The 57,671-nt window shown below is 70.6% G+C and carries 48 protein-coding genes and 1 tRNA gene (1 of these 49 cut by a window edge); 38 read left to right on the top strand and 11 right to left on the bottom strand.

The window, feature by feature from the left end; genetic code table 11:
• A protein-coding gene (locus tag B2W79_RS13005; RefSeq protein WP_143049341.1) for a hypothetical protein crosses the window boundary here: on the top strand, positions 1 to 185 show its 3' end. 382 nt of this gene lie to the left of the window's left edge; 185 of the gene's 567 nt are visible here — the last part of the coding sequence; its start codon lies beyond the left edge, outside the window; the stop codon is at positions 183 to 185.
• A gap of 57 nt (positions 186 to 242) precedes the next feature.
• Here the strand turns inward: B2W79_RS13005 and B2W79_RS13000 are convergent, their stop codons facing one another.
• Positions 243 to 1,187, bottom strand: a complete 945-nt coding sequence (locus tag B2W79_RS13000) for a quinone oxidoreductase family protein (RefSeq protein ID WP_071330029.1) — start codon at positions 1,185 to 1,187, stop codon at positions 243 to 245.
• Between the two features lie 23 nt (positions 1,188 to 1,210).
• Entirely contained in the window at positions 1,211 to 5,152 is a 3,942-nt protein-coding gene (hrpA, locus tag B2W79_RS12995; protein ID WP_292790081.1) for an ATP-dependent RNA helicase HrpA, read from the bottom strand.
• Between the two features lie 66 nt (positions 5,153 to 5,218).
• Here hrpA and B2W79_RS12990 point away from each other — a divergent pair, with 66 nt between their 5' ends.
• The 7 genes from B2W79_RS12990 (at position 5,219) to B2W79_RS12960 (ending at position 13,125) form a co-directional block, all read left to right on the top strand.
• Positions 5,219 to 6,466 carry a heparan-alpha-glucosaminide N-acetyltransferase domain-containing protein gene (locus B2W79_RS12990; protein WP_292790079.1) on the top strand — a complete coding sequence of 416 codons (1,248 nt, stop codon included), beginning with the start codon at positions 5,219 to 5,221 and terminating at the stop codon, positions 6,464 to 6,466.
• A gap of 55 nt (positions 6,467 to 6,521) precedes the next feature.
• Positions 6,522 to 7,358: an aldo/keto reductase gene (locus B2W79_RS12985; RefSeq protein WP_071330032.1), complete on the top strand. Its 837-nt coding sequence runs from the start codon at positions 6,522 to 6,524 to the stop codon at positions 7,356 to 7,358.
• 149 nt (positions 7,359 to 7,507) lie between these two features.
• Positions 7,508 to 8,077, top strand: a complete 570-nt coding sequence (gene msuE / locus B2W79_RS12980; RefSeq protein ID WP_071330033.1) for an FMN reductase — start codon at positions 7,508 to 7,510, stop codon at positions 8,075 to 8,077.
• A 119-nt stretch (positions 8,078 to 8,196) separates the two neighbouring features.
• Entirely contained in the window at positions 8,197 to 9,999 is a 1,803-nt protein-coding gene (locus B2W79_RS12975) for a thioredoxin domain-containing protein (RefSeq protein WP_292790076.1), read from the top strand.
• Positions 10,000 to 10,164: 165 nt separating this feature from the next.
• Entirely contained in the window at positions 10,165 to 11,256 is a 1,092-nt protein-coding gene (gene hisC / locus B2W79_RS12970; protein WP_071330035.1) for a histidinol-phosphate transaminase, read from the top strand.
• The gene (locus tag B2W79_RS12965; RefSeq protein ID WP_292790072.1) at positions 11,253 to 12,644 is read left to right on the top strand and encodes an amino acid permease; all 1,392 of its coding nucleotides are present in this window, start codon (positions 11,253 to 11,255) and stop codon (positions 12,642 to 12,644) included. The genes hisC and B2W79_RS12965 overlap by 4 nt, the downstream gene beginning before the upstream one ends.
• Before the next feature lies 1 nt (position 12,645).
• Entirely contained in the window at positions 12,646 to 13,125 is a 480-nt protein-coding gene (locus B2W79_RS12960; RefSeq protein ID WP_025105602.1) for an Lrp/AsnC family transcriptional regulator, read from the top strand.
• A gap of 34 nt (positions 13,126 to 13,159) precedes the next feature.
• On the opposite strand, the gene B2W79_RS12955 is transcribed toward B2W79_RS12960, so the two are convergent.
• Entirely contained in the window at positions 13,160 to 14,713 is a 1,554-nt protein-coding gene (locus B2W79_RS12955) for a dolichyl-phosphate-mannose--protein mannosyltransferase (protein ID WP_292790069.1), read from the bottom strand.
• 83 nt (positions 14,714 to 14,796) lie between these two features.
• On the opposite strand from B2W79_RS12955, the gene rsmI reads away from it, so the two are divergent.
• The 10 genes from rsmI to B2W79_RS12905 all read left to right on the top strand — a co-directional run bounded on the left by rsmI (position 14,797) and on the right by B2W79_RS12905 (position 26,780).
• Positions 14,797 to 15,618, top strand: a complete 822-nt coding sequence (gene rsmI, locus B2W79_RS12950) for a 16S rRNA (cytidine(1402)-2'-O)-methyltransferase (RefSeq protein WP_292790067.1) — start codon at positions 14,797 to 14,799, stop codon at positions 15,616 to 15,618.
• Positions 15,619 to 15,671: 53 nt separating this feature from the next.
• Complete coding sequence (locus B2W79_RS12945) at positions 15,672 to 16,328, top strand: class I SAM-dependent DNA methyltransferase (RefSeq protein WP_292790065.1); 657 nt, start codon at positions 15,672 to 15,674, stop codon at positions 16,326 to 16,328.
• A 192-nt stretch (positions 16,329 to 16,520) separates the two neighbouring features.
• Positions 16,521 to 17,615, top strand: coding sequence for a LacI family DNA-binding transcriptional regulator (locus B2W79_RS12940; RefSeq protein ID WP_083391804.1), 1,095 nt, complete (start codon positions 16,521 to 16,523; stop codon positions 17,613 to 17,615).
• A gap of 156 nt (positions 17,616 to 17,771) precedes the next feature.
• The gene (locus B2W79_RS12935; protein ID WP_071329618.1) at positions 17,772 to 19,436 is read left to right on the top strand and encodes an ABC transporter substrate-binding protein; all 1,665 of its coding nucleotides are present in this window, start codon (positions 17,772 to 17,774) and stop codon (positions 19,434 to 19,436) included.
• Positions 19,433 to 20,413: an ABC transporter permease gene (locus tag B2W79_RS12930; RefSeq protein WP_071329619.1), complete on the top strand. Its 981-nt coding sequence runs from the start codon at positions 19,433 to 19,435 to the stop codon at positions 20,411 to 20,413. The genes B2W79_RS12935 and B2W79_RS12930 overlap by 4 nt, the downstream gene beginning before the upstream one ends.
• Positions 20,410 to 21,342 carry an ABC transporter permease gene (locus B2W79_RS12925; RefSeq protein ID WP_025105609.1) on the top strand — a complete coding sequence of 311 codons (933 nt, stop codon included), beginning with the start codon at positions 20,410 to 20,412 and terminating at the stop codon, positions 21,340 to 21,342. The genes B2W79_RS12930 and B2W79_RS12925 overlap by 4 nt, the downstream gene beginning before the upstream one ends.
• 5 nt (positions 21,343 to 21,347) lie before the next feature.
• Positions 21,348 to 23,048 (top strand): ABC transporter ATP-binding protein, encoded by a 1,701-nt coding sequence (locus tag B2W79_RS12920; RefSeq protein WP_071329621.1) that lies wholly within the window; start codon positions 21,348 to 21,350, stop codon positions 23,046 to 23,048.
• Positions 23,049 to 23,087: 39 nt separating this feature from the next.
• Positions 23,088 to 24,257 carry a glycoside hydrolase family 1 protein gene (locus B2W79_RS12915; RefSeq protein ID WP_102209046.1) on the top strand — a complete coding sequence of 390 codons (1,170 nt, stop codon included), beginning with the start codon at positions 23,088 to 23,090 and terminating at the stop codon, positions 24,255 to 24,257.
• 49 nt (positions 24,258 to 24,306) lie between these two features.
• Positions 24,307 to 25,884: a methionine--tRNA ligase gene (gene metG, locus B2W79_RS12910; RefSeq protein ID WP_292790056.1), complete on the top strand. Its 1,578-nt coding sequence runs from the start codon at positions 24,307 to 24,309 to the stop codon at positions 25,882 to 25,884.
• A 17-nt stretch (positions 25,885 to 25,901) separates the two neighbouring features.
• A complete protein-coding gene (locus B2W79_RS12905) occupies positions 25,902 to 26,780 on the top strand; it encodes a TatD family hydrolase (RefSeq protein WP_071329624.1) in 879 nt (292 codons plus the stop codon).
• On the opposite strand, the gene B2W79_RS12900 is transcribed toward B2W79_RS12905, so the two are convergent.
• Positions 26,777 to 28,045, bottom strand: coding sequence for an MFS transporter (locus B2W79_RS12900; RefSeq protein WP_292790054.1), 1,269 nt, complete (start codon positions 28,043 to 28,045; stop codon positions 26,777 to 26,779). The two genes, B2W79_RS12905 and B2W79_RS12900, sit on opposite strands and share 4 nt — an antisense overlap.
• Positions 28,046 to 28,072: 27 nt before the next feature.
• Between B2W79_RS12900 and rsmA the strand changes: the two genes are divergently transcribed.
• The 7 genes from rsmA to B2W79_RS12865 all read left to right on the top strand — a co-directional run bounded on the left by rsmA (position 28,073) and on the right by B2W79_RS12865 (position 36,312).
• Positions 28,073 to 28,942 carry a 16S rRNA (adenine(1518)-N(6)/adenine(1519)-N(6))-dimethyltransferase RsmA gene (gene rsmA, locus B2W79_RS12895; protein ID WP_071329626.1) on the top strand — a complete coding sequence of 290 codons (870 nt, stop codon included), beginning with the start codon at positions 28,073 to 28,075 and terminating at the stop codon, positions 28,940 to 28,942.
• 9 nt (positions 28,943 to 28,951) lie between these two features.
• Positions 28,952 to 30,019 carry an L-glyceraldehyde 3-phosphate reductase gene (gene mgrA / locus B2W79_RS12890; protein WP_060922917.1) on the top strand — a complete coding sequence of 356 codons (1,068 nt, stop codon included), beginning with the start codon at positions 28,952 to 28,954 and terminating at the stop codon, positions 30,017 to 30,019.
• A gap of 7 nt (positions 30,020 to 30,026) precedes the next feature.
• Entirely contained in the window at positions 30,027 to 30,959 is a 933-nt protein-coding gene (locus B2W79_RS12885) for a 4-(cytidine 5'-diphospho)-2-C-methyl-D-erythritol kinase (protein ID WP_292790050.1), read from the top strand.
• A gap of 120 nt (positions 30,960 to 31,079) precedes the next feature.
• Positions 31,080 to 32,093, top strand: a complete 1,014-nt coding sequence (locus B2W79_RS12880) for a LacI family DNA-binding transcriptional regulator (protein WP_292790048.1) — start codon at positions 31,080 to 31,082, stop codon at positions 32,091 to 32,093.
• A 60-nt stretch (positions 32,094 to 32,153) separates the two neighbouring features.
• Complete coding sequence (mmsA, locus tag B2W79_RS12875) at positions 32,154 to 33,767, top strand: multiple monosaccharide ABC transporter ATP-binding protein (protein ID WP_414683549.1); 1,614 nt, start codon at positions 32,154 to 32,156, stop codon at positions 33,765 to 33,767.
• Positions 33,764 to 35,134, top strand: coding sequence for a multiple monosaccharide ABC transporter permease (gene mmsB, locus B2W79_RS12870; protein WP_071329629.1), 1,371 nt, complete (start codon positions 33,764 to 33,766; stop codon positions 35,132 to 35,134). Before mmsA ends, mmsB begins: the two co-directional genes overlap by 4 nt.
• A 59-nt stretch (positions 35,135 to 35,193) precedes the next feature.
• Complete coding sequence (locus B2W79_RS12865; protein WP_292790046.1) at positions 35,194 to 36,312, top strand: sugar-binding protein; 1,119 nt, start codon at positions 35,194 to 35,196, stop codon at positions 36,310 to 36,312.
• Between the two features lie 114 nt (positions 36,313 to 36,426).
• Here B2W79_RS12865 and B2W79_RS12860 read toward each other — a convergent pair whose 3' ends face one another.
• Positions 36,427 to 37,647, bottom strand: a complete 1,221-nt coding sequence (locus B2W79_RS12860; RefSeq protein ID WP_292790044.1) for a Cmx/CmrA family chloramphenicol efflux MFS transporter — start codon at positions 37,645 to 37,647, stop codon at positions 36,427 to 36,429.
• 303 nt (positions 37,648 to 37,950) lie between these two features.
• Positions 37,951 to 39,309: an HNH endonuclease signature motif containing protein gene (locus B2W79_RS12855; protein ID WP_071329632.1), complete on the bottom strand. Its 1,359-nt coding sequence runs from the start codon at positions 39,307 to 39,309 to the stop codon at positions 37,951 to 37,953.
• A 102-nt stretch (positions 39,310 to 39,411) separates the two neighbouring features.
• Between B2W79_RS12855 and B2W79_RS12850 the strand changes: the two genes are divergently transcribed.
• The 3 genes from B2W79_RS12850 to B2W79_RS12840 are packed head-to-tail and all read left to right on the top strand — an operon-like array spanning position 39,412 to position 43,893.
• Entirely contained in the window at positions 39,412 to 40,176 is a 765-nt protein-coding gene (locus tag B2W79_RS12850; RefSeq protein WP_071329633.1) for an alpha/beta fold hydrolase, read from the top strand.
• A gap of 42 nt (positions 40,177 to 40,218) precedes the next feature.
• Positions 40,219 to 42,069 carry an ABC-F family ATP-binding cassette domain-containing protein gene (locus B2W79_RS12845; protein ID WP_292790041.1) on the top strand — a complete coding sequence of 617 codons (1,851 nt, stop codon included), beginning with the start codon at positions 40,219 to 40,221 and terminating at the stop codon, positions 42,067 to 42,069.
• Between the two features lie 39 nt (positions 42,070 to 42,108).
• A complete protein-coding gene (locus tag B2W79_RS12840; protein WP_292790039.1) occupies positions 42,109 to 43,893 on the top strand; it encodes a Na+/H+ antiporter in 1,785 nt (594 codons plus the stop codon).
• 108 nt (positions 43,894 to 44,001) lie between these two features.
• Here B2W79_RS12840 and B2W79_RS12835 read toward each other — a convergent pair whose 3' ends face one another.
• On the bottom strand, positions 44,002 to 44,631 hold the full coding sequence (locus B2W79_RS12835; RefSeq protein WP_143049312.1) for a hypothetical protein: 630 nt from the start codon (positions 44,629 to 44,631) through the stop codon (positions 44,002 to 44,004).
• Positions 44,632 to 44,894: 263 nt separating this feature from the next.
• On the opposite strand from B2W79_RS12835, the gene B2W79_RS12830 reads away from it, so the two are divergent.
• The 3 genes from B2W79_RS12830 to B2W79_RS12820 all read left to right on the top strand — a co-directional run bounded on the left by B2W79_RS12830 (position 44,895) and on the right by B2W79_RS12820 (position 47,601).
• A complete protein-coding gene (locus tag B2W79_RS12830) occupies positions 44,895 to 45,800 on the top strand; it encodes a MetQ/NlpA family ABC transporter substrate-binding protein (protein WP_071329636.1) in 906 nt (301 codons plus the stop codon).
• A gap of 98 nt (positions 45,801 to 45,898) precedes the next feature.
• On the top strand, positions 45,899 to 46,942 hold the full coding sequence (locus B2W79_RS12825; protein ID WP_071329637.1) for a methionine ABC transporter ATP-binding protein: 1,044 nt from the start codon (positions 45,899 to 45,901) through the stop codon (positions 46,940 to 46,942).
• A complete protein-coding gene (locus B2W79_RS12820; RefSeq protein WP_021198776.1) occupies positions 46,942 to 47,601 on the top strand; it encodes a methionine ABC transporter permease in 660 nt (219 codons plus the stop codon). Before B2W79_RS12825 ends, B2W79_RS12820 begins: the two co-directional genes overlap by 1 nt.
• Before the next feature lie 6 nt (positions 47,602 to 47,607).
• Here B2W79_RS12820 and B2W79_RS12815 read toward each other — a convergent pair whose 3' ends face one another.
• Positions 47,608 to 48,531, bottom strand: a complete 924-nt coding sequence (locus B2W79_RS12815; protein ID WP_071329638.1) for a pseudouridine synthase — start codon at positions 48,529 to 48,531, stop codon at positions 47,608 to 47,610.
• A 334-nt stretch (positions 48,532 to 48,865) separates the two neighbouring features.
• Positions 48,866 to 49,615 carry an SDR family oxidoreductase gene (locus B2W79_RS12810; RefSeq protein WP_292790034.1) on the bottom strand — a complete coding sequence of 250 codons (750 nt, stop codon included), beginning with the start codon at positions 49,613 to 49,615 and terminating at the stop codon, positions 48,866 to 48,868.
• A 63-nt stretch (positions 49,616 to 49,678) separates the two neighbouring features.
• On the opposite strand from B2W79_RS12810, the gene B2W79_RS12805 reads away from it, so the two are divergent.
• Positions 49,679 to 50,149: an RrF2 family transcriptional regulator gene (locus B2W79_RS12805; protein ID WP_071329640.1), complete on the top strand. Its 471-nt coding sequence runs from the start codon at positions 49,679 to 49,681 to the stop codon at positions 50,147 to 50,149.
• 236 nt (positions 50,150 to 50,385) lie between these two features.
• Here B2W79_RS12805 and B2W79_RS12800 read toward each other — a convergent pair whose 3' ends face one another.
• Together B2W79_RS12800 and B2W79_RS12795 are read right to left on the bottom strand one after the other, a co-directional pair.
• On the bottom strand, positions 50,386 to 50,880 hold the full coding sequence (locus B2W79_RS12800) for a MarR family winged helix-turn-helix transcriptional regulator (protein ID WP_025105633.1): 495 nt from the start codon (positions 50,878 to 50,880) through the stop codon (positions 50,386 to 50,388).
• On the bottom strand, positions 50,877 to 51,452 hold the full coding sequence (locus tag B2W79_RS12795; protein WP_396654702.1) for a GNAT family N-acetyltransferase: 576 nt from the start codon (positions 51,450 to 51,452) through the stop codon (positions 50,877 to 50,879). Before B2W79_RS12795 ends, B2W79_RS12800 begins: the two co-directional genes overlap by 4 nt.
• Before the next feature lie 57 nt (positions 51,453 to 51,509).
• Here B2W79_RS12795 and B2W79_RS12790 point away from each other — a divergent pair.
• From B2W79_RS12790 to B2W79_RS12765, 6 genes are all read left to right on the top strand, one after another.
• Positions 51,510 to 51,581 (top strand) — tRNA-Gln (locus B2W79_RS12790).
• A gap of 1 nt (position 51,582) precedes the next feature.
• On the top strand, positions 51,583 to 53,013 hold the full coding sequence (glmU, locus tag B2W79_RS12785) for a bifunctional UDP-N-acetylglucosamine diphosphorylase/glucosamine-1-phosphate N-acetyltransferase GlmU (protein WP_292790029.1): 1,431 nt from the start codon (positions 51,583 to 51,585) through the stop codon (positions 53,011 to 53,013).
• A gap of 7 nt (positions 53,014 to 53,020) precedes the next feature.
• The gene (locus B2W79_RS12780) at positions 53,021 to 54,055 is read left to right on the top strand and encodes a ribose-phosphate diphosphokinase (RefSeq protein WP_071329643.1); all 1,035 of its coding nucleotides are present in this window, start codon (positions 53,021 to 53,023) and stop codon (positions 54,053 to 54,055) included.
• Positions 54,056 to 54,147: 92 nt separating this feature from the next.
• On the top strand, positions 54,148 to 54,624 hold the full coding sequence (locus tag B2W79_RS12775) for an FMN-binding protein (RefSeq protein ID WP_292790026.1): 477 nt from the start codon (positions 54,148 to 54,150) through the stop codon (positions 54,622 to 54,624).
• A gap of 15 nt (positions 54,625 to 54,639) precedes the next feature.
• Positions 54,640 to 55,533, top strand: coding sequence for an FAD:protein FMN transferase (locus tag B2W79_RS12770; protein ID WP_292790024.1), 894 nt, complete (start codon positions 54,640 to 54,642; stop codon positions 55,531 to 55,533).
• Positions 55,530 to 57,104 (top strand): FAD-dependent oxidoreductase, encoded by a 1,575-nt coding sequence (locus tag B2W79_RS12765; RefSeq protein WP_292790022.1) that lies wholly within the window; start codon positions 55,530 to 55,532, stop codon positions 57,102 to 57,104. Before B2W79_RS12770 ends, B2W79_RS12765 begins: the two co-directional genes overlap by 4 nt.
• Positions 57,105 to 57,671: the final 567 nt, after the last annotated feature.

Raw genomic sequence — 57,671 nt, 5'->3', positions numbered from 1 at the left:
CGCGAGGCGAAGAGGTCGTGGAGACCGGCCCCGCGGACTGCCCGGACATCCCGGAACTGGACGGCATCGAGGACGTCGTCCCGCTCGAAGAACTAGACGTCAGACTCACCGCCACCAAGGCCGACTACCCCGACTCGGTGTGCCAGTGCTACAGCGGCAGTGAGTGCGACTGCCCCGGAGGGTAGGCGATCGGGTCGGATCCCGTCGCCGCAGCAACTCCGCTCCGGTGCCACCCTGATCCCTCAGGGGACGAGGATGATCTTCCCCGAGGCGGCGCCGGTCTCCATGAGCTCATGGGCCCGGGCCGCCTCGGCGAGGGGCAGCTCCGGGCCGAGCTCGATGGTGAAGTCGCCCGCGGCCAGGAGGTCGACCGTCTTCTGCAGCGCTTCTGCGCGCCACTCCAACTCCTGCGGCGTGAGCGGCTCGGGGGAGCCGCCGGAGAACGCCCGGATGCCGAAGTCGGCGGCGTCGGGACCGCGGACGATGGTCGCGATGCGGTCGCGGTCGGCGACCAGGGCGAGGGAGGTCTCGATCGCCTCGTCGGTGCCCGCGCAGTCCAGGACGACGGTCACGGGGGAGGGGGCCGCCGCGCGGACGCGGTCGAGCAGGCCGTCGCCGTAGGCCACGGGGATCGCGCCGAGCTCGCGGAGCTGATCGTGCCGGGCGGGGCTCGCGGTGGCGATCACGGTCGCGCCCCAGGCGACGGCGAACTGCACGGCGGCCTGGCCGACCGCACCCGAGCCCGCATGCACGAGGAGCACGTCGTCGGCCGTCACGGCGAGCGAGCGGAGGGACTGATAGGCGGTGCCGGCGGGGATGCCGATCGCCGCGCCCTCGGCCGCGGTGACGGCATCCGGCAGCTTCACGAGCTTGTCGGCCTCGACCGCGAGGGCGGAGGCGTAGGTCCCGAGCGTGTCGCGGATCGCGACGCGGTCGCCGACCTCGAACCCGTCCGCGCCCTCGCCCAGCACCTCGATGACTCCCGCGCCGTCGAACCCGACCGGACGCGGCTCGGTGATCGGCGCGGACGGGCGCTTGCCGCCGCGGAGCTTGGCGTCGATGGGGTTGGCGCCGGCCGCCTCGATGCGCACCAGCGCCTCGCCGCGGACGGGCACGGGGTCAGGCACCTCCATGAGGTGGAGGACAGCGGGGGATCCGAACTCGGTGTAGACGATCGCGCGGGCCATGCCCTCAGGCTACCCGGCGAGGGTCACTTCCCCGCGAGCGCCTTGGTGATCCGCTGCGGGGACACCGGCTGCGCGGTGCCGAGACGCTGGGCGAAGACGCTGACCCGGTACTCCTCCAGCAGCCAGCGCACCTCGACGATCGCGGGCGGCGCGTCGGGCGCGAGCGGGATGGTGCCCCCGGCGTCCGCGAACAGCGCCGCCATCCGCTCGAACTCCGTCATCCGCGCGCGGTCCTTGCCCGGCTCGTTCGCGAGGGTCTTCAGCCGGTCGATGATGCCGTCGAGGTACCGGGGGAAGTGGGCGAGCCGGTCGACTCCCGCTGCCGCGACGAAGCCGGGGTGCAGCAGGCCGGAGAGCTGAGTGCGGATGTCGTTCAGCGGGCCGAGCAGCGCCAGCGCGTTCTGCGACTTGATGCCGCGCTCCACCTCCCGCGCCTTCGTGAGGATGCGGGCGACCAGGGAGACGCAGGCGAAGAGCTCGTCGACGAGCACGGCGGAGACGGCGTCGCGGACCCGGGCGAAGTCGGCCTCGGTGCGCACGACGCCACGGTCCCGGCCGTCGGCGCCACCGGTCGACGCGTCGATCACACGACCGGCGACGGCGGCCCGGCAGTCCTCGATGAGCGCGGCCGCCGACGGGTACGGCGAGGCGGCGAGTGCGAGCTTCTCCTGGCTGGTGAGGTGCTGCTGCACGTACGACGACGGCGACGGCACCGCGAGCAGGACGAGACGGAGCACGCCGTCGCGCGTGGCGGCGGCCGCGGCGTCGGGAGTCGCCTCGACCCGCACCGACACGCTCGTGCCGGCATCGACGATCGCCGGGTACCCGCGGACGACCCCGCCCGCGACCTTCGTGTCGATGACCGCCGGGAGGTCGCCGAACGTCCACGCCGTCAGCCCGGTCTGCTCGACGGGAGCGGCGGCCACGCGCTCCGCCCCGCGGGGCCCCGGTGCCTCCGCGCGCCCGGGTCGGGCGATGGAGCGGGCGACGCTGCTGCGCGCACGGTCGGAGAGCTCGGCCTGCAGCGCCCGGAGATCGCGCCCGGACCCGACCACCCGTCCCCGCTCGTCCACGGCGCGGAAGTTCATGCGCAGATGCGCCGGCACCCGTTCGTCGTCGAAGTCGGCGGCCGTGACCACCTGGTTCGCGAGCGGCTGCACGAGCCGCGCGAGCGCCTCCTTGAGAGTGCGCGGGGGGAGACCGCCGTGCACCTCCGGACCCTCGTCGGCCAGCGCCGCCCCGAACTTCTCCGCCCAGTCGGCGGCGGGGACGACGTGGCGCCGGATGGCCTTGGGCAGCGCACGCAGCAGTCCGGTGACGAGCTCGGCGCGGAGCCCAGGCACCTGCCAGTCGAAGCCGCGGTCCTCGATCTGGGCGAGCAGCGGCAGCGGGACCACGACGCTCACGCCGTCGTCGGGGGCACCCGGCTCGAACCGGTACGCGAGGCCGAGCACCTGATCGCCCTGCGTCCACCGGGTCGGGAACTCGCGCTGGTCGGCGCGGTCCTCGTCGTCGATGAGGTCGCTCTCGCGCATCACGAGCAGCTTCGGCGTCGTCCTCAGCGCCTCGCGCCACCACTTCTCGAACGACCGCACGTCGAACACGTCGGCGGGGATGCGCTCGTCGTAGAAGCGGAAGACGGCCTCGTCGCCGGCCAGGATGTCGCGGCGCCGCTCGCGCTCCTCGAGCTTCTCCAAGCGGCGGCGGAGCTCGGCGTTGCTGCGCCAGAACGCACTGACCCGCTTGTCGATGCGGGACGGATCCCATTCGCCCTCGACGAGCGCATGACGCACGAAGAGCTCGCGCGAGGCGGCCCGGTCGATGCGGGCGAACTGCACGCGCCGGCGCGGGATGATCTCGACCCCGAACAGCGTGACCTTCTCGAACGCCACGGCGGCTCCGGCGTCCTTGGACCAGTGCGGCTCGGTGACCTGGCGCTTGGCGAGGTCGCCGGCGAGGGGCTCGGCCCAGGCGGGGTCGATGGCGGCGACGGTGCGGGCGAAGGTGCGGGAGGTCTCCACGATCTCGGCGGCCATGACCGCCCGGGGGCTCTTCTTGCGCAACCCCGAGCCCGGGAAGATCGAGAACCGGATGCCCCGCGCGCCCCGGTACTCGGTGATCCGGCGGCGGGCGTCCCCCGCGGGGGAGTGGGCCTTCCCCGCGGGGGCGGTGCGCTCGTCGAGGACGCCGATCTGCGACAGCAGGCCGGACAGCAGCGCGCGGTGGATGGCATCCGGATCGGCGGCACCGCTCGGCTCCGCCCCGCGGTCGGGGGTCTTGACGAGCGTCCGCAGCTGGCGATGCACGTCGAACCACTCGCGGACCCGCACGTAGTTGAGGTGCTCGCTGCGGCACAGCCGGCGGAACGCGCTGGAGCCGAGCGCGCGCTGCTGCTCTCGGAGGTGGTTCCAGAGGTTCAGGAGGGTGAGGAAGTCGCTCGTCGGATCCACGAAGCGCGCGTGCAGCCGGTCGGCCTCCTCTCGCCGCTCCTCCGGTCGCTCCCGCACGTCCTGGATGGACAGCCCCGCCACGATCGCGAGCACGTCCCGCAGCACCGACCCCTGGGTCCCTGGGCCTGTCGAAGGGCCCGCCTCGATGAGCATCCGCGCGAACCGCGGGTCCATCGGCATCCGGGCGATGTCGCGCCCGATGCGGGTGAGCCGGGGGCCGTCGTCCGGGCCGTGCGCCGGGCGGAGGGCGCCGAGTTCGGTGAGCAGGTCGAACGCCGCCTTCACGCCCCGGGAGTCGGGCGGGGTGAGGAAGGGGAACGCGGTGATGTCCCCGAAGCCCAGCGCGAGCATCTGCAGGATGACGGAGGCGAGCGAGGTGCGCAGGATCTCGGGTTCGGTGAACTCGGGACGCCGCGCGAAGTCCTCCTCGGAGTACAGGCGGATGGCGATGCCGTCACTCGTACGGCCGGCACGACCGGAGCGCTGGTTCGCCGAGGCCTGGGAGATGGCCTCGATGGGCAGCCGCTGCACCTTCGAGCGGTTGCTGTACCGGGAGATGCGGGCGGTGCCCGCGTCGATGACGTACTTGATGCCGGGCACCGTGAGGCTCGTCTCGGCCACGTTCGTCGCGAGCACGACCCGGCGACGGACCCCGGCCACGGTGCTGCGCTCGAACACCCGGTGCTGCTCCGCGGCGGAGAGCCGACCGAACAGGGGGAGGACCTCGGTGGGCGAACGGTCCTTGGCGTAGGCGGCGCGCACGGCGTCGGCCGCATCCCGGATCTCCGCCTCGCCCGGCAGGAACACGAGCACGTCGCCTGGTGCCTCCCGGTCCAGCTCGCGGAGCGCCGCGACGATCGCGCTCACCTCGTCCTCCGGCTCGCCGGCGGCGTCCTGCTCCGCGTCCTCGTCGACGAGCGGGCGATAGCGGATCTCGACGGGATATGTGCGCCCCGACACCTCGATGACGGGCGCGGGGGTGCCGTCGGCAGCGGCGAAGTGGCGGGCGAAGCTCTCCGGGTCGATCGTGGCGGAGGTGATGATCACCTTCAGGTCCGGGCGCTCCGGGAGGATGCGGGCGAGGTAGCCCAGCAGGAAGTCGACGTTGAGGGAGCGCTCGTGGGCCTCGTCGATGATGATCGTGTCGTAGCGCGTCAGCAGCCGGTCCCGGTGGATCTCGTTGAGGAGGATCCCGTCGGTCATCAGCGCGATCCGGGTCTCGTCGGAGACCTTGTCGGTGAAGCGCACCTTGTAGCCGACGAGGGTGCCGAGCTCGACCCGCAGCTCCTCGGCCACGCGCTCCGCGATCGTGCGGGCGGCCAGCCGTCGGGGCTGGGTATGGGCGATGCGCTCCCGGCCCAGCTCCAGCGCGATCTTCGGGAGCTGGGTGGTCTTCCCCGATCCGGTCGCGCCGGCGACGATGACGACCTGGTGGTCGCGGATGGCGTCGGCGATCTCGTCCCTGGCCGCGCTGACGGGCAGCTCCGGAGGGTAGGAGATCACGGGGGAGGACATAGCCCTCCATCGTATGCCGGGATGCGCGCCGGGGTCGCCGCGATCGCCGCATACGATCATCGGGTGATGACTGCTCTCCGCCCCGTGCGCTGGTTCCGTGATTTCGGGCGGCCGCCGCGCATCCTCGGTCTCGACGTCGCCCGGGGTCTGGCGATCCTCGGCATGGCCGGTGCCCACGTCGGCGTGACGGAGGCGTTCGAGTGGGGCGACCCGACGACGTGGACCGACCTCGTGCACGGTCGCTCGTCGATCCTGTTCGCGCTGCTCGCCGGCGTCTCCATCGCCCTCATGACAGGACGCGACGTGCTGCCGGAGCGGGAGCGCGTCCCGAGCATCCGCCTCAACCTCGTCGGCCGCGGCGCGGTGATCTTCGTGATCGGTCTCGCCCTGGAGCTCCTCAACACGCCGATCGCCGTGATCCTCACCCTCTACGGCCTGCTGTACGTCGCCGTCATCCCGGTCCTGCGGTGGCGACCGTGGCAGCTGCTCCTCGGCGCCGCCGTCCTCGCCCTCGCCGGTCCGGCGCTGCTCGCTCTGCTCAGCGCGGTGGCGCTGCAGCCGTTCGGCGCGGGCATCGGGTTCGCGCTCTACGGCACCTATCCGATCACCGTGTGGCTGGCGCTCGTGCTCGGCGGCATGGCTCTGGGCCGGCTCCGGGTGCAGGAGCTGCGCACGGCCGTCGTCGCCCTCGTCGTCGGCGTGGTCCTCGCCGCGATCGGCTACGGCCTCGGCGCTCTCGGCGCGGGCGCGGGACTGGGCGGGACCGGATCACTCAGCTCCTCGACGAGCGGATACTCCGGGAGCGAGAGCATCGAGATCCTTCCCGACGAGAGCCTGGACAGCCTCCCTGTCGAGAGCCTGTCGTCGTCGTTCATCCCGGACGACGCGATGCCGCCGTCGGGCTGGGAGAGCTACCCCGAAGCGCTCGCCGCGACGGACCCGCTCGGCTCCATGGTCCGCGCGGTCTTCGCCGTCGACCCGCATAGCGGTGGCACCGCCGAGATCCTGGGCTCCGGCGGCTTCGCCCTCGCGGTGGTCGCCCTGTGCCTGCTGCTGAGCCGTCCGCTGCGCTGGCTGCTGCTGCCCCTCGGAGCTCTGGGATCCATGCCGCTCACGGCATACAGCCTGCACGTCGTCTCCGTCGTCGTCGTCGCCGGCCCCGGCGGCTTCATCGCGGACAACGCCTTCTGGGCGCTCACGGCCCTGGCGCTCCTGATGGTCACGACGCTGTGGGCGATGTTCGTCGGCCGTGGCCCCCTGGAGCGACTTGTCGGGAAGGGCGCCGTCGCGATGGCGGCCGTCCCTCGCCGCTGACGCTTTTCGTCATCCGCACGGCCGCACCTGTCATCACAGGTCCTAGGCTGGGGGGATGACCATTCCTGCACTCGAACTGAACGACGGCAACTCCATCCCCCAGCTGGGCTACGGCGTCTTCAAGGTGCCGCCGGCGGAGACCGAGAAGGCGGTGAGCGAAGCCCTGGAGATCGGGTACCGCCACATCGACACCGCCGCGATCTACGGCAACGAGGAGGGTGTCGGCGCGGCCATCGCGTCCTCCGGCATCCCCCGCGAGGAGCTCTTCGTCACCACGAAGCTGTGGAACGACCGCCACCACGACGACGAGCCCCGCGCCGCCATCGGCGAGAGCCTGGAGAAGCTCGGCCTGGAGCAGGTCGACCTCTACCTCGTGCACTGGCCCACCCCGGCGAAGGACGACTACGTCCACGCGTTCGCGAAGCTCATCGAGCTGCGCGACGCGGGCCTGACGCGCAGCATCGGCGTCTCGAACTTCCTCGTGCCGCACCTGGAGCGCACGGTGAAGGAGACCGGCGTCGTCCCGGCCGTGAACCAGATCGAGCTGCACCCGGCGTACCAGCGCCGCGAGGAGGTCGCCTGGGCCGAGGCCAACGGCGTCCGCATCGAGGCCTGGGGTCCGCTCGGCCAGGGCAAGTACGACCTCTTCGGCACCCCGGCGATCGCGGAGGCGGCCGCCGCTCACGGCGTGACGCCCGCACAGGCCGTCCTGCGCTGGCACCTGCAGAAGGGCATCATCGTCTTCCCGAAGTCGGTGCGCCCCGAGCGCCTGCGCGAGAACCTCGATGTGTTCGGCTTCGAGCTGACCGACGCCGAGATCGCCGCGATCGACGCGCTCGACCCGCTCGACGGTTCCGGCCGCGTGGGCTCGCACCCGGACGAGGTCAACTGATCCCGCCCTCATACCGGCCGCGGGCCCGGCACTGACGCCGTCACCGAGCAGGCACTGACCGGAGCCGCGCTCCACAGCACGGACACCGCACATGACGCCCCGTGTCGCTTCGCGCGACACGGGGCGTCCGCGTGGGTACCGTCGAGCGCATGACAGCTCCGCTCCGCGTCGTCGCCGTCTCGGGCTCCCTGCACGAGCCGAGCAAGACCACCGCCCTCCTCCGTGCGATCACCGCCGCGGTCGCCGAGCGCGCCCCCGTCGAGGCGCAGCTGATCGAGCTCACGCAGATCGGCCCCTCGCTCGCGGGTGCTCTCACCCGTGACCAGCTCCCGCCGGAGGCGGAGGCGCAGCTGAAGGCGATCGAGACCGCCGACCTGCTCATCGCGGGCAGCCCGGTGTACCGCGCCTCGTTCACGGGGCTGTTCAAGCACCTGTTCGACTTCGTGGACCAGTACGCCCTCGTCGGCACGCCGGTGCTCCTCGCCGCGACCGGCGGCGGCGAGCGGCACGCCCTCATGATCGAGCACCAGCTCCGTCCCCTGTTCGCGTTCTTCCAGGCGCTCACCCTCCCGCTCGGCGTGTACGCGAGCACGACCGACTTCGACGGCTACGAGGTGGCCACCGACGTGCTGCGGGCGCGGATCGCGCTCGCAGCCGAGCGCGCCCTTCCGCTCGTCGGCTACACCGCGTCTCGCCCCGCGGAGCTGCTCGTCGGCTGATCCGGGTCTCCCGGTCTCGCGGAGCTGCTCGACGGTTGAGCCTGTCTCGCCCCGCGGAGCTGCTCGTCGGCTGATCCGGGTCCGACCCCCAGCAGGCCTCCCCGGCGTAGCGTGGGAGCATGACGAACCGGCTCGCCGACACTCTCAGCCCCTATCTGCGGGCGCACGCGGACAACCCCGTCGACTGGTACCCCTGGGGGGAGGAGGCCTTCGCGGAGGCTCGCCGCCGGGACGTGCCGATGCTGATTTCGATCGGCTACTCCACCTGTCACTGGTGCCATGTGATGGCGCGCGAGTCGTTCGCCGACCCGGAGACCGCCGCCCGCATCAACGAGGGGTTCGTCGCGGTGAAGGTCGACCGCGAGGAGCATCCGCACGTCGACGGGGCGTACATGGCCGCCGCGTCCGCGTTCACCCAGAACCTCGGCTGGCCGCTCACGGTGTTCACCACGCCCGCCGGACGCGCCTTCTACGCGGGGACGTACTGGCCGCCGGAGGCGCGACCGCCGATGCCCGCGTTCCGCGATGTGCTGGCCGCGGTGCGCGAGGCGTGGACGACGCGACGGGCGCAGGCCGAGGAATCCGCCGACGCGGTGACCGCGGCGCTCGCCGAGGCGGCGGAGACCGCGGCGTCGAGCCTCCCGGACGCCGCCGCCCTCGCGGAGGCCGCCCGCGGTCTCGCCGCCAGGGAGGACGCGGAGTTCGGCGGCTTCGGCGGAGCTCCGAAGTTCCCGGTGGCCACGACCCTGCGGTTCCTCCAGGAGCCCCTCGTCCGCGCGGCCGCACCGGAGGCGGCGGCTGCGGCCGAGCGCGCCCTCGCGGCGATGGTGGACTCGGATCTGCGTGACGCCGACGGCGGGTTCTTCCGCTATGCGACCCGGCGTGACTGGACGGTGCCGCACTACGAGCGCATGCTGACCGACAACGCCCAGCTGCTCGAGGTCGCGCTCGACGCCGGCGACGAGGAGACCGCGCGCGGCATAGCCCGCTTCCTGCTCGGCACGCTGCGGCGGAAGGGCGGCGGCTTCGGCGCTGCGCAGGATTCCGAATCGTGGATCGACGGGGCCCGCAGCGAGGGGGGCTACTACCTCCGTCCCGTCGCGGAGCGCGCGGCGCTGGAGCCGCCCGCGGTAGACGGCAAGGTCATCACGGGCTGGAACGGCCTCGCGATCGCGGCACTCGCCCGGGCGGGGGCGGCGCTCGGCGAGGACGCGTGGATCGCCGATGCCGCAGAGGCGGCCGCGGCCGTGCTCGGCACCAACCGCGGGGCCGACGGCGCGCTCGTACGGGCCTCCCTGGACGGCCGACCCTCCGCCGCGGTCGCCACCGCCGCCGACCTCGCTCTCCTCGCCGACGGCCTGTTCGCCCTCGCGGCGGCGACGGGTGACGTCGCTCCGGCGGTCACGGGGCGCGACCTCCTCGACGGGGTGCTGGACGGCGCCGCGGGGGAGGACCCGCTGCTCCGTACGCAGGGCATCGCCGCCTCGCCCGACCACACCGACGGCGACCTCCCCTCGGACACGGCGGCGGTCGCGCAGGCCGCGCTCAGTGCCTGGCGGCTCGGAGCGGGGGACCGCTATCGCGCGGCGGCGGCCGAGCGGGTGCAGGCCCTTGCCTCCCGGGCACTCGCCCAGCCCTTCGCCCACGGCAGTCTGCTGCGGGTCGCCGCAGGACTCGCCACGGCGCCGCGGCAGCTCGTCGTGGTGACGGAGGACCCCGGTGGCGTGCTCGCCGCCGCGGCCCGCGGAGCCGATGCCGATGTCGTCGCCGTCGTCACGCCGGCGCAGGCCGCGGCGTTCGCCGCCGCGGGGTTCGAGCTGTTCGAGGGCAAGGAGGCGACCGCCGAGCGCGCCTACGACTGCCGCGCCTTCGTGTGCCGCCTGCCGGTGAGCGATCCGGCCGCGGTCTCGCGCGCACGGTGAGCGCCCTTCTCCGGCGCAGCGCTGTGCATTCTGCCTACCGTGCGGCGTCCTTCAGCCTGTCGAGTGCGCGCGATGCGCAGCTTCGAGTGCACGGTTTGCCCAGCGCCCGCCATCCGTTCTAGGGTGACGCGACCCCTCTCGGATCACAGCAAGGATGCTCTGACGATGACTCTCTCCGCCCGCGCCGGTCTCGACGCCGTGCCCGCCTACCGACAGGGGCGCTCCGCCCCGGCCGGTGCCTCCAAGCTCTCCTCGAACGAGTCCCCGCATCCGCCGCTGCCCTCCGTCGTGCGCGCCGTGCAGGACCGGGTGGCCGGCATCCACCGCTACCCGGACATGAGTGCCTCCGCGGTCCGGGAGGCGCTCGCCGCCCGGTATGCGGTGAACCCGGCGCAGGTGACCGTCGGCGCGGGGTCGGTGGAGATCGCCGCCCAGCTCATCCACGCGGTCGCCGGCGAGGGGGACGAGGTCGTCTTCGCGTGGCGGTCCTTCGAGGCCTACCCCTCGCTCGTCCGGATCGCCGGGGCGACGCCCGTCGCCGTGCCGCTGGATGCCGATCACGGACACGACCTCGACGCGATGCTCGCCGCGATCACCCCGCGCACGCGCCTCGTCTTCGTGTGCAACCCCAACAACCCGACCGGCACGGTCGTCGACGCCGAGGCCCTGGAGCGCTTCGTCGCCGCGGTGCCGCACGACGTCCTCGTCGTCATCGACGAGGCCTACGTGCACTTCGACCGCACGGACAGCCGCGGCGCCGGCATCGAGCTGTTCCGTCGCCACCCGCACGTCGCGGTGCTGCACACGTTCTCCAAGGCCTACGGCCTCGCCGGTCTCCGTATCGGCTATGCGATCGCCCCCGCCACGATCGCCGAGGCGCAGCGCAAGGTGGCCGTGCCGTTCGGGGTCACCGACCTCGCCCAGGCCGCGGCCCTCGCCTCGCTCGCCGCGGAGGACGAGCTCGCCGTCCGCATCGACGAGGTCGTGGCGCAGCGCGACCGGCTGTACACCGTGCTCACCGCCGCCGGCTGGCCCGCCGTCCGCTCGCAGGCCAACTTCGTCTGGGTTCCCGCGGGGGAGCACACCGCCGAGCTCGACGCCGTCCTGCACGCCGGGGGCGTGGTCGCCCGCGCCTTCCCCGGTGAGGGCGTCCGTATCTCGTCCGGCTCCGCCGCCGACATCGATCGGGTGGAAGCGGCCCTCGCGGCCTCCGGCGATTCCGACCACGATTCCGACCTGATGGAGGTGGGCGCGTGACCACCGAGGTCCCCGTCACCACGACGACCACGAAGGGCTTGCACCCGGGCCTCACCCGCCGCCAGATCTCCATGATGGGGCTCGGCGGCGCGATCGGCGCGGGGCTGTTCGTCGGCTCCGGGCAGGCGATCAGCATCGCCGGACCCGCCGTGCTCATCTCGTACCTCGTCGCGGGCGGCATCGTCGTGCTCGTGATGGCGATGCTCGCCGAGATGGTCGCGGCCCGTCCGAGCTCCGGCGCCTTCAGCTCCTACGCCCAGAAGGCCATGGGGCGCAGCGCCGGCAGCGCGGTGGGCTGGCTGTACTGGATTCAGCTCGTCGTCGTGATCGCCGCCGAGGCGACCGGCGCGGCCGGGATCGTGGCGAACTGGGTACCCGGGATCCCCGCGTGGGTGTGGGTGCTCGTGTTCGTCGTGGCCCTCACCGCGGTGAACCTCTTCGGCGTGCGCAACTACGGCCGTTTCGAGTTCTGGTTCGCGGCGATCAAGGTCGCCGCGATCATCGCCTTCCTCGTCGTCGGCGTATGCGCGATCGTCGGGCTCATCCCCGGCGTGCCGGCGACCGGCATCTCGAATCTGGTGGATGAGGGCGGCTTCGCGCCGCACGGCATCACCGGCATCGCGGCGGCGCTCCTCATCGTCGTCTTCGCGTTCGGCGGCACCGAGGTCGTCGCGATCGCGGCCGCCGAGTCGGACGACCCCTCCCGCAACATCCGCCGGATCGTGCGCGAGGTGCTGGTGCGCATCCTCGTCTTCTACGTCGGCTCGATCTTCGTCATCGTCGCGGTGCTCCCGTGGGACGACCCCGCCGTGCAGGCCGGTCCGTTCTCGGCGGTCCTGGACACCCTGAACGTGCCGGGCGTCGGCCTCGTGATGGACCTCATCGTGGTGATCGCGCTGCTCTCGGCCATGAACGCCAACATCTACGGCGCCTCCCGGATGGCGTACTCGCTGGGCGAACGCGGGCTGGCGCCGCTGTCCGTCACCCGGACGAGCCTCAAGGGCGTGCCGTTCGTCGCCGTCCTCGCCTCGGTGGCGTTCGGCTTCGTCACCGTCGGGTTGAACTGGGCGTTCCCGGATGTCGTGCTCCCGGCGCTGCTGAACGTCGTGGGGTCGACCCTGCTGGTGATCTGGACGGCGACGGCGATCTCGCAGATCGTGCTGCGCCGGCGGGCCGACCGCGCCGGCGAGGCGATGCCGATGCGGCTCTGGGGCTTCCCCTGGGTCTCGTGGCTCTGCCTGGTGCTGCTCACGGCCGTGATCGCGCTGGCGATGATCGACCCGGCCGCGCGCATCCAGCTGCTGCTCACGCTCGGGCTCACCGCCGTGCTGCTGGTCGTCGCCCGCCTGACGCGGGGTGTGTCCCGCCCCGGGATCGTCAAGGAGTGACGTGCGGATCGATCGCCTCGACGCCGCGCTGATCCGGCTGCTGACGGAGTCGCCGCAGCTGCCCCTGCTCGAGTGCGCACGCCGGCTGGGCATCGCGCGGGGGACGGCCACCAGCCGTCTCGCGCGCTTGCACGAGGGCGGGGTGATCGAGGCGATCGTGCCGCGCATCGACCCCGCCGGCTTCGGGTACGGCGTCGTGGCGTTCTGCCTCGTCGAGATCGATCAGAAGGTCGGACACGACGACGTCGCCACCGCCCTCGCGGACGCGGTGCCGGAGATCGTCGACATGCACACCGTGACCGGCGCGAGCGACATGCAGCTCCGGCTCGTCGCCCGCGATGCGACGCGGCTGCAGGAGGTGCTGGACCGGGTGGCCCTTGTGCCGGGGGTCGCGCGGACCGCGTCCTCCATCGCGATGCGCACGCATCTCTCCGGTCGCGTCCTCCCGCTCGTGGAGCACGTGGCCGACGAGGTCTCCTGACCCGGGGCCGCGCTGTGGCCGGCCAGCCCGCCGGTCAGACCCAGCCGGGCAGCCAGTTGTGCAGGCGCCAGAAGTCGTAGGGAACGCTCGTCCCCGTCCACAGCGGCAGGAAGAACGCCGACACCAGGACGACGACGCCGAGGTAGATCAGGACGGTGCGCTCTCCCGACTGCCGGCGCGGGAGCGGATCCCCCCGGCGCCCGGCGATGATCCGCAGCGTGGCGGTGAGCGCGAGCACGAGGAACGGCATCATCACGACCGTGTAGAACTGGAAGATCGTCCGGTCGGGGAACATGAGCCAGGGCAGGTAGGTCACCGCGAGCCCCACGAGCGGGAGGCTGAGCGCCGGGCCGACCGGCTGCCGCGTGATCCAGCCGCGGATGAGGCGGTAGAGCAGGTACACGCTGGCCGCGACGCCGCCGTACCAGATGAGCGGGTTGGGGATCGCCGAGATCACGCCGATGCAGTGGTCGACGCCGCAGCCGGTGGGGTCGCTGTCGACCCACACCGCGGTCGGGCGGAGCAGGAAGGGCCACTCCCACGCCGGGCTCGCGTACGGGTGCCCGCGGGTGAGGCCCACGTGGAACCCGAGCATGGCCTCGTGGTAGTTCCACAGGGCGATAAGCGGGTTCGGGTCGCTGCCGCGGTCGTAGCCGTTCGCCGTCACTAGCCACCCGGTCCAGCTCGCGAGGTACACCGCGAGAGCGGGGAAGACGAGGAGGACGAACGACACCGGCCCCTGCCGGAAGACCGCGGACGCCGGCCACACCACGACCCCGCCGCGGCGCCGGGCGAGGGCGTCGGTGATGACGACGTAGAGTCCGAAGCCCGCGAGCACGTACAGCCCCGACCACTTCACCGCCGAGGCGGCGCCGAGTGCGAGCCCCGCGGCGACGAGCCAGGGACGGCGCCAGAGGATCGGTCCCCACAGCGGGTGCTCGTCGTCGGGGTCCCGGCGTTCGAGCAGCGGGATCGTGCGCTGGCGGTCGATGAGAACGAACAGCACGCCCAGCAGCACGAAGAAGGTGAGGATGCCGTCGAGCAGCGCGATCCGGCTCATCACGATGCTGAGGCCGTCGATCGCGAGGAGCGTCCCGGCCACCGTCGCCGCCACGACCGAGCCGGTCAGGCGCCGGGCGATGAGGAAGACCAGCAGCACCGATCCCGCGCCGAGGACGGCGGTCGCCAGACGCCAGCCGGCGCTGTTGTCCGGGCCGCCGATGGCCATGCCGAGCGCGATGAGCCACTTCCCGAGCGGCGGGTGCACGATGAAGGCGCCCTTGTTCGTCAGCGGGAGCTCCTGCAGGGTGACGAAGGCGTCGTTCGCGTTCTCGCCCCACACCCCCTCGTACCCGAGGCTCCACAGCGACCAGGCGTCCTTGACGTAGTAGGTCTCGTCGAAGGCGAGCTGGTGTGGGTGCCCGACGTTCGCCAGGCGCAGCACCGCCGCGAGAGCGGTGACCAGCAGCGGGGCCAGCCAGCCGATCGCCCGGCCCCAGTCCGGCGCGTGCAGCACGCGGTCGCGGAGCCGCTCGTAGCGCGTGAGGCGCTCCTCGGGGAGAGGCAGGAGGGGCTCGGGCGCGGTCACCGGTCCAGCCTACACACACTCCGCCCTGTGCTCCCGGTATGCCGGCCCCCGGGTCGCTGCGGGTCCACGCCTAAGCTGGGCGGGTGATCATCCTCGCCGCGACCCCGATCGGAAACCTGGGCGATGCGTCGCGGCGCCTCGTGGAGGTGCTGGAGAACGCGGAGATCGTCGTCGCGGAGGACACCCGCACGACGCAGCGCCTCCTGCAGGCCCTCGCGATCGACAACCGGCCCCGCTTGATCGCGCTCCACGACCACAACGAGAAGCAGAAGGCCGCGGAACTGGCCGCGCTCGCCGCGGAGACCGACCTCGTGGTGCTGAGCGATGCGGGCATGCCGACCGTGAGCGACCCGGGGTACGGCCTCGTCGCCGAGGCGGTGGCGCAGGGGGTCACGGTGACCGCGATCCCGGGGCCCAGCGCAGTGCTCATGGCCCTGGCGATCTCGGGGCTGCCGACGGACCGCTTCACTTTCGAGGGGTTCCTGCCGAGGAAGCCGGGGGAGCGCCGGGCGACCCTCTCCGCCCTCGCCACCGAGCCCCGCACGATGGTGTTCTTCGAGTCGCCCTCGCGCCTGGCGACGACTCTCACCGACATGGGGGCCGCTTTCGGTGCGGACCGCCGGATCGCCGTGTGCCGGGAGCTGACCAAGCTGTACGAGGAGGTGCGTCGTGGCACCGCGTCCGAGCTCGCCGCCTGGGCCGCTGACGGGGTGAAGGGCGAGATCGTGGTGGTCGTCGAGGGGGCGCCGCGGCGGGAGGCCTCTCCGGAGGACGCCCTCGCCCAGGTGCAGGCCCTGGTCGCGGACGGCACCCGCCTGAAGGAGGCGGCCTCCGAGGTCGCGGCCCTGACGGGCTTGTCCTCCCGGGAGCTGTATCAGGCGGCCCTCGCGGCGCGGTCACGGTGACTCCCGTCGCAGATTCGCCCCGGGGTCGCAGGGAGGCGCGGGACGGCTGCGACATGAGCCCGGATCTGCGACCTGCCGCGGGACAGGACTCGGTCGCGCGCGCCTACGATGCGAGGGCCGCGGAGTACCGGGAGGTCGCGGGAGACCTGGGGCTGATGGATCCGCGCGACCGCGAGCTCATCCGGCGCTGGCGCGATGAGACCCCGGGGCGACTGCTCGATGCGGGATGCGGCCCCGGTCACTGGACGGCCTTCCTGCACGGGGATGAGGGCGCAGAGTTCGGAACCGGGCGGGACGTCGAGGGGATCGACCTCTCCGCGGCGTTCATCCACGGGGCGCGGGCGCGGTATCCGCACCTCTCGTTCCATCACGGGTCGTTCCGGACGCTGCCGCAGGCATCGGGCACGGTCGGCGGGGTCCTCGCGTGGTACTCCGTGATCCACACGCCTCCGACCGAGCTGCCGGACGTGTTCGCCGAGTTCGCCCGGGTGCTCGCCCCCGGTGGGAGCCTGCTCCTCGGCTTCTTCGTCGGCGAACCTCGGGCGGTCTTCCCGCATGCCGTCGCCCCCGCGTTCTTCTGGACGGCCGAGGCCCTGTCCCCGCTGCTCGCCGCGGCCGGTCTCGAACTGCAGTGGTCCGAGACCCGCGAGCGCGAACCCGGCGAGATCAGCTCTCGCCCCCACGGAGCCCTCCGCGCCCTCCGCCCCTGACCTGCCCTGTCCAGGCACACCCTCGCAGATCCGCACCGTCTCGCAGAGACTGACTCTATTCCTGCGACACCGACGCGAATCTGCGCCGGCGCGCGGGAGGGGCGGAGGGGAGGGGAGGGGAGGGGGAGGGGGAGACTGTCCTACGCTGACAGGACCAGGACCAGGACCAGGACCGCGACGAGAGGAGTCCGTGTGAGCAAGGCCGCGACGGTGTATGACGTCGCCGACCGCGCCGGAGTGTCGATCGCGACCGTGTCGCGGGTGCTGCGCTCGCCGGAGGCCGTTCGTCCGGTGACCCGCGAGCGGGTGCTCGACGCGGTCTCCGCGCTGGGATACGTCCCCAGCGGGAGCGCGCGAGGTCTCGCGGAGCGCCGGACCGGGGTGCTGGGGCTGTACTTCCCGGGATTCGACGCCGCCGAGGACGCTCCGCCCCTCGACGTGCTGTCCGCCGCCGCCCGCCCGCCGTTCACCGTCGTGTCGGAGGACCAGGACCCGCCGCACTCGTCGATGCTGTTCCTCGATGAAGTCCTCCGCGGCGCCGAGCTGGAGGCATGGAAGCAGGGGTTCGTGCTCATGGTGGGCGTCGGCCGCGACGATCCCGACCGCTCCACCGTCCGCGACATGGCCGGCCGCGTGGACGGGCTCATGGTGCTCGCCCGCAGCGTGCCGGACGACGTGCTCGCCCGGCTGGCCCGCCGCATCCCGGTGGTCGTGCTGTCCGGACCGCCGCGGGGCGATGCCTACGATCACGTCACGGTGAGCAACGTCGAGGCGATGGGGGAGCTGACCCGCCACGTGCTGTCCCAGGTCGGGGAGGGGGAGATCGCGTTCCTCGCGGGCCCGGCCGACTCGCCCGACGCCGAGCAGCGGTGGGAGGGCGTGTCGACCGCGCTCGCCGCGGCGGGGCGCGATCCGGCGGCGGTGCGCATGCTCCGGGGTGACTTCACCCGCGCCTCCGGGCGTCGGGCGGGGGCGGAGTTCGCGCACGACGGCGTGCCCGCCGCTCTCATCGCCGCCAACGACCAGATGGCCCTCGGCGCCATGGACGTGTTCCGGGGCGCGGGCGTGCGGGTGCCCGACGACGTCCTCGTCACGGGGTTCGACGGCATCGAGGCGGCGACGCTGGTGTCGCCCCCGCTGACCACGATCCGGCAGCCGATGATCGAGCTCGGACGCGCGGCCGTGCAGGTGCTCGCGCGACGGCTGGAGCAGCCGGACGCCCCGCCGCTCACCACGCGGCTGCCGCTCCAGATCCTCCTCCGCGAGAGCTCCACGCGCCCCTCCTGAGTCGCCGCGGCCGCGCCGCCCCGGAGGACCCCCGGGCTCACCACGGGGTTGCCGATTCAAAATGTATGCGCTTACAATCTGGTGTACGGCTTCGGCCGGCAGGACTCCCCACCCCCCGGGGCGCCCTTCATGACAGAGACGACATGAGGTCATCCAGTGGCAGAGACGCACACCTTCCGACGCTGGCGCCGCGCCGCCGTCGTGGGGCTCGCGGCCGCAGCGGTCGCGCTCAGCGGCTGCAGCATCCAGATCAGCTCGCAGCCCGACCCCTCGATCGGCGACGACACGATGCTCATCAACGCCGACAAGGGCAACCCGTTCTTCACGCAGAACTTCAACCCCTACCTCACGAACACCCGGACCGCCTCGCGGTGGATCTACGAGCCGCTCATCCTGGTGAACCCGCTCGACGGCGAGCTCACCCCGTGGCTCGCGTCCGAGTGGACCCAGCCGGATGCCCGCACCATCGTGATGACGGTCCGCGACGGCGTGGAGTGGAGCGACGGCGAGCCCCTCACCCCGGAGGATGTGGCCTTCACGTTCCAGCTCATCAAGGACGAGCCCTCGCTCGACATCAAGGGCGCGTGGCAGCACATCGACCGCATCGAGGTCGACGGCGACGACGTGGTGTTCCACCTCCAGGGCGAGGACGCGCCGTCGCTCTCGATCCTCGGGCAGACCATGATCGTGCCCGAGCACCTGTGGGCCGACGTGGAGGACCCGGCCACCTGGCGCAACGAGGAGCCGGTGGGCACCGGGCCGTTCGTGCTCGGCAACTACAACGACCAGCAGTACTCGATGGACCGCAACCCGGACTACTGGCAGGCGGACAAGATCGAGATCGAGCACATCATCCTCCCGGCCACGAACACCCAGCTCGACACCGTGACCCGCGGCTACGACTGGGCCTACTCCTTCATCTCCGACGTCGAGGGCACCTGGGGGGCGGCGAGTCCCGACAACACCTGGTGGTTCCCGCCGGGCGGCGTCATCTCGCTCGTGCCCAACCTCGAGGTCGCTCCCTTCGACGACGTGAACGTCCGTCGCGGCATCGCGCTCGCGCTCGACCGGGAGGAGATCGCGGAGACCGCCTCGGAGGGCTATATGCAGCCCGCCGGGCAGACCGGCCTCATCCTGCCCAACCAGGAGAAGTACCTCGACCCGGAGATCCCGGACCAGGGCATGCTCGCCCAGGACCGCGACGCCGCGCTGGCGGCGTTCGCCGAGTCCGGGTACACCCTCCAGGGTGACCGGCTCGTCGGCGAGGACGGGGAGCAGCTCGCCTTCTCGCTGACCACCGCCAACGGCTACTCCGACTGGACGCGCGCCGCCCAGACCGTGCAGCGCCAGCTCGCGGACGTCGGCGTCACGGTGTCGCTCAAGCTCCCGCAGCCCGCCGGGTATCAGAGCGCGATCGGCACCGGCGACTTCGAGATGGCGATCGGCGGCATGGGCAACGGCGACGTGTACCAGGCCTACAACAGCCTGCTCTCCAGCGACTTCTACGTGCCGGCCGGCGAGGTCACGACCAACAACTTCGAGCGCTACCGCTCCCCGGAGGCCGACGCCCTGCTGGAGGAGTACCGCGCCACGATCGACCCCGACCGCCAGACCGAGATCGTGCACGAGCTGCAGAGCATCGTGTACGAGGAGGTCCCCGTGATCGGCCTCTACTACGGCGGGATCTGGGGCCTGTTCAACGACGCGAAGTTCACCGGCTGGCCCTCCGCGGACGATCCGTACATGATCCCGCAGAATTACGACTCGGCGCCGCTGGGCATCTTCACCCACCTGAAGCGCACGGACGGAGGGGACCAGTGAAGTACGTCCTCCAGAAGATCGGCCTGTTCGTGCTCACCCTGTGGGCCGCGATCACCCTGAACTTCTTCCTCCCGCGACTCATGCCCGGCTCTCCCGCCGACGCGGCGATCGCGAAGCTCTCCCAGAACGGTCCGGTCTCGGACGCCACGCGCGCCGCGATCGAGGCGCAGCTCGGAGTGCCGACCGGTTCGATGTGGGACCAGTACGTGGCCTACCTCGGCCAGGTCGTCCGGCTCGACTTCGGCGTCTCGTACACGTTCTACCCGCAGACCGTGTCGAGCATGGTCTCCACCGCGTTGCCCTACACGCTCGGCCTCGTCGGCATCGTCACGATCCTCGCCTTCGTGATCGGCACGCTCATCGGCGTGATGGCCGCCTGGCGGCGCGGCACCTGGCTGGATTCGCTGCCCACCCTGACCGGGTCGTTCCTCAGCACGTTCCCGTACTTCTGGACGGCGCTGCTGCTGCTGTTCTTCCTGGGCTACGTGCTGCACTGGTTCCCGACCACCGGCGCCTACTCGGCGACGACCACCCCGGGGTTCACCGGGGACTTCATCGTCGACCTCGTCCGGCACGCGTTCCTTCCGGCGCTGACGATCCTGCTCACCTCCCTCGGCGGCTGGATCATCGGCATGCGCAACGCGATGATCAACACGCTCGGCGAGGACTACATCACCTTCGGCGAGGCGAACGGCCTCCGCGGTCGCACGATCGCCCTCCGTTACGCGGCCCGCAACGCGATCCTGCCGAACCTGACCGGCTTCGGGCTCACGCTCGGCGGCGTGGTGGGCGGCTCGATCCTCGTCGAGCAGGTGTTCGGATACCCGGGCATCGGCTACCTGCTCTTCAACGCCGTGATCGGGCAGGACTACCCGCTCATGCAGGCGCTCTTCCTGATGATCACCGTGAGCGTGCTCATCGCCAACTTCCTCGTGGACATCCTCTACGGGGTTCTCGACCCGAGGACTCGCCGATGACGACCCCGAACCCCACCCCCAGCACCGTGACCGTCAAGGTCCCCACCGCCCGCATCGCGGCGCCCAGCCCCTGGCGCGCCTTCGGCCGGATGGTCGGCACCCTGTGGTCCAACGGCAAGGCCCGCATCGGCCTCTGCCTCCTCGCGTTCTTCGTGCTCGTCGCCGTGTTCGCCCCGCTCCTGGCTCCGTACGGGCCGAAGGAGAACGGGTTTCCGCGCAACGCCGACGCCTCGTGGGAGCACTGGCTCGGCACGACCGCGGCCGGGGAGGACGTGCTCAGCCAGCTCATCTACGGCGCCCAGGTCAGCCTCCTCGTTGGTTTCGCGGCCGGGCTGCTCTCCACGATCGTGGCCGTGCTGATCGGTCTGAGCTGGGGCTACATGCGCGGGTTCGCGGGCGAGGTCGTCGGGTTCATCGTCAACCTGTTCCTCGTGATCCCCGGCCTGCCGCTGATGATCGTGATCGCGGCCTACCTGCAGAACGGCGGCATCCTCATGATCATCGCCGTGATCGTCGTGACCGGCTGGGCGTGGGGTGCGCGCGTGCTGCGCAGCCAGACCCAGTCCCTCCGCGGCAACGACTTCGTCACCTCGGCGCAGTTCTCCGGCGACAGCAGGGCGCGGATCGTCTTCCGCGAGATACTGCCGAACATGACGTCGATCATCGCCGGCACCCTCTTCGGGGCGGCGACGGCGGCGATCCTCGCCGAGGCGGGGCTGGAGTTCCTCGGCCTCGGCGACTCCAGCATCGTCAGCTGGGGCACGATGCTCTACTGGGCGCAGAACTCCAACTCCCTGCTCACCGGACAGTGGCTGCTGCTGTTCGCGCCCGGTCTGTGCATCGCGCTGCTCGCCCTCAGCCTCACACTCATCAACTTCGGCGTGGACGGCATCTCCAATCCGCGCCTGCGCGAAGGGAAGGGCCGATGAGCGCCATGGAGCACGACGACATCCTCCTCGACGTCCAGTCGCTGTCCGTGGAGTACGCCTCCCCGGGGCAGGAACCGGTGCCGGCGGTGCGCGACGTGTCGTTCGCGCTGCGGCGCGGCGAGTTCGTCGGGCTCGTCGGCGAGTCCGGGTCGGGCAAGTCCACGCTGGGCTTCGCGCTGACGCGGCTGCAGAAGCCGCCGGCGCGCATCAGCGGCGGACGCATCCTCTTCGACGGCCGCGACATCCGCGAGCTCGATGCCGAGGAGCTGCGGCGTCAGCGCCAGGGCGGCTTCGCGATGGTGCTGCAGTCCGGCATGAACGCGCTGAACCCTGTGCGGACCGTGGGCAACCACTTCCGCGACATCTTCGCCGCGCACGGTCATGTGCCCGCCGAGCAGCGCCAGGCCAGGGCGCGGGAGCTCGTCGGCAAGGTGGGGCTGAAGCCGGAGGTGCTCGACCGGTACCCCGGGGAGCTCTCCGGCGGCATGCGGCAGCGCGCCTCGATCGCCCTCGCCCTCTCGCTCGAGCCCCAGCTGATGGTGTTCGACGAGCCGACCACCGCGCTCGACGTGCTCGTCCAGCACGCGGTCATGGACACGATCCAGGAGCTGCAGCGGTCCGAGCGCTTCACGGCGATCCTCATCAGCCACGACCTCGGGATCGTCCTCGAGGCGACCGACCGGGTGATGGTCATGCACGAGGGCCGCATCGTGGAGGACGCCCGCAGCCAGGACATCCTGCACCGCCCGCAGGACGAGTACACCCGGATGCTGCTGAGCCACTACGCCGACCCGCGCGCCGAGAAGATCGAGATCCCCGGGTTCGTCGATCTCGGCACCCGTCGCCGGGAGGGACGCAGCCGTACGGACGTCACCGAGACCCTGCCGACCGTGTCGCCGCGGGACGCCCGGCGGGCCGACGCCGCGATCGTGGTGGAGGGCGTGACCAAGCGCTATCCGGCACCGCGCCGCGGTCAGGACTCGGTCGTCGCGGTCGACGACGTGTCCTTCCGCCTGGAGCCGGGGGAGGCGCTGGCGCTGGTCGGTGCCTCCGGCTCGGGCAAGTCGACGATCGCGAAGATGCTCACCGGCGTCGAGAAGCCGACCTCCGGCCGCATCCGCTTCGGCGACACCGATGTGGCGTCCTTGAAGCGCCGAGGACTCCGCGACCTCCGCAAGGACGTGCAGATGGTGTTCCAGGATCCGTACGCGGCCCTGAACCCGCTGCACACCGTCGAGTACGCGCTGACCCGTCCGGTCGTGAACTACACGAGGCTGCGCGGAGCGGAGGCCAGGGCCCGGGTGCTCGAACTGCTGGAGACGGTGGGCCTGACGCCCGTCGAGCAGTTCGCCGCCAAGCTGCCGCACCAGCTCTCCGGCGGGCAGCGGCAGCGCGTGGTGATCGCCAGGGCGCTCGCGAGCGACCCGCAGGTGCTCATCGCGGACGAGCCGGTGTCGATGCTCGACGTGTCGCTCCGCGCCGGCGTGCTTGCGCTGCTGGAGGACCTCCGCGAACGGTGGGGCATCAGCATGCTCTACATCACCCACGATCTGCTGAGCGCGCGGCTCGTCACCGAGAACATCCTCGTGCTCAACAGCGGCCGCGTCGTCGAGCGGGGCGAGACCTCCCAGGTGCTGCAGCATCCGGAGGACCCGTACACGGTCGAACTGCTCGACGCCGTGCCGAACCCCGCCCGCGCCCGCTGACGCGCCGAACGACTGCAAGAAAGAGAGAGGAGCGCATCCGTGCTCGCATTCCCCGACGGCTTCCTCTGGGGCGCCGCGACCGCCGCCCATCAGGTGGAGGGCAACAACACCACGAGCAACTGGTGGGCGATGGAACACGCCCCCGACTCGCCCATGGTCGAGCCCTCCGGTGACGCCGCCGACCATTTCCACCGCTACCCGGAGGACATGCGGCTGCTCGCCGAGGCCGGGCTGAACTCCTACCGGTTCTCGGTCGAGTGGGCGCGGATCGAGCCGGAGCGCGGGTTCGTATCGCGGGCGATGCTCGACCACTACCGCCGGATGATCGACACCGCCAGGGAGAACGGGCTGGACCCGACGGTCACCCTCATGCACTTCACGGTGCCGCAGTGGTTCCAGAAGGACGGCTTCTGGCGTGCCGACGACGCGGTGGACCTGTTCTCCCGCTACGTGGAGACCGTGCTGCCGATCCTCGACGGCGTGCGCTACGTGTGCACGATCAACGAGCCGAACATCGCGGCGATGCTCGCCGGGGGAGAGGACGCGGCGAACCTCGTCGCCTACGGCCTGCCGAATCCGGACCTCGGTGTCGCGGACACCCTGCTGACGGCCCACCGGCGGGCGTCCGAGATCCTGCACACGGTGCCCGGAGTGCAGGCGGGCTGGACGATCGCCACCCAGGCCTTCCACTCCACCGGCGAGCCCGGCGCCGACGAGATGCTCGCGACGTACGGCGACCCGCGCGACCACTGGTACCTGGAGCAGTCCGCCGGAGATGACTTCGTGGGCGTGCAGGCCTACACCCGCACGTTCATCGGTCCGGAGGGGCCACTGCCGGTGTCGCCGGACGTGGAGACGACGCTCACGGGCTGGGAGTTCTTCCCCGAGGCACTCGAGCTGGGCGTCCGGAGCGCGTGGGAGCGCAGCGGCGGCGTCCCCGTGCTCGTCACGGAGAACGGCATCGCCACGGCCGACGACACCCGCCGCATCGCCTACACGCAGGGCGCACTGGAGGGGCTGCACCGCGCCATCAGCGACGGCATCGAGGTCCGCGCCTACCAGCACTGGAGTGCGCTGGACAACTACGAATGGGCGAGTGGATTCCGGCCGACGTTCGGTCTCATCGGCTTCGACCACGAGACCTTCGAGCGGTTCCCGAAGCCCTCGCTGGCCTGGCTCGGCGAGGTCGCCCGCCGCAATGGGCTCTGACGAGCCGCACGGCGTAACCACGGGCATGGGGGCACCTAGAATTGTCCCCATGCCCGCTGGCGACTCCTTCTACATCACCACGCCCATCTACTACCCCTCCGATGTGCCGCACATCGGTCACGGGTACACGACGGTGGCCGTCGACACGCTCGCACGGTGGCACCGCCAGGCGGGCGACGACACCTGGATGCTGACGGGCACCGACGAGCACGGTCAGAAGATGCTGCGGGCCGCGGCCGCCAACGGCGTCACCCCGCAGGAGTGGGTCGACAAGCTCGTCAGCGAGAGCTGGTTCCCGCTGCTGAAGACCCTCGACGTCGCGAACGACGACTTCATCCGCACCACGCAGGAGCGGCACGAGACCAACGTGCAGACGTTCTTCCAGCGGCTCTACGACCGCGGCTACATCTACGCGGGCGAGTACGAGGCGCTCTACTGTGTGGGCTGCGAGGAGTTCAAGCCGGAGTCCGAGATCGTCGACGGCACGGGTCCCTTTGAGGGGCTGAAGGTCTGCGCCATCCACTCCAAGCCGCTGGAGCTGCTGCAGGAGAAGAACTACTTCTTCAAGCTCAGCGAGTTCCAGGACCGCCTGCTCGAGCTCTACAAGACCGAGCCCGACTTCGTGCGGCCCGACTCGGCGCGCAACGAGGTCGTCTCGTTCGTGAGCCAGGGCCTCAAGGACCTCTCGATCTCCCGCTCGACCTTCGACTGGGGCATCCCGCTGCCGTGGGACGAGTCGCACGTCATCTACGTGTGGGTCGACGCGCTGCTCAACTACGCCACGGCCGTCGGCTACGGCTCCGACGAGGAGACCTTCGCGCGCCGCTGGCCCGCGTACCACGTCGTCGGCAAGGACATCCTGCGCTTCCACGCCGTGATCTGGCCGGCGCTGCTGATGGCGGCGGGGCTCGACGTCCCGAAGGGCGTCTTCGCGCACGGCTGGCTGCTCGTGGGCGGCGAGAAGATGTCGAAGTCGAAGCTCACCGGCATCGCGCCGACCGAGATCACCGACGTCTTCGGCTCCGACGCCTACCGCTTCTACTTCCTGTCCGCGATCGCGTTCGGTCAGGACGGCTCGTTCTCCTGGGAGGACCTCTCCGCGCGGTACCAGGCCGAGCTCGCGAACGGCTTCGGCAACCTCGCCTCGCGCACGACCGCCATGATCGAGAAGTACTTCGAGGGCATCGTGCCGCCGGCGGCCGAGTACACCGAGGCCGACCTCGCGATCCAGCGGATCGTCTCGGACGCCGCGACGAAGGCGGACGCGGCGATCGGCCAGTTCCGCATCGACGAGGCGATCTCCGCGATCTGGACCATCGTCGACGCGCTCAACGGGTACATCACCGAGAACGAGCCGTGGGCGCTCGCCCGCGACGAGGACCAGCGCGAGCGTCTGGGTACCGTGCTCTACACGTGCGCCGAGGGGCTGCGCGCGCTCGCCGTGCTGCTGTCGCCGGTGATGCCGCAGTCGACCGAGAAGCTGTGGATCGCGCTCGGTGCCGCGGAGACCCTGGGGCGGCTGCAGGACCAGCCGATCCGCGAGGCGGGTGCCTGGGGTGTGCTGAAGCCGGGCACGAGCGTCAACGGCCTCGCGCCGCTGTTCCCGCGCGTGGAGTCCACGGCCTGACATCCGGGCAGGACACCATGGCGGAGACCTACGTGCGCGAGCGCTCGGGCGACGGGCGCAAGGACCGGACCTATCCGGCGGCCCCGGAACCCCTCGCGGTGCCCGTCTACGACAACCACGCGCACCTCGAGATCGCCGATGGTGACCAGCCCTTGACGCTCAAGACCCAGCTCGACCGGGCGGAGGCCGTCGGCGTCATCGGCGTCGTCCAGGCGTCCGGAGACATCGAGTCGTCCCGCTGGGCGGTCGAGGCCGCCGCGTCCGACCCCCGGGTCCTCGCCGCGGTCGCCATCCACCCGAACGACGCCCCGACGTACGCCGAGGAGGGGCGCCTCGACGAGGCGCTCGCCGTGATCGACGAGCTCGCCGCGCATCCGCGCACGCGCGCGATCGGCGAGACCGGGCTCGACTTCTTCCGCACCGGACCGGAGCGCCGTGCGCCGCAGTTCGCCTCGTTCGAGGCGCACATCGCGCTCGCCAAGAAGCACGGCATCGCGATGCAGATCCACGACCGGGATGCGCACGAGGCCGTGCTGGAGACGCTGACGCGGGTCGGGGCCCCCGAGCGCACCGTGTTCCACTGCTTCTCCGGCGACGAGGCGATGGCCCGGGTGTGCGCCGACGCCGGGTACTACCTGTCGTTCGCCGGGAACGTGACGTTCAAGAACGCGCAGAACCTGCGCGACGCGCTGAAGGTCACCCCGCTGGACCGCCTCCTCGTCGAGACGGACGCGCCGTTCCTCACGCCGGTCCCGCTGCGGGGCCGCCCGAACGCGCCGTACCTCGTGCCGCTCACGGTGCGCTTCCTGGCCGCCGAGCTCGACCTGGACGTGGACGAGCTCGCCGCGCAGCTCGCCGAGAACACCGTCCGGGTCTACGGCTCGTTCGCCGACTAACCCTCCGGGTCGACGTCCCCCGGTCCCGTCTCGGCGACCGGCTTGGCACTGACGATGTGCGAGATGGGCTTCCACACCAGCACGAGGGTGATCGCCGCCCCGCCGAACGCGAACCACCAGGGCGCGGTCAGGCCCCAGGTCTGCGCGATGACGCCGCCGAGGGCCTGGCCGACGATCATGCCGCCGAAGACGCCGACCATGTTGACCGAGGCGACGCGCCCCTGCAGGGAAGCGGGGACGAGCCGCTGCCGGACGGTCGTGGAGATCGTGCCCCACACGAAGGCGTACGCCCCGAAGAAGAACATGATGACGAGGGCCACCGTGCCCGTGGTGGTCAGCGCGAACGCGAGGTGCATGAGCACCTCGAGGGAGAGGACGACACGCATCAGGGTCGCGAACGACACGTGCCGTTCCAGCCAGCCGAAGCTCAGCGTCGCGAGGATGCCGCCCGCCGCGGACGCCGTGGTGAGCGCGCCGTAGCCCACGGGCCCCATCTGCAGGTGCTCGGTGGCGTAGAGCACGAGCACGCCCCACGGCGCGGCCCAGGTCACGTTGAAGACGAGGATGATGAGCACGAGCATGCGCACCGGCGGATTGCGCCACAGCCAGCGCAGACCCTCCGCGATGTCGGTGTGCACCGGCGGGTGGGTCTCGGTCTCCCGCGGCGGGACGGGCGTGCGGGCCATGCGGGAGATGAGGACGATCGCGAGCGTCACGCACAGCACCTCGACGAGGAACGGCCATGCGCTCCCGGCCGCGAAGAGGAACGCGCCCAGCGGCGGCCCGGCGAACTGGTTGGCGACGAGGTAGCCGGCCTGCAGGCGCGCGTTCCCGATGCCGAGGTCGGCCGGCTTCACGAGCATCGGCAGCAATGTGCTCCCCGCGGTGTCGACGAAGACCTCGGCGGTGCCGTAGAGGAACGCGACGGCGAGGACGATCCCGATGTTCGCGGTTCCCGTCACGAGGAACACGCAGAGCGCGGCGAGCACGACGGCGCGCACGGCGTTGGCGGTCATCACTAGGCGGCGTCGATCGAAGCGGTCGGCGATGGCCCCCGCGTGCAGGCCGAAGAGCAGCCATGGCAGGAACTGCAGGATGGCGCCGGAGGCCACGAGGATCGGCGACGACGTCATCGACGCGATGAGCAGGGGAGCGGCGGCCAGCGCCACACCGTCTCCGATGTTGCTCGTCCACGACGACGCGAGCAGCCAGCGGAAATCCCTGCCCAGGCGCCGCGGAGCGATCAGTTCACCGAGGGAGGGCACCCCCGAAGGATACGGGAGAATGGGTGCATGACCGTCACCTTGCTCGGGGCCACCGAGATCCGCCGTCTGGCCGCCGAGCTCGATGTCACCCCCACCAAGAAGCTCGGACAGAACTTCGTCGTCGACGCGAACACCGTCCGCAAGATCGTCCAGGCCGCCCGCGTGCAGGCGGGGGAGCGGGTGGTCGAGGTCGGACCGGGACTCGGGTCGCTGACCCTCGCGATCCTCGAGGCGGGAGCCGCGGTCACCGCCGTGGAGATCGACCACCGCCTGGCCGCCCGCCTGCCGCAGACCGCGGCCGAGCACGGCGTGCCGGAGGGGATGCTGACGGTGGTCGACGCCGATGCGCTCCGCGTCACGGAGCTGCCGGGGGAGCCGACCGTCCTCGTCGCGAACCTGCCGTACAACGTGTCCGTGCCCGTCCTGCTGCACTTCCTGGAGACCTTCCCCTACCTGCAGCGGGGCGTCGTGATGGTGCAGGCGGAGGTGGCCGAGCGCCTCGCCGCGAAGCCGGGCTCGAAGATCTACGGCTCGCCCAGCGTCAAGGCCGCCTGGTACGGCGACTGGAAGCTCACCGGCAACGTCTCCCGCCAGGTCTTCTGGCCGGTGCCGAACGTGGACAGCCTCCTCGTCGGCTTCGACCGCTCCGAGGGCGAGCGCGGCCCGATCGAGGAGCGCCGGCGCACATTCGCCATCGTCGACGCGGCCTTCAACCAGCGACGCAAGATGCTGCGACAGGCCCTCTCCGGCCTCTTCGGCAGCTCCGCCGCGGCGACCGAGGTGCTGACCGCCGCCGGCGTCGCTCCGACCGCCCGCGGGGAGGACCTCACGGTCGACGACTACCAGCGGATCGCCCAGCACGCAACGGCGATCGAGGGTTCGGGCGTCAGCGGCTAATCTGGCACGGTGACCGACTCCCCCCGCTTCCGCCCCGACGTCCCCGAACTGCACCGCCCGTACGCTGCCGACGAGGGCCGCTACGGACGGTTCGCCTACCGTCAGGTCGGCGCCTCCGGCCTGTACCTGCCCCCGATCTCGCTCGGGCTCTGGTGGAACTTCGGCGACAACATCCCGCTCGACAACCAGCGGGCGCTCCTGCGTCACGCGTTCGACAACGGGATCACGCACTTCGACCTGGCGAACAACTACGGCCCGCCGTACGGCTCGGCCGAGAAGAACTTCGGCCGCATCTTCGCCGAGGACCTGCGTCCCTACCGCGACGAGCTGATCATCTCGTCGAAGGCCGGCTGGGACATGTGGCCCGGACCGTACGGCGACTACGCGAGCCGGAAGTACATCCTCGCGAGCGCCGAGCAGTCGCTCACCCGCATGGGGCTGGACTACGTCGACATCTTCTACTCGCACCGCGTCGACCCGGTCACCCCGATCGCCGAGACCGTCGGGGCGCTGGACACCCTGGTCCGCCAGGGCAAGGCGCTGTACGTCGGCATCTCCTCCTACAGCGCGGAGCGCACGGCCGAGGCCGTGGCCGTGGCGAAGGAGCTGGGGACGCCGCTCGTCATCCACCAGCCGGCCTACTCGATCCTGAACCGCTGGATCGAGGACGGCCTCACGCAGACCCTGGAGGAGTCGGGCCTCGGCGCCATCGCCTTCACCCCGCTCGCCCAGGGCCTCCTCACCGACAAGTACCTCGGCGACGGCACGGCCGAGCGCGCGCAGCAGCGGGGTTCGCTGCCGAAGGGCAAGCTGACCGACGAGGCCGTCGAGACGCTCCGTGCGCTGAACGAGGTCGCGCAGGGTCGCGGGCAGTCGCTCGCGCAGCTCGCGCTGCAGTGGACGCTGCGCACCCCGGTCGTCGCCTCGGCGCTCATCGGCGCGTCGCGTACGGAGCAGCTCGACGAGAACCTCGCCGCGCTCGACGGTCCCGCGTTCACCGACGAGGAGCTCCGCCGCATCGACGAGCTCGCGGGCGCCATCGACGTCAACCTGTGGGCGACCTCGTCGGACCTGTGATCCGCTCATGAGCCTCGCCGCGTCCTCCGGGTCCGTGCACGTGCGCGCGCCGGGGAAGATCAACGTCTACCTCGGTGTCGGCGGGCGCCATGACGACGGCTACCACGCCCTCGCGACGGTCTTCCAGGCGGTGTCGCTGTACGAGGACGTCATCGCCAGGGACGCCGACGACTTCTCGATCGCGGTGACCGGGGTGGAGGACGACGGCTCGGTGCCGCTCGACGACCGGAATCTCGCGATGCGGGCCGCCAAGCTGCTGGCGACGGCGACGGATCACCCCGGCGGGGTGGCGCTGCAGATCCGCAAGAGCGTTCCCGTCGCCGGTGGGATGGGCGGCGGTTCCGCGGATGCCGCGGCCGCCCTGGTCGCCTGCGACGCCCTCTGGGGCACGGGACTCTCCGCGGCGCGCTTGCACGATCTCGCCGCTCGGCTCGGTGCCGATGTCCCCTTCGCGCTGCATGGCGGCACTGCCGTCGGCACCGGTCGCGGCGATCAGCTGAACCCGGCTCTCGCCCGCGGGCGCTTCGACTGGCTGCTCGTGACCAGTGACGACGGACTGTCCACCCCCGCCGTGTACACCCGGCTCGACGAGCTGCGCGAGGAGGAGGGGGCTCTCGCCGACGATCCGCCGCTCTCTCTGGACGTGCCGATCCCGCTGCTGCAGGCGCTGCGGACCGGAGACGCCTGGCAGCTCGCCCATGCGCTCCACAACGACCTTCAGGCGGCCGCGCTCGATCTGCGACCGGATCTCGCGCAGACCATCGAACGCGGGATCGCGGCCGGCGCGCTGCACGGCCTCGTGTCCGGTTCCGGGCCGACCGTGGCCCTCCTCTGCGCGGATCCCGAGTCCGCGCAGGCGGTGCAGACGGCCCTCCGCGAGGGTGGCCTCGATCCGCTGCACGTGCACGGTGCCGTCCCCGGAGCCCGCATCATCGGCTGAACCTGCCCGCTCCCCTCGCATCCGAGCGGCGAGGAGCGTGCGCGCGGTCGAGGTGCATCCAGCGGGTCATCGCAGACATAATGAAGTAGTCATGTGACCGTGCACACGCGAGGAGGCTGGATGTCCACCTCCTCCGAGCGTGCCCGCATGCCGAGCATCCGCGACGTCGCCCGCCTCGCCGGTGTCTCGCATCAGACCGTCTCCCGGGTGCTCAACGATCACCCCAGCATCCGCCCGGAGACCAAGGCGAGGGTGCTCGACGCGATCGCCGTACTCGACTACCGCCCCAATCTGGCGGCGCGTGCGCTCGTGACGAGCAAGTCGAACATGCTCGGCATCCTCTCCGCGACGATCGGCGAGTTCGGGCCGACGTCGTCGATCGCCGGCATCGAGGACGCGGCGCGCGAGGAGGGGTACTCCGTCTCCACGCTCAACCTCCCCGCGACCACGCCGGAGGCGATCGGCAACGCCGTGCGCCAGCTTGAGCGCGAGCAGGTGGACGGCATCGTCGTGCTCGCCCCGCAGGTGCGGGTCTTCCATGTCCTGCGCGGCATGAACGTCACGATGCCCTTCGTGACCCTGCAGACCGCCTCCGGCTCAGACGGCGTCAGCCTCTCCGCCGACCAGGTGGCAGGGGCGAAGGCGGCGACCGAGCACCTGATCGCGCTGGGCCACAGCGACATCCTCCACCTCGCCGGGCCGCAGGACTGGATCGAGGCGGAGTCCCGGATGCGCGGGTATCTGGATGCGCTCCGCGACGCCGACCTGCCGACGTTCCCGCCGATCCGCGGGGACTGGACGGCCGACTTCGGCTACTTCGCCGGCAAGGAGCTCTCGCTGCGGCGCGACTTCACGGCGGTGTTCGCGGCGAACGATCTCATGGCGATCGGGCTGCTGCACGGCTTCCGCGATGCCGGAGTGCGCGTGCCGCACGACGTGAGCGTGATCGGGTTCGACGACATCCCGGTCGCGGCGCACGTGGCGCCGACGCTGAGCACGGTGCACCAGGACTTCCCCGAGCTCGGACGACGCGCCGTGCGCATCCTCCTCGCCGAGATCCGCGGCGAGGAGACCCCCGCATTCGGCCCGCTGCAGACCCTCCTTCGGGCGCGCGAATCCGCTGCATCACGGTAGCGACACGAAAACACGCCGCGGACTTGACACCGCTCCCGTGGAAGACGACGATATACCGATGTGAACGGTCACATCGAAGGTGACCGCACGTCGCGAGGAAGATCCGTGAGCACCACAGCAACGTTGCCGACCGTGTCAGGCCCGATCCTGGAGATGCGCCGCATCACCAAGGAGTTCCCGGGAGTCAAGGCGCTCGCCGACGTCTCGATCACCGTCCGCGCCGGCGAGATCCACGCGATCTGCGGCGAGAACGGCGCCGGGAAGTCGACGCTGATGAAGGTCCTCTCGGGGGTGTACCCGTACGGCACGTACGACGGCGAGATCCTCCTGTACGGCCAGGAGCAGCGCTTCAAGGACATCGCGGCCAGCGAGCAGGCGGGCATCGTCATCATCCACCAGGAGCTCGCGCTCATCCCGGAGCTGTCCGTCACCGAGAACATCTTCCTCGGCAACGAGATCCGCCGCTTCGGCCGCATCGACTGGCAGGCGCAGAAGGCGCGCACGATCGAGCTCCTCGCCCGCGTCGGCCTCGACGAGGATCCGGACGTGCCGATCAAGACCCTCGGCGTCGGCAAGCAGCAGCTCATCGAGATCGCCAAGGCGCTGAACAAGGACGTCAAGCTGCTCATCCTCGACGAGCCCACCGCCGCGCTCAACGAGAACGACTCGCAGCACCTCCTCGACCTCATCCTCGGGCTCAAGGCCAAGGGCATCGCGTCGATCATGATCAGCCACAAGCTCAACGAGATCGAGCAGATCGCCGACGAGATCACGATCATCCGCGACGGCCGCACGGTGGAGACGCTGGACATCTCCCGCGGCGAGATCAACGAGGACCGCATCATCCGCGGCATGGTCGGCCGGTCGCTGGAGAGCCGCTACCCGGACCGCACGCCGGAGATCGGCGAGGTGTTCTTCGAGGTCAAGGACTGGTGGGTGCAGCACCCGACCGTCCCGGAGCGCATGGTCGTGAAGGGGTCGAGCATCAACGTCCGCCGCGGCGAGGTGGTGGGTATCGCCGGGCTCATGGGGGCCGGCCGCACTGAGCTCGCGATGAGCATCTTCGGCCGCTCCTACGGCACGTTCCTCTCCGGCACGCTCGTGAAGGACGGCCAGGAGATCGAGCTCCCCGACGTCGCCGCCGCGATCAAGCACGGCCTCGCCTACGTGAGCGAGGACCGCAAGGTGCTCGGGCTCAACCTGCTCGACACCATCAAGCGGTCCATCGTCGCGGCGAAGCTCTCCAAGATCGCGCACAACGGCGTCGTCGACGCCCGCGAGGAGTTCTCGGTGGCGGAGCGCTATCGCAAGGCGCTGCGCATCAAGACTCCATCGGTCGAGGAGGGCGTGGGCAAGCTCTCCGGCGGCAATCAGCAGAAGGTCGTGCTGGCGAAGTGGATGTTCACGGACCCCGACCTGCTGATCCTCGACGAGCCCACGCGCGGTATCGACGTCGGCGCCAAGTACGAGATCTACGCGATCATCAACGAGCTCGCCGCCCAGGGCAAGGGCGTGATCGTGATCTCCAGCGAGCTGCCTGAGCTGCTCGGCATCTCCGACCGCATCTACACCGTGTTCGAAGGCCGGGTCACCGACTGCATCCCGGCCGACCAGGCGACCCCCGAAGACCTCATGCGCAGCATGACCTCCGCGACCCAGAAAGCATCCGCATGACCACCGACTCGACCACCGCGAAGCGCGGCTTCCACTTCAAGGACATCACGAAGATGTTCGGGGGAGGGCAGTCGACCCTCCGTCAGTTCGGCATCCTCGGCAGCCTCGTCGTCATCCTCGTCGTCTTCCAGGTGCTGACGTGGATCTTCAAGGGCACCGGCCTCACGCTGTCCTCCGGCAACCTGATCAACGTCGTCAACCAGTACTCGTACATCCTGATCCTGGCCATCGGCATGGTGATGGTCATCATCATGGGGCACATCGACCTCTCGGTCGGATCCGTCGCCGCGTTCACGGGCATCGTCGTGGCGAAGGCCATGCAGGACTGGAACCTCCCCTGGCCGCTGGGCATCCTCCTCGGTCTCGGTGTCGGCGTGCTCGTCGGCGCCTGGCAGGGCTTCTGGGTCGCCTACGTCGGGGTGCCGGCGTTCATCGTGACGTTGGCCGGCATGCTGTTCTTCCGCGGTGCGAACCAGGCGGTGGGCGACTCGCAGTCGGTGCCCGTGCCGGAGGGCTTCAAGATCATCGGCGCCGGCTACCTGCCGGAGATCGCCCTGCCGCTGCCGTTCAACATCCCGACCATGCTGCTGGCGCTCGCCGGCGTCGCGTGGATCGTGTTCTGGGAGATCCGCACCCGGCGCATCCAGCGCAAGATGGGCTCCGACATGGCGCCGCTGTGGGTGAGCGTGACGAAGGTGGTCCTCATCTCGGCCGTCATCCTCGTCGCCGGCTGGCTGTTCGCCACGGGGCGCGAGGGCACGAGCTTCCCGATCTCGGGCGTCATCCTCCTCGCTCTCGTCATCCTCTACTCGTTCATCACGAACAACACCGTCTTCGGCCGTCACATCTACGCGGTCGGCGGCAACCGCCAGGCCGCGCGCCTCTCGGGCGTGAAGGACCGCTGGGTCGACTTCTTCGTGATGATGAACATGTCGGTCCTGGCCTCGCTCGCCGGCATGATCTACGTCGCCAGGGCGACCGCCTCGGGTCCGCAGGACGGCAACGGGTGGGAGCTCGACGCGATCGCCTCCGTCTTCATCGGCGGCGCGGCCGTCTCCGGCGGCATCGGCACCGTGATCGGGTCGATCATCGGTGGTCTCGTGATGGCGTTCCTGAACAACGGACTCGCGCTGCTCGGCGCCGGTGCCGACGTCGTCTCGATGATCAAGGGCCTCGTGCTCCTCTTCGCCGTCGGCGTCGACGTCTGGAACAAGCAGCAGGGTCGTCCCTCGATCATCGGCTTCCTCACGCGCCGTCTCGGCCGCACGCAGGATCCGGCCACCGACACGTTCGATCCCACGAAGACGAACTACCCCACCAGTCAGAAGTACGAAGCCCCCGCCGTCGAGGAGACGCGCGGAAAGTAAGGGCCGCGTCGCGCAACGCAGGCGCGACGGGACCTGCACACACCAGAGAAAGAGATCACATGAAGAAGATCCTTCTGTCGGCGACAGCGCTTGTCGTCGCGGGCGCATTCGCCCTCACCGGCTGCTCCTCGGAGCGCGGCGGTGACTCGGGTTCGGGGTCGGGCGAGGAGACCGCCTCGGGCTTCGACGCCGGCTCCACGATCGGTGTCGCTCTGCCGGACAAGACCTCGGAGAACTGGGTCCTGGCCGGTCAGCTGTTCACCGACGGCCTCGAGAAGGCCGGCTTCAAGGCGGACGTGCAGTACGCGCCCGCCAGCAACACGGTCGCCGAGCAGCAGAACCAGATCCAGGCGATGGTCACCGGCGGCGCCAAGGTCATCATCATCGGCGCCAAGGACGGCAAGCAGCTCACCACGCAGGTGGAGGCCGCGCGCGACGCCGGTGTCGCGGTCATCGCCTACGACCGTCTCATCGAGAACACCGACGCCGTGGACTACTACGTCGCCTTCGACAACTTCGAGGTCGGCAAGCTCCAGGGCCAGGCGCTGCTCGACGGCCTCGCGGAGCGCGCGGGTCACGAGGCGCCGTACAACATCGAGCTGTTCTCGGGATCGCCGGACGACGCCAACTCGGCGGTGTTCTTCAACGGGGCGATGGAGGTGCTGCAGCCGAAGATCGACGACGGCACGCTGAACGTCGTCTCCGGGCAGACCGAGATCTCCCAGACGGCGACCGAGGGCTGGAAGCCGGAGAACGCCCAGCGCCGCATGGATTCGATCCTCACGTCGAGCTACGGCTCGGAGACCCTCGACGGCGTCCTGTCCCCGAACGACACTCTCGCCCGCGCCATCATCACTTCGGCGCAGCAGGCCGGCAAGCCCGTCCCGGTGGTCACCGGTCAGGACTCCGAGGTCGAGTCGGTGAAGTCGATCATGGAGGGCGTGCAGTACTCCACGATCAACAAGGACACCACGCTGCTCGTGGAGCAGGCCATCAAGATGGTCGGTCAGCTTCAGAAGGGCGACGAGGTCGACGTCAACGACACCGACCAGTACGACAACGGCAAGAAGGTCGTCCCGGCCTACCTGCTCCCGCCGGTCATCGTGACCAAGGAGAACGCGGCCGAGGCCTACGCCAACGTCCCGAGCCTCCTCGAGATCGTGAAGTCCTACGAGTAAGGACGAGCGAGACCGTCCCCGTTCCCCGCGAACGACGGACAACGACACGACGAGCCGTCCGGACCTTCGGGTCCCGGCGGCTCGTCGCCGTTGCCGCGCGTCCCCGTCTTGCCGTCAGCCGACGGGCCGCCATCGCCGCATCGCCAGGGCGAGGAGGAGCGCCGCCGCCGTCAGCGTGGCCGCGAGGGCGACGGGGGAGAGCGGGCCCGCCCCGCTCGCGAGGATCCACGCTCCCGCCGCCGGCCCGATCACGGCGCCGATGTTCAGGGCCGCGGTCGCGTAGGACCCTCCCATGGTCGGGGCGCCGGACGCGGCGTTCAGCACGCGGGCGATCAGTGTGCTGCCGACCGCGAAGGACAGCACGCCCTGCACGAAGACAAGGGCGAGAAGGGCGACGGGACGGGGCAAGACCGCCGCCCACAGGATCCAGCCGCCCAGGAGAAGTGGCCCGGCGACCGCGAGCAGCATCCCGGCGTGGTGGTCGGCGAACCGACCCGCGATGGTCACGCCGAGGAACGACCCGCAGCCGAACAGGACCAGCGCGAGGGGGACCGCAGCGTCGGGGAGGCCCGCGACTTCGGTGATGACCGGCGCGAGGAACGTGAAGACCGCGAAGGTCCCCGCGTTCACCAGGGCCGCCAGGCTCATCGCGACGGCGAGACGCGGTGTCCTCAGGAGCGCGAGCTCCGCACGCAGAGACGGCGCGGGCCCGGGGAGCGGTGTCGGAGCCGGCGCCGTGCCTGGTGCCGACCCTGGCACCGACCGGGGTCGGACGTGCGCCGCGCCCCGGATCGTCGTCGGCACGCCTCGGAGGATTCCGAGCAGTGCGGGGAGACAGAGGAGTGCGACGGCGGCGAAGGTGGCGCGCCAGCTGAGCGCGGCGCCGAGCACCGCCCCGGCCAGGACGCCGACCACGGTGGCGATCGTCGTGCCGGAGAGCAGCACCGCGAGACCGCGGCCGGTGCGTTCGCCGGGGACGAGGAGAGCGACCGTGCGGAGTGCGACGGCGAGGAAGCCGGCGTTCGCGAGGGCGCTGAGCACGCGCGTGACGAGCAGGAGCTCGAATGCGGAGGTGGCCGCGCCGACGACGTGGCATCCGGCGAAGAGCACGAGGCAGGCGATGAGCGTGCGACGTGGCGGCCAGCCGCGCGCGAAGGCGGCCAGGGCGGGGGCGCCCACGACCATGCCGACGGCGAAGCCCGAGGTGAGAAGCCCGGCCGTGCCGACCGCGACGTCGAGGTCGTCCGCGATCGCGGGGAGGAGTCCCGCGAGCATGAACTCGGAGGTGCCCATGACGAAGACCGCCAGGGCAAGGGCATAGAGGGGGAGAGGCATCGAGTGCTCCGAAGTGAGAGGGAAGAGGAGTGCTTCTCGTCACCACGGTCAGCGCCCGGGTCACCGGCGCGCGCCCGCCGACAGGACGGACGAAGGGATCAGCGGTTCACGGGGCTGACGGTGTGACCGGCAGCCCCCGACCTGTCTGATTCGGGACTCGACATGCCCTCCACCCTACGGCTGACCGGTGTGCCTGCGTGATCGGTGTACCTGCGTGATCGGTGTGCAGGCGTGATCGGTGTGCAGGCGTGATCGGTGTGCAGGCGTGATCGGTGTGCAGGCGTGATCGGTGCGCTCGCGTGTTCAGCCGGTGGTGGTCCTGGCGTCGGGCGAAGACCACGGAGGTTCCTCGGCGAAGGTCACGGTGTGCGGAGGCGGCGGTCGGTCGATGTAGGTCCGGCCGGTGGGGCTCGTCCACTCCAGAACGCCGCCCGGCCCCTGCTCGACGTGCCATGGGGAGTGGTGTTTGAGCATGTGATGCCGTCGGCAGAAGGTCGCGAGGTTGTCGTGCACGGTCTCGCCGCCGAGCGCCGCATCGTGATTGTGATCGAGGTCGCACTTCCGCGGCGCGAGGCCGCAGCCGGGGAAGCGGCAGCGTTGATCGCGGGCCCGCAGGTGTCGGCGGAGGTCTTCGCTCGGGCGATACCGGTCGACGGCCAGCAGTGCCCCGCTGATCGGGTGGGTGAGCACCCGGTCCCAGCCGCTCGCCGCGCCGGCGAGGCGCCGGGCCGTGGCCGGATCGATCGGGATCATCCCGTCGAGCTCGGCGGCGAGGATCGGAGCGCCGTCCATCGTCCCGTCCTGCTCGCCGTGCATCAGCTCGCCGTGCATCAGCGTCAGCACCGGCACGGTGACCTCGACGCGCGCCCGAAGCTCGGAGAGCAGGCCTTCCTCCGAGTCATGCCCCGCCGGAGCGCCGGTCAGGACGAGATCGGCGAGCAGATCCGTGCGCAGCTGATCCACCGTCCTGTCGTCGCGGACGCTCTCCTCCGCCTCCGGGCGCCGTGCCCGCGCGTTCTCCTCCCGCACGGCCTGCGCCATCTGGGAGAGCCGGTCGTACATCCCGTGCACGAGCGCCGCCGGGCCGCGGGCGCCGAGTTCGGCCATGCCGTCATCGAGGTCGGTCACCCACACCCGCCGCAGCTCCCTGGCGTCACGGTGTCGCTCGACGAGCGTCCGCTCCTGGAACCGGTCGGCCAGTCGGCGCACCTGGCGACGCACCCTGTTGGGCGACTCCACCGCTGCGACCTCGACAGCCTCCTCGGCGAACCGGGCACGATCATCGGCGTCGTCGAGGTGGGCCCCCGCCTCCACGATCACGCGCGCATGCGCGGCGCTGATGCGCCCGGCGCCCTGGGCCTCCCAGACGGCGGGGAACCGTTCGACCAGCCAGGACGCATCGGACATCCGCCGCTCGATGGTGCGGTCGCTGACGCGCTGTGCGGCCCCGATCTCCGCGGCGACCGTGCGGATCGCCATGTCGCCGCCGTCGGGATGACACGCCTGCCGAGCGATGTCGACCGCAAGTCGCCCCGCCATCGCGAGCAGTCCGTCGCGGGCCGCCTGCATGCTGCTCAGCGTCTTCTCCGCCGCCTCCAGCCCCTCCACCAGATCGGCGAGAATCGCCATCTGGGAGTCGGTCGCGTCGAGCAGTGCGGGCATGACGTCAGTCCATCACCGACCACTGACATTCGAACGAAGATTCGAAGGAATCTGGCCGAAAGTCGTATCACGAAAGGATAACGACCGTGGTTGACTGGCTCCGTGCTCCTGAACGTCATCGAAGCCGGGGAGGGCGACCGCATCGCCGTGCTGCTGCACGGCATGATGGGGTCCGCCGAGAGCTGGCACCGCGTGGTCCCGCTGCTCGTGGAACGGGGTTTCCGCGTGCTCGCGCTCGATCTGCCCGGCCACGGCCTCTCGCCGCGTGATCCGGAGCTCACGATCGAGACGGCGGCCGACGCCGTCGTCGCCACGCTCGCGCAGACGGCGCTCCTTCCGGGGGCACGTTCCGCAGCGGGGCACGGGGCCGCCTCCCCGCTCGCCGTCGCCGTCGGGCACTCCTTCGGTGCCACCGTGCTCGCCGCCGCCGCGCCCCGCCTCGACCCAGGCCTCGCCGTCTACGTCGACGCGCCGCTCGCCCTCCAGGGCGGCCAGAACCGCGCCTCCCTCATCTCGCAGTACGAGCACGACCGCCGCGCGCGCATGTCGCCCACCGAACTCCGCAAGCTCCGGCCGTTCTACTCCGTCGACGACGCCACGGTCGAGGCGCGGGCGGCCGAGCGCTTCGATCCGCCAACCGCGGCCTCCGTCTCCTGCGGGGAGGATGGTCATTGGACCGCCGCCCCCGGCTCCATCGTCGTCCGCGCGGAACCCAGCGCCTGGGTCACCGACGAGGACGCGCGGCGGTTCGAGCACGGCGGGGTGACGGTGCGGAGCATCCCCGGAGCCGCCCACACCGTCTGGTACAGCCACTTCGAGGTCTTCACCGCCGCGCTGCCGGAGCTCTTCGCCCCGTCGCTGGTCTGACCGGGAGACCGTCCGACGCGGCGCGACTACCCTGGAGAGGACATGGCACATCTTCTCGGGGCCGAAGCCCTGCACCTCGAATACCCGACCCGCGTCGTCTTCGACGCCGTGACCCTCGGCATCGAGGAGGGTGACCGCATCGGCATCGTCGGCCGGAACGGCGACGGCAAGTCGAGCCTTCTCGGCATGCTCGCCGGCACGAAGGAGCCGGACTCCGGCCGGGTCACCGTCCGCGGCGGCACTCGCATCGGCGTGCTGGACCAGGCCGACACCCTCCCCGACGACATCACGATCGGCGCCGCCGTGGTCGGAGACATGGCCGAGCACGAATGGGCCGGGGACGCCCGCGTCCGCGACGTGATCGAGGGACTGCTGACCGATCTTCCCTGGGACGCGCAGATCGGCTCCCTCTCCGGCGGACAGCGCCGCCGCGTGTCCCTCGCGAAGCTGCTCACCGCTGACTGGGACGTCATCGCTCTCGACGAGCCGACGAACCACCTCGACGTCGAGGCGATCACCTGGCTCGCCGGACACCTCAAGAAGCGCTGGCCCGCGAACGCCGGAGCCCTCCTCGTCGTGACCCACGACCGGTGGTTCCTCGACGAGATCTGCACCGAGACGTGGGAGGTGCACGACCGCATCGTGGAGCCCTTCGAAGGCGGCTATGCGGCGTACATCCTGCAGCGGGTCGAGCGCGACCGCATGGCGGCGGCGACCGAGGCGAAGCGGCAGAACCTCGCCCGCAAGGAGCTCGCCTGGCTGCGCCGCGGTGCCCCGGCCCGCACCAGCAAACCCAAGTTCCGCATCGATGCGGCCAACGAGCTCATCGCCGACGTGCCCGAGATCCGCGACAAGGTCTCGCTGCAGTCGCTCGCCGTCTCGCGGCTGGGCAAGGACGTCGTCGACCTGCTCGATGTGGGGGTGACGTACCCTTCGGCAAGCTCAGGGACCCAGACTTCGACGGGATCAGGAGCCGGCGGGAAGACCGTGCTCAAGGACGTGGAGTGGCGGATCGCCCCGGGCGAGCGCACGGGGATCCTCGGCGTGAACGGTGCCGGGAAGTCCACGCTCCTGGGGCTCATCTCCGGCACGGTCGAGCCCACGGAGGGGCGGATCAAGCGCGGGAAGACCGTGCAGGTCCGTACGCTCACGCAGCGCCTCGACGAACTCCTGCCGCATTGGAACGACCCCGTGCGCGTGGTGATCTCCGGTCTGCGCACGTCCTACACGCTCGGTGCCGGGTCGAAGGCGCAGGACCTCACACCAGGACAGCTCCTGGAGCGGCTCGGGTTCTCGTCCGCCCAGCTCTCCACTCCGGTGAAGGATCTCTCCGGCGGTCAGCAGCGCCGGTTGCAGCTGCTGCTCGTGCTGCTCGACCAGCCGAACGTGCTCATCCTCGACGAGCCCACGAACGACATGGACACCGACATGCTCGCCGCGATCGAGGACCTCCTCGACTCCTGGTCGGGCACCCTCCTCGTCGTGAGCCACGACCGGTACTTCCTGGAGCGGGTGACGGATCAGCAGTACGCGATCCTTCCCGGTCCCGACGGCGCGGGGCGCCTGCGCCACCTCCCGGGCGGCGTCGACGAGTACCTTCGGCTGCGGCAGCGCGTCGAGAGCGCCCCGACGACCGCGACGGCGGCATCGGCCCCCGCAGCGAGCGGTCTCGACGGCGCGGCTCTCCGGGCGGCGCAGAAGGAAGCCGCCGCCCTCGAGCGTCGCATCCAGAAGCTCACGCAGCAGGTCGACGCGGCCAAGCACGCCCTCGCCGACCACGACCAGTCCGACTATGCGGGCCTCGGCGAGCGCATGAAGGCGATCACGGCGCAGGAGGGCGAGATCGAGGAGCTGGAGCTGCGCTGGTTCGAACTCACGGAGCAGATCGGCTGACGGAGGAATATCCTTCTCCCACGACTGTTGGGAGTAGCGATGGAAGGCCTCGAAGTAACCGTCCTGCTCGGACTCACGATCCTCGTCGGAACCCTGATCGCCCCGCGCGTGCGTCTCGCGCTGCCCCTCGTCCTCGTCATCCTCGGACTGCTGCTGGGCTTCATCCCGCCTCTGCGCGAGGTCCAGCTGCCGCCGGAGACCGTGCTGCTGCTGTTCCTGCCGGTGATGCTGTTCTGGGAGAGCCTGACGACATCGCTGCGGTCGATCCGCCGCGACTTCCGCTACATCGTGCCGATGAGCACGCTCCTCGTCGTCGCCTCCGCGTTCGCGGTGGCCGGCATCGGCGTGCTCTTCGGCATGCCCTGGGAGATCGCCCTCATCCTGGGGGCCGCGGTCGCGCCGCCCGACGCCACGGCCGTCGCCGCCCTCGGCCGGCTGCTGCCGCGTCGGATGTTCATGAAGCTCAAGGCCGAGAGCCTGACCAACGACGGCACCGCGCTCGTGCTCTATGCCATCGCGGTGTCCCTCGCGCTGGGCGGCCAGGTCACGCCGCTCTCGGTCACCTGGGACGTTCTGGTGTCGTACGTGGGCGGGATCGCCGCGGGGATCGTGGTCGCGGCCCTGGCCACGCTGCTGCTGCGCCGCATCTCCTCCACCATCGTCATCAACGTCACCCTGCTGCTCGTGCCGTTCTCCGCGTTCCTGCTCGCCGAGCTCGTCCACGCGTCCGGCGTGCTCGCCGTGGTCGTGGCCGGGCTCATCATCGCCTGGGTGTCGCCGCGCGTGACGACGGCGGCCTCGCGCCGGCAGGCCGACGCGGCCTGGCCGTTCGGCGTCTTCCTGCTGAACGGGGCGCTGTTCGTGCTCATCGGCCTCGAGGTGCAGTTCGTCGCGCACGAGATCTCCGCCGCCGCCATCGGCCGCCTGGTGCTCGTGACGCTCGCCGTGTGGGCGACGCTCTTCGCCGTGCGGTACGTGTTCCAGCTCCTCAACGTGCTGTTCCAGCGCCGTCCGGCCGAACGCCCGCAGCGCGGGGCCCGCTCCCGTGCCCGACTCGTGTCCACGGTCGCAGGCATGCGCGGCGCCGTGTCGCTGGCGATCGCGCTTTCGGTGCCGACCGGTGTCTCCGCAGGGAGCATGGTGGGCGGGCGTGACGAGATCGTCTTCGTGACCGCCGGGGTGATCCTGCTCAGCCTCCTCGTGCAGGCGCCTCTCCTTCCCGCGCTCGTGCGCTGGGCGCGATTCCCGGTCGACCATGCCGAGGACGAGGAGTACGAGCTCGCCGAGCGGGCGATCTCGGGTGCGGCCCTGGCCGCGCTCGACGACCTCGCCGCGGAGCACGGCATCGGCCAGGAGGTGCGCGACCGGGTGCGTGCCGAGGGGTACCAGGCGCTGGAGTTCGCGAACGCCAGGACGCTCGCGCGGGAGCAGGCGCTCATCGACGCCGAGGCCGACGCGCTGGACGAGATGCTCGGCGAGCCCGATCCCTACGGCACCGGGGGAGAGGCGCCCCGTCGCGAGGACGAGGACGCAGACGCGGGGGACGTCGCGGTGTCGGCAGGGACCGCCCCCGACCCCGAGACGACGGACGGCACGACGCTGCAGATGATCGCGACCTCCGCCGACGTCGACCTCGCCCAGCGCTCACCGCTCGTGCGGCACGAGGAGCACACCCGGCTCAAGCTCGCGCTGCTCGACCGCAAGCGCGAGGTGCTGCTCGGGCTCCGCGGCGCCGGCACCGTGGACGACATGGTGGTCCGCCGGATCTCCGCCCGTCTCGACCTGGAGCAGGTGCGTCTGCAGGGGATCGAAGAGTTCGACTGACCGGCCCGGGCGGCTGTGACGATCTCGTCGTTCCCTTACCGGTCAGACAGGAATTGCGGAACGGGGCCGGGCGCATGCTTGCGACCGGCCCCGCCGTGATAGCAACGGTTACACGCCTGAAAGATCGACCCAGTGTGTCAACTTCAACCATGCGCTCCCGGTTCCCGAGAGCTTGAACTTCACCTCGGCGAGCACCCGGGGAGAAGTGAGCGAGTTCTGTGGCGGCTTGGTCTGGAAGCCCCACCCCGTGTTGTAACTGTAGGTGTTCGCCGTCGGGGCCTTCTTGATGATGGACGGTGAGCCTCCGCCGCTGTAAATCTCTACCTTTCGACCCTGGAGGGCGAACCCGGGATCTGGCGTCCATCGACCGGTGACCTTCTCCGTCCGGATCTGATCGCCCCTGCTATTCAGACTGTAGGTGATCGTGATGGACGACTTGATCGATCCGTTGTCGTAGTTACCGCCCACCGAGGAGCGTGGAGCCACGACGCCGGGGTTTACCGGAACGTGAGGAGAAGGAACTCGCGTCTCGATCGTGGCTGTAGTGGTGCCCTCATCAACCGGTATCTGGTCCGTCTGCTGGTAGACGATCTCTCCAGTTCGTACGTCTGACACGACGATCGTGGATGACGCATACGAAGGCTTCTCTTCGGCAGCCGCATACGCGGTTGACGTGAGGGAGAAGGAAAGTGCCGCGGCTGCGGCGACCGCGATTGCGGCTTTCTGGTGTCTGTTCATGATTTCTCCGGTCGTTGCTGCGGCGCCAGACGGCGCCTTCGCTCAGATGAGCGCGTTGAGCCCAACACGTGCACCGACTTCCAGCGAAGATTGTTTCCTTGTCTTACACGATCCGGCGCCGTAGGGACTGCGCTACGGGCGGTTCTATGCACACGAGCAACGGAGGGTCCCGCACGGCTGTGACGCCGTGTGACATCCCGATTCCGCGACAGCGCGCCCTCCTGCCTAACGTTGTCGAGTCCCGCCAGGAAGGAACCCTGCTCATGTCCCGCCGCACCACCTCCGCCCTCGCCGCGCTCGCCGTGGTCCCGCTGTTCGTCGCCCTCGCCGGGTGCGCCACCTCGTCCGACGCGGGCTCCGGCGACGGCGGCTCCGAGGACAAGACCGTCAAGATCGGTGTCGTCGGCGAGAGCGACCCGCAGTGGCCCGCTTTCGTGGACGCGGCGGCCGACGCCGGCATCACTGTCGAACTCGTCGACTTCGGCTCGTACGAGCTGCCCAACCCGGCACTGAGCGAGGGGGAGATCGACCTCAACCAGTTCCAGCACATCGTGTATTTGGCGCAGTACAACGAGGCCTCGGGGGATGACCTCGCGGCGATCGGTTCGACGCAGATCTACCCGCTGGGTCTCTACTCGACGAAGTACGACTCGGTCGAGGACATTCCTGAGGGGGAGACCGTCGCGGTTCCTGACGACGCCTCCAACCAGGCCCGCGCGCTTCTCGTGCTCCAGGCCGCTGGCCTCGTCGAGCTCAAGGACGGCGGCACGGCCTTCTCCGATCTCGCAGATGTGGACGAGAACAAGTCGACAGTGAAGGTCACCGCGCTGGAGGCCGCACTCACTCCGGAGGCTCTGCCCGACGTCGCTGCTGCCATCATCAACAACGACTTCGTCGAGGACGCCGGTCTCTCGTTCGACGATGCACTCTTCACTGACGACCCGGAGGACCCCAGCGCGCTCCAGTACGTGAACATCTTCGCGTCTCGCGCCGAGGACGTCGACAACGAGACCTACCTCAAGCTCGTCGAGATCTTCCAGACCGACGAAGCTGTGCAGGAGGGGCTGGCGAAGTCGTCCGGAGGAACCGGTGTCACTCTGCAGACGCCGGCAGATGAGCTGGCCTCGCTGCTGAAGGACGTCCAGAAGGACGTCGCTGCGAACGGTTGATCAGGTTCACCTGAGAGAATCGGGCGACGCGGACGCGTCGCCCGATTCGTCGTCTTCAGGCCGACCCCGCCCTTTCCTCCCTCAAGACCGGAGAACCTATGCCGATCGTCTCCCTCGAGCACGTGTCGAAGAGCTACCCCTCGCCGTCCGCATCCGGCACGCAGATCACCGCCGTCGACGATGTGTCTCTGCAGATCGAGCAGGGAGATGTCTTCGGAATCATCGGCTATTCGGGTGCGGGGAAGTCCACCCTGGTGCGGCTCATCAACGCGTTGGAGCCGGCCTCCGCGGGCCGCATCACCGTCGACGGAGTCGAGATCACGGCACTCAGCGAGCGTGAGCTCCGGCGAGTGCGGAGCGGGATCGGCATGATCTTCCAGCAGTTCAACCTGTTCTCCTCGAAAAGCGTGCGGGCGAACATCGCGTATCCGCTGAAGCTCGCGGGATGGTCGAAGGCCGACATCGACGCGCGCGTGACCGAGATGCTGTCTTTTGTGGGGCTGAGCGACAAGGCACGGTCGTACCCCGAGCACCTGTCGGGAGGGCAGAAGCAGCGCGTCGGGATCGCGCGGGCGCTCGCGACCAGGCCGGCGATCCTCCTCGCCGACGAAGCGACCAGTGCGCTAGACCCGGAGACGACACATGAGGTCCTCTCCCTGCTCAAGCGCGTCAATGAGGAGCAGGGCGTCACGATCGTCGTCATCACCCACGAGATGGACGTCATCCAGACGCTCGCGACCAAGGTCGCCGTCATGGACCGTGGGCGGGTGATCGAGCAGGGAGATGTGTTCGAGGTCTTCTCCAACCCGCAGCATGCCGCGTCGCAGCGATTCGTCGGTACGGTCGTCAAGGGCGTTCCCTCCCCGGCCGAGCGTGCTGTCCTGCGTGACCGGCATCAGGGACGACTCGTGACGTTCTCCTTCCGCGACGGCGGCCCGTCCCAGGCGCAGGTCTTCCTGGAGCTGGCCGAGGTCGGATTGGAGTTCGAGCTCGTCTTCGGCGGTATCAATGACATCCGCGGCAGGGCCTTTGGTCACTTGACGCTCGCGATCCGCGGGGACGACGCTCGCATCGATGCGACGCTTGCACGGATCTCGGAGCGCATCGAAGTGACGGACATCGACCACGAGGAGGTGCGCTGATGGATCGTCTGATCGAGTTGGGCCCTGAGTTCTGGACGGCTGCCGTCGAGACGCTTTACATGGTGTCGCTGACACTGGTGCTGGGTGGTCTGCTGGGAGGCCTGATCGGAGTCGGGCTGTATCTCACCCGGCCGGGCGGCATGCTGCAGAACCGGGCTGTCTCCGCCGTCCTGAACCTCTTCATCAACTTCTTCCGCCCGATCCCCTTCGTGATCCTCATCACCGTCCTGATCCCGTTCTCCCGATTCATCGTGGGGAGCGGCATCGGCACGAACGCTGCCATCGTCGCCCTGGTGGTGGCGTCGATGTTCGCCATCGGCCGGATCGTCGAGCAGCATCTGGTCGGTGTCTCGCCGGGAGTCATCGAAGCCGCGCGTGCGATGGGAGCCGGACCGTGGCGAACCCTCTTCACAGTGGTGATCCCCGAGGCGCTCGGACCCCTGATCCTGGGATACACGTTCGTGATCGTGGCGCTGATCGACATGACGGCAATGGCCGGTTACATCGGCGCGGGCGGTCTCGGAAACTTCGCGTTGACGTACGGCCGACGTCAGTTCGAGCCGGTCGTGATGTGGGCCGCCGTGCTGCTCATCGTCGTGTTCGTGCACGTGGCTCAGACGCTCGGCACCCGACTCGCGCGGAAGGTCATGCGCCGCTGAGGTCGATCAGCGTGCCGGGGCCTCCTGCAGGCTCCGGCGCGTGGTGAACGTGCGCTCCTGCCCGCTCAGCGGATCGGTGAACCGGAGCTCGCGGGCGAGGAGCTGGAGCGGGCGGGTGAAGTCGTCCGGACGCTCCGGCTGGAGCACGGGGTAGAAGCCGTCGTGCAGGATGCCGAGGCCGAGCGCGGCGAGGTGCACGCGGAGCTGGTGCATCTTCCCGCTGTGCGGACGGAGAAGCGTGTGCACGACGCGGTCGTCGGCGGCGATGACCTCGATGAGCGTCTCGGAGTTCGGCTCGCCGTCCTCATCCACCTGCACGCACACCTGACCGCGGAGCTTCTCGATCCGGTTGCGGTAGACGAGCGGGAATCGCGACGGATCCCAGTCCGCCGGGCGCGCGGAGACGGCCTCGTAGACCTTCTCCACGCGGCGGTCCTCGAACAGCAGTTGGTAGGCGCCGCGGGTGGCAGGGCGGGCGGAGAACATCAGCAGCCCCGCCGTGGCCCGGTCGAGGCGGTGGATCGGCGTGAGATCCGGGTTGCCGAGGCGGTTGCGCAGCCGGACGAGGGCGGAGTTCTGCAGGTATTTGCCGCCCGGCGTGGTGGGGAGGAAGTGCGGCTTGTCCACGACCACCAGGTGCTCGTCCTGGTGCAGGATCTCCTCGGCGAACGGGATCTTCTTCTCGACCGGAGGCTCCCGGTAGTACCAGACGAACTCCTCGGCGCCGAGTGGCGTGTCCCGGGAGAGCGGCCGGCCGTCGCGCGCGACGATCTCCCCGCGGTCGAAGCGCACGAGCAGCCGCTCCGGATCCAGGTGGAAGAATCGCTCGACCATGTAGGCGGCGACGGTGGGCCATGCACCCGTCAATGGCACGTGCAGCCGGGTCGCACCGACGCCGTCGCGCACGGGAAGCGGGGAGGGCATGCCCATGTCTCGGCCTTCGGAGCAGGGGTCGCGGGGCTGCGACCGGGTGCTTCCAGCCTAGGCGACCGCTCGGGCAGGGTCCGTGGGCCGCGGCCGCCACTCGTTTCCGTCTCCGTTGCACGATCCGGTTGCGCCTGCACGATCATTCCGGGGGTCTCGTCCCACGACCGGACCCTGGTCGTGCATCCGTAACGGAGGGGGCAGAGGCAGGGCCGCTGTCTCCGTTGCACGATCCGGTTGCGCCTGCACGATCATTCCGGGGGTCTCGTCCCACGACCGGACCCTGGTCGTGCATCCGGACCGGCGAGATCGGACTGGCAGCCCGGAACCGGTCGGGGTGTCAGCGGGTTTCGGCGGCGAGCCAGTCGTCGAACGTCGTCGGCGCCGTGCGCGCGTCGTCGCCGGGGAGCAGCACCTCGCCCGCGAACTCGACGCCGAGTGCGGCACCCTTCCACGCGGCGCGCAGCGGAAGGTCGCGGCCCCAGGCGGCGAGAGTGCGGCGCGCCATGTCGACGGCGTCCTCCGTGCGGGGGCCGACGATGTCGAACGAGCCGCCGAGCGCCGGCGACTCCGCTGCGTCGACGAGGGCGGCGGCCACGTCCGCCGGCGCGATGGGCTGCAGCAGCAGAGGGGGCACGACGCCTTCGCCGTCCTCGATGCTCCACTCGGCGATCATCGCGGGGAAGTCGTGGAACTGTGTCGCCCGCACGATGGTGAACGGCACCGCGCCGCGCGTGACCTCTCGCTCCTGGGCGCGCTTGCCCGCATAGTGCGGATTGCCGCGCACGCGATCGAGCGCCGCGATCGAGAGCGCCACGTGGTGGCCGACCCCGGCTTCGTCCTCGGCGGCGAGCAGCGTGCGGCTGAGCGTGGTGAACACCCGCTCAGCATCGGCGACGTCGGATACCGGCGGGTTCGTCGCGTCCACGACCGCATCCACCCCGCGGAGCAGGGCGGCGAGGCCTTCGCCTGTGGTCAGATCGACGCCCTCGCTGCGGCTGAGCGAGAGCGCATCATGCCCCCGCCGCCGGGCCTCTTCGACGACCAGCCGCCCGATCCGTCCCGTTCCTCCTGCGACCGCGATGCGCATGCCCGCTCCTTCAATCATGGATATTGTGTGTCCACAATAAGGCGGTCCCGATACGATGGGCAAGTGAAACTCCCCGAGACCTCGGAATGGGTGCTGCACACCGTCGCGGTGATCGCTCAGCTCCCCGCGGGGTCGACGGTGTCCGGCGCGCAGCTCGCCGAGCACTTCGGCGTACCGGGGCCGTACCTCTCGAAGCAGCTCGCGAAGCTCGTCCGCGCCGGAATCCTCACCGGGAGCACGGGGCCACGCGGCGGCTTCCGCCTGGCGAGAGACCCCGAGAGCATCACCATCCTCGATCTCGTCACGGCGGTCGACGGCGCCGCCGACCCCTACGTCTGCCGTGAACTCCGTCAGCAGGGGAGAGGAGCCGCCCGTCCGGAGGACTGCACCGCGCCGTGCGGACTCGCCGTCGTGATGCGCCGTGCCCACGAGGCCTGGCGGGCTTCTCTGGAGGCGGTGTCGATCGCCGAGGTCGTCGGCGCGCTCCCGGACACCGTCCCCGCCAAGAACCGGCGCCTCCTCCTCGGTCCGTGACCTCCCCGTTCGCACCATCCGTGCCCGGTCGGTCGTGGGACGCCTGCACGATCTGGGTCCGGATGCACGACTCGTGTCGGATCGGTCCTGCGACGCCTGCACGACCCGGGTCCGAATGCACGACGGGGTGACCACTTCTCCCGGGCAGCCGTGCACGGATCGTGCAGGCGGAACAGACCGGACGGGTCGGACGGAACGAACCACACCGGACCGGACCGAACCACACCGGGTCCGGGTCAGGTGTCGAAGCTGAGGCTCAGTTTCCGCAGCAGGGCGGCCAGCCGGTCGCGGTCAGCGCGGGAGAGCGCGCGCAGGAGGTCGGCCTCGGCGTCCACGAGCCGGGTGATCGCGGCGTCCACCCGGACCCGGCCGTCGTCGGTCAGAGTCACGAGCACGCTGCGGCCGTCCGCGGGGTCGGCTTCCCGGCGCACGAAGCGACGGCCGACGAGACGGTCGATGCGGTTGGTCATCGTGCCGCTCGACACGAGGGTCTGCTGCAGGAGCTGCTTGGGCGAGAGCTGGAACGGGGATCCTGCCCGGCGCAGCGCCGACAGCACGTCCCACTCCCACGGCTCGAGGTCGCTCCGGCGGAACACCTCGCGGCGGGCGCGGTCGAGGTGTCGGGAGAGGCGGTCCATGCGGGACAGCACCTCGAGGGGGGAGAAGTCGAGGTCGGGGCGCTGCGTGTTCCACGCGCCGACGATCCGATCGACCTCATCCGCCTCGCTCATCCGTTCATTATCGCGTGCGGCGGCGTCGTGGCCGCGGAGGACGCGGGGAGGAGCATCGTGAGGAACGCGCTGTGCGGGTCGGGGAGGTAGGAGCCGAACGGGGCGCCCTCGCGGAACCCGGCAGCGGCGTACATCGCGCGCGCGGGGGCAAAGAAGGGGTCGCGGCCGGTCTCGAGTGAGAGCCGCCGGACGCCCCGCGCGCCGGCGTCGTCGAGGAGATGACCGAGCATCGTCCGCCCGAACCCGCGTCCGCGGAAGGCGGGATCGGTGCGCATCGACTTCAGTTCCTCATGGCCGTCCTCGACGACGGCGAGGGCGCCCGTCGCGGCGATCCGTCCGTCGACGCGTCCCGTGAAAAACCGGATGCGGGGAGTCAGCAGCCGGTCGAGCGGAAGCGCATGCTGGCTCTCGGGTGGAGCGGTGCCGTCCATCTCTGCGTGGTGTGCGGCGATGAAGGCCGCGATCTCGGGGGTGGCGACGGTGACACGGTCGATCACGAGGCTCATCGTCCCAGCATCGCAGAGCCGTGTTTCGCGCGGATGACGAGCCCGCCCGGCGTGCGCCTCACGCACAGGAAGACGGGCGAGGACGTGGCAGACTTATCGGGCGGTGCCCCCGGGGCACCGCGGTCCGCCGTGGTGTAATGGCAGCACGACAGCCTTTGGAGCTGTGAGGTCTAGGTTCGAGTCCTGGCGGCGGAGCATGACTGAGAACACCCTCGCCGTCGTCGTCCTCGCTGCAGGCCAAGGCACGCGTATGAAGTCGCGCCTGCCGAAGGTGCTGCACCGGATCAGCGGGCGCCCTCTCGTCGGACACGTGCTCACGACGGCCACTCGGCTGCACCCGTCGCACATCGAGGTCGTCGTGCGGCACGAGCGCGATCAGGTTGTCTCCGCGCTGCGCGAGGACTACCCGGACGCCGTCTTCATCGACCAGGACGAGGTTCCGGGCACCGGCCGCGCCGTCCAGGTCGCGGTGGACGCGCTGCCCGCAGACTTCGACGGCGACGTGCTCGTGCTCTCCGGCGACTGCCCGCTCGCCGACGCCGAGACGCTCTCGACGTTCCTCGCCGAGCACCGCGCCTCCGGAGCGCCGGCGACCATCATGACCGCTCTCGTCGACGACCCCACCGGGTACGGCCGGGTCATCCGCGATGCGGACGGCACCGTGGACCGCATCGTCGAGCAGAAGGACGCGACGGCGGAGGAGGCGGCGGTCAGTGAGATCAACGCCGGGATGTACGTGTTCCGGGCCGCCACGCTGCGCACCTACCTGCCCAAGATCGGTGTCGACAACGCGCAGGGCGAGATGTACCTCACGGACGTGCCCGGCCTCGTGCGCCAGGACGGCGACCGAGTCGCGGCGTCGATCGTGTCCGACGTCGAGGTCACGTTCGGGGTCAACGACCGCGCCCAGCTTGCCGAGGTCGGCCGTCGCCTGAACGCCCGCATCGTGCGCCGCTGGCAGCTCGAGGGCGTCACCATCGTCGACCCGGCCACGACGTGGATCGACGACGACGCCACGCTCGCCCCCGACGTCACGATCCTCCCGAACACGCAGATCCTGCGCGCGACGACGATCGCCACGGGCGCGACGATCGGACCGGACACGACGCTCGTCGACTGCGAGGTCGGGGAGGACGCGGTCGTCCGCCGGACCGATGCGACCCTGGCCGTGATCGGCGCCGAGGCGACCGTCGGCCCCTTCTCCTACCTCCGCGCCGGCACCGTGCTCGGCCCGAAGGGCAAGATCGGCGCCTACGTCGAGACGAAGAACGCCGAGATCGGCGAGGGCAGCAAGGTGCCGCACCTGTCGTACGTGGGCGATGCGACGATCGGCCGTGGCGTGAACCTCGGCGCGAGCACCATCACGGCGAACTACGACGACGTCAACAAGCACCGCACGGAGATCGGCGACGAGGTGCACACCGGCTCGCACACGGTGCTGGTCGCGCCCGTTAGGCTTGGTCCTGGTGCGAAGACCGGCGCCGGCGCCGTCGTCCGCAAGGACGTCCCGGCCGGTGCCCTGGCCATGAGCGTGGCCCCCCAGCGGAACATCGAGGGGTGGGTCGAGAAGAACAGAGCAGGGACGGGCGCGGCGGATGCCGCGGCCCGGGAGAATTCGGCGGAATAGGCGGAGCATGGCCCGGAAGAAGAAGACGGTCGACCTGGATCGCGACAACGGCGTGGCCCCCGGCCTCGTCGCCAAGACGAAGAAGCGTCTGGTCATCGCCGGTGGCCGATCGCATCCCGAGCTGACGGCGGCCGTCGCCACCTCGCTCGGTACCGAGATCGCTCCGGTCGAGCACCGCACCTTCGCCTCGGGCGAGATCTACGCCCGCTTCGAGGTCTCGATCCGCGGCTGCGACCTCTTCCTCGTGCAGACGTTCGGCGAGCCGGTCAACGAGTGGCTCATGGAGACGCTCATCATGATCGACGCCGCCAAGCGCGCCTCGGCCAAGCGGATCACCGTCGTCGCGCCGTACTATCCGTATTCGCGTCAGGACAAGAAGGGCCGCGGCCGCGAGCCCATCAGCGCCCGTCTCGTCGCCGATCTGCTGAAGACGGCCGGCGCCGACCGCGTGATGAGCGTCGACCTGCACGCCGCCCAGATCCAGGGCTTCTTCGACGGCCCCGTCGACCACCTGTTCGCCAAGCCGGTGCTCCTGGACCACTTCGAGCGCACCCTCACCCCGGAAGACCGGGAGATCCTCACGGTCGTCTCCCCGGACATGGGCCGCGTGCGTGTGGCCGACACCTGGTCGGACAGCCTCGGAGCCCCGCTCGCGATCATCCACAAGCGCCGCGACCCGAAGGTCGCCAACCAGGTCTCGGTGCACGAGATCGTCGGCACCGTGGAGGGACGCACCTGCCTCCTCGTCGACGACATGATCGACACCGGTGGCACGATCGTCAAGGCCGCGCAGGCGCTCAAGGCGAACGGCGCGCACCGCGTGATCGTCGCCGCGACCCACGCGATCTTCAGCGACCCGGCGTCCGAGCGGCTGCAGGACGCGGCGATCGACGAGGTCGTGGTCACGGACACCATCCCGCTGTCCGCATCGCGTCGTTGGGAGAACCTCACGGTGCTGCCCATCGCGCCGCTGCTGGCCCGGGCGATCCACGAGGTCTTCGAGGACGGCTCCGTCACGAGCATGTTCGGCGGGGACGCGTAACTCATCGGGACGGCACAGCCCGTGCATAGCCGGGGTGCTTACGGTCGAGTCATCGACGGAAGAGTCGACCGTTGACGACCACGGAGGACCCCATGATCCGCACGACCGTTCCGACCTCTGTCCGCACGGGCACCGCCCTCCTCGGGGTCGCAGGGCTCTTCGTCCTCGCCGGGTGCTCGTCGACCGGCGACGCCACCGACACCTCGAACGGCGCCGACGAGACCGCGGGGTCGAGCACCTCGTCCTCGTCGACCGGTGGAGACGCTTCCGGCGCCTACGCCGACGGCACCTACACCGCCGACGGCTCGTACCAGACCCCGGAGACGGTGGAGGAGATCACCGTCACGCTCACCCTCGCCGACGGCGTCGTGACGGAGGTCGAGGTCACGGGCGACCCGAAGGCCCCGGAGACCGAGCGGTACCAGGGAGAGTTCATCGACGGAATCGCCGACGAGGTCGTGGGGAAGCCGATCGACGAGCTGAACGTGAGCCGCGTCGCGGGATCCTCGCTCACGAGCGGCGGCTTCAACGACGCCGTGGCCTCCATCAAGGAGCAGGCCGCCGCCTAGGCGCGAGGCGTCCTCATGGGGCAGTGGCGATTCGAGGCGATCGGCACCGGGTGGGAGATCGAGACCGGTGCCCCGCTCACGGATGACGTCCGCGCGGCCGTGACCGCCGAGATCGAGCGCTTCGATCGCACCTGGTCGCGGTTCCGAGACGACTCCGACGTGGCTCGTCTCGGCCGGTCGGGCGGCTCGCTGTCCGCTCCGGACGCGGGGCCGATGCTCGATGCCTATCGCGAGCTCGATGCCGCGACGGCCGGTGCGGTGAACCCCCTGGTCGCCGACAGCCTTGTCGCCCTCGGCTACGACGCCACCTACTCGCTGCAGGCCGGCGATCCCCGCGCCGCTCCGGCGACCTGGACCTCGCGGCTCATGTGGTCCGCCGGGGCGATCGACGCCTCTGCGCCCGCTCTGCTCGATGTCGGCGCTCTCGGCAAGGGACGCCTCGTCGATCGTGTGATGGTGGTACTGGCTGACCTCCCCGGGGACGTGGTCGTGGACGCCGGTGGAGACATCCGCGTTCGAGGGGCTAGCGTGCGCATCGCGCTCGAGCACCCGTTCGATGCGCGGAAGGCGATCGGTGTTGTCGAGGTCGCTGATGGCGCGCTGTGCGCATCGGCCATCAACCGACGGGCGTGGGGAGACGGTCTCCATCATGTGCTCGACGCGCGGACGGGACGCCCGATCCGCACCTGGGCCGCGACGTGGGCTCTCGCCCCGGAGGCGATGACCGCCGACGCCGTGGCCACCGCGCTGTTCTTCGACGGCGGCCCGGAGCTGGCCGTCCGCTGGGGCGTCGAGTGGGTGCGCATGACCACCGACGGCCGTGTGCAGCGCTCGCCCGGCTGCCGCGCCGAGCTCTTCACCGCGGCACCCGCCGCTGCCGCTGGAACCGGGGGAGACACGACACCATGACCACCGCCTTCGCCGCCACCCGCCAGCGCGTCCTCGCCGTCCTCGGCGCGCTGTCGATGTACCGCCTCGTGCTGTTCGCGCTGACGGCACTGGCCCTCATCGCGCTCGTGCTCTCCCTGTTCGGAGTGATCGTGTCTCCGACGCCGGGGGAGCTGGTGGCGTCCTTCCTCGTGCTCGCCGTCGTGATCTCCGCCGTGGACGCGGTCGCGCAGCGCCTCCTCCGCCTGCCCTGGCGGGTGGAGTCCTCGCTCGTCACCGCCCTCATCCTGCTGTTCGTGCTGCGTCCCGGCATCGAGCCGTCGGCGTTGCTCGGCCTCGCGATCGCGGGCGCGGTGGCCAGCGTGTCCAAGTACCTCATCGCGTGGCGGGGGCGGCACATCTTCAACCCGGCGGCGTTCGGTGCTGCGGTCGTATCGATCCTGGGGGCGTTCGACGCGTTCAGCTGGCTCGGCACCTCCTCGTCGTGGTGGGTCGGCACCCCGGTTCTCGTGATCCCCGTCGTCCTCCTCGGGCTCGCCGTGCTGTGGCGTACGGAGAAGGTCGGGGTCGTCCTGCTCTTCCTCGTCATCGCCGTCGCCACCTCGATCGTGCGGCAGGCGGTGCAGGCCGTGCAGTTCGGCGTCTCGTTCGAGGTCGTGACGGCGCTGTCGTTCGCGGTGCTTCAGTCGCCGTTCCTCTTCCTCGGGGCGTTCATGCTGTCGGAGCCGCTGACGCTCCCGCCCCGTCGTCGGCAGCAGCTCGTCGTCGCCGCCGTGGTGGGCGTGCTCGCGGGGTGGCCGATCTCGGTGGCCGGTCTGTTCACGCTCGGGCAGGAGCGCGCCCTCCTCATCGGGAACCTCGTGGCCTTCGCGTTCGCGCTCCGCGGGTCCGTGCGTCTGGTCCTGGAGCGCCGTGCCTTCGTGACGCCGACCGCGCAGGAGCTCACGTTCCGGGCGAAGGGCCGCGTGCGGTTCCTCCCCGGGCAGTACCTCGAGCTCGATGTCCCGCATCGGCGCCCTGACGCGCGGGGGACGCGCCGCGAGTTCAGCATCGTGTCCGCTCCGGCCGATCTGCCGACCCTCCGCGTCGCGTACAAGAACGGTGACCAGCAGCACCCGTCGAGCTACAAGCGGGCTCTCGCGGCAGCCGAGCCCGGGGCGACCTTCGCGGTGACCGGAACCTGGGGCGACTTCATCCTCCCGCGCGGCGAGCAGCCGGTGCTCATGGTGGCGGCGGGCATCGGTGTGACACCGTTCGTATCGCAGCTCCGGCAGCTCCAGGCGACAGGGGAGCGGCGCGACATCGTCCTCGTCTACGTGGCGTCCTCGGCGGACGAGCTCGCCTTCCGGGACGAGCTCGCCGCGACGGGGGTGCGCACGGTGGTGTTCACCCGCGACGAGCCGGACGACCTTCCCGCGCACTGGACCTGGGCGCAGGGGGCCCGCCTGGACGCGGAGACCCTGGAGCGCGCGGTGGAGGACCTCTCGGCGCGGCACGCCTTCATCTCCGGCCCGCCGCGGCTCATCGCCGACCTCGCGCCCGCGCTGCAGAAGGCCCGTTCCCTCACCACGGACGCCTTCGCCGGCTACTGACGCGGATCGTCTTCCGTCCGTCGGCCCGGGGACGTTGCGACACCTGCACGACCCCGCGACACCCGCACGATGGAATCCCCGGTCTCATCGTGCATCCGCGCCCGGATCGTGCAGACGGGACAGTCCGATGGGATCGTGTGAAGTCCGGTCAGATGGGCCGCCCGCACGATCGGGGACGGATGTACCGCCGGGGGACATCTGCACGACCGGGGACCACGTGCGCGACCGGGGGACATCTGCACGACCGGGGACCACTTGCACGACCGGGGGACACTTGCACGACCGGGGGACGGATGGACGAGGGGATGGACGGATCGGTTGTGCGGACCGGTTCGGGTCGTTCAGGTGGGCACGGACTGGTCTCGACCGCGGAGACCAGGCGGGACTCATGCACGACCGGGGGACGGATGCGAGACGGGATCGACGGATCGGTCGTGCGGGTGGGGTCGGGTCGTGCGGGTGTGCACGGTGCGGTTTCGACCTCGGACGTCGACCGGAGACACCTGCACGACCCGGGGACGGGTGCACGAGGGGATGGATGGATCGGTCGTGCGGACGGGTTCAGGT

This window comes from Microbacterium sp. UBA7513 (assembly GCF_002478345.1).
GTDB lineage: Bacteria > Actinomycetota > Actinomycetes > Actinomycetales > Microbacteriaceae > Microbacterium.
The sequence above is the reverse complement of the archived record's forward strand: the minus strand, read 5'-3'. Positions and strand labels throughout refer to the sequence as shown.

Bases quoted from the DNA above. Each gene is read 5' to 3' on its own strand.
- B2W79_RS13000 (WP_071330029.1), bottom strand. From the start codon at position 1,187: ATGGCCCGCGCGATCGTCTACACCGAGTTCGGATCCCCCGCTGTCCTC.
- hrpA (WP_292790081.1), bottom strand. From the start codon at position 5,152: ATGTCCTCCCCCGTGATCTCCTACCCTCCGGAGCTGCCCGTCAGCGCG.
- B2W79_RS12990 (WP_292790079.1), top strand. From the start codon at position 5,219: ATGACTGCTCTCCGCCCCGTGCGCTGGTTCCGTGATTTCGGGCGGCCG.
- B2W79_RS12985 (WP_071330032.1), top strand. From the start codon at position 6,522: ATGACCATTCCTGCACTCGAACTGAACGACGGCAACTCCATCCCCCAG.
- msuE (WP_071330033.1), top strand. From the start codon at position 7,508: ATGACAGCTCCGCTCCGCGTCGTCGCCGTCTCGGGCTCCCTGCACGAG.
- B2W79_RS12975 (WP_292790076.1), top strand. From the start codon at position 8,197: ATGACGAACCGGCTCGCCGACACTCTCAGCCCCTATCTGCGGGCGCAC.
- hisC (WP_071330035.1), top strand. From the start codon at position 10,165: ATGACTCTCTCCGCCCGCGCCGGTCTCGACGCCGTGCCCGCCTACCGA.
- B2W79_RS12945 (WP_292790065.1), top strand. From the start codon at position 15,672: ATGAGCCCGGATCTGCGACCTGCCGCGGGACAGGACTCGGTCGCGCGC.
- B2W79_RS12925 (WP_025105609.1), top strand. From the start codon at position 20,410: ATGACGACCCCGAACCCCACCCCCAGCACCGTGACCGTCAAGGTCCCC.
- B2W79_RS12920 (WP_071329621.1), top strand. From the start codon at position 21,348: ATGGAGCACGACGACATCCTCCTCGACGTCCAGTCGCTGTCCGTGGAG.
- metG (WP_292790056.1), top strand. From the start codon at position 24,307: ATGCCCGCTGGCGACTCCTTCTACATCACCACGCCCATCTACTACCCC.
- B2W79_RS12905 (WP_071329624.1), top strand. From the start codon at position 25,902: ATGGCGGAGACCTACGTGCGCGAGCGCTCGGGCGACGGGCGCAAGGAC.
- rsmA (WP_071329626.1), top strand. From the start codon at position 28,073: ATGACCGTCACCTTGCTCGGGGCCACCGAGATCCGCCGTCTGGCCGCC.
- B2W79_RS12885 (WP_292790050.1), top strand. From the start codon at position 30,027: ATGAGCCTCGCCGCGTCCTCCGGGTCCGTGCACGTGCGCGCGCCGGGG.
- B2W79_RS12880 (WP_292790048.1), top strand. From the start codon at position 31,080: ATGTCCACCTCCTCCGAGCGTGCCCGCATGCCGAGCATCCGCGACGTC.
- mmsB (WP_071329629.1), top strand. From the start codon at position 33,764: ATGACCACCGACTCGACCACCGCGAAGCGCGGCTTCCACTTCAAGGAC.
- B2W79_RS12865 (WP_292790046.1), top strand. From the start codon at position 35,194: ATGAAGAAGATCCTTCTGTCGGCGACAGCGCTTGTCGTCGCGGGCGCA.
- B2W79_RS12860 (WP_292790044.1), bottom strand. From the start codon at position 37,647: ATGCCTCTCCCCCTCTATGCCCTTGCCCTGGCGGTCTTCGTCATGGGC.
- B2W79_RS12855 (WP_071329632.1), bottom strand. From the start codon at position 39,309: ATGCCCGCACTGCTCGACGCGACCGACTCCCAGATGGCGATTCTCGCC.
- B2W79_RS12845 (WP_292790041.1), top strand. From the start codon at position 40,219: ATGGCACATCTTCTCGGGGCCGAAGCCCTGCACCTCGAATACCCGACC.
- B2W79_RS12840 (WP_292790039.1), top strand. From the start codon at position 42,109: ATGGAAGGCCTCGAAGTAACCGTCCTGCTCGGACTCACGATCCTCGTC.
- B2W79_RS12835 (WP_143049312.1), bottom strand. From the start codon at position 44,631: ATGAACAGACACCAGAAAGCCGCAATCGCGGTCGCCGCAGCCGCGGCA.
- B2W79_RS12830 (WP_071329636.1), top strand. From the start codon at position 44,895: ATGTCCCGCCGCACCACCTCCGCCCTCGCCGCGCTCGCCGTGGTCCCG.
- B2W79_RS12825 (WP_071329637.1), top strand. From the start codon at position 45,899: ATGCCGATCGTCTCCCTCGAGCACGTGTCGAAGAGCTACCCCTCGCCG.
- B2W79_RS12820 (WP_021198776.1), top strand. From the start codon at position 46,942: ATGGATCGTCTGATCGAGTTGGGCCCTGAGTTCTGGACGGCTGCCGTC.
- B2W79_RS12815 (WP_071329638.1), bottom strand. From the start codon at position 48,531: ATGGGCATGCCCTCCCCGCTTCCCGTGCGCGACGGCGTCGGTGCGACC.
- B2W79_RS12810 (WP_292790034.1), bottom strand. From the start codon at position 49,615: ATGCGCATCGCGGTCGCAGGAGGAACGGGACGGATCGGGCGGCTGGTC.
- B2W79_RS12800 (WP_025105633.1), bottom strand. From the start codon at position 50,880: ATGAGCGAGGCGGATGAGGTCGATCGGATCGTCGGCGCGTGGAACACG.
- glmU (WP_292790029.1), top strand. From the start codon at position 51,583: ATGACTGAGAACACCCTCGCCGTCGTCGTCCTCGCTGCAGGCCAAGGC.
- B2W79_RS12780 (WP_071329643.1), top strand. From the start codon at position 53,021: ATGGCCCGGAAGAAGAAGACGGTCGACCTGGATCGCGACAACGGCGTG.
- B2W79_RS12775 (WP_292790026.1), top strand. From the start codon at position 54,148: ATGATCCGCACGACCGTTCCGACCTCTGTCCGCACGGGCACCGCCCTC.
- B2W79_RS12770 (WP_292790024.1), top strand. From the start codon at position 54,640: ATGGGGCAGTGGCGATTCGAGGCGATCGGCACCGGGTGGGAGATCGAG.
- B2W79_RS12765 (WP_292790022.1), top strand. From the start codon at position 55,530: ATGACCACCGCCTTCGCCGCCACCCGCCAGCGCGTCCTCGCCGTCCTC.